Origin of the sequence: Sphingomonas liriopis (genome assembly GCF_024211255.1) — a bacterium.
GTDB lineage: Bacteria > Pseudomonadota > Alphaproteobacteria > Sphingomonadales > Sphingomonadaceae > Sphingomonas > Sphingomonas liriopis.
In genome coordinates, this window is the sequence record NZ_JAMLDY010000008.1 from 1 (window position 1) to 53726 (window position 53726).

Here is a 53726-nt window from a genome sequence, read left to right on the forward strand (position 1 = left end):
AAAATCACAAACAAGCCCTCACCGCCTGCGCACGGAAACTCCTCATCTACGCCAACACCGTCCTCGCCAGACAAGCCGAATGGATGCCCGCATCATAATGGTTGCTGAGCCTGTCGAAGGGCATTGGACTCAGGCCCTTTTACAGGCGCAGGAGGAACGGGTGGCTCGGTACGGCATCACCGCGCCCCGTCTTCCTCGGCGCTCTCTGCGCCTCTGCGCGCAAAACCCTTCCTCATCTTTTCGCGTGAACCAAACCTCCCTTTACCCACCCCACAAAGGCCACGAACAAACCGAAATAGAATCGCACGCGAAACGATGGAGAAAAGTCCGCATTGGGACGTTGGGCGGGGGTGCTGACATGAAACAGCGCATGAGATTCCATAAGGAGAACCCCGCGATGAAGCTCATTCTGCTGGCCGCCACGGCCCTGATCGCTGCCCCGGTCCTCGCGCAGACGACGCCGCCGCCGCCGGCCGATGCGGCCGCGACGCCCGCGCCCGCCGACCAGACGACGACGCCTCCGCCGCCCGCCGATCCCGCCGCTGCGCCGGCGCCGGCGCCGGCCGATCCCGCCGCGGCTCCGGCACCGCAGGCGAGCACGCCGGCTCCGGCGACCACCGGCGGCGCGACGCCGGCCGGCGGCTATGCGCCGAGCGGCCCCGCGATCTCGGGCGGTACGCCGGGTTCGAACCTGCCGCCGGTGTTCCGCCCCGCGCCGACCCCGGATCAGGCCTATCCGGCGCCCGCGCCGCTCGCCAAATATCCGGTCTGCAAGAAGGGCCAGTACGACCAGTGCATCCAGCGCGGCGGCAAGTAAGCCGCGGCCGGCGACCGGCATGACCGGTTGCCAGATCGCACTTAACGTTTAGGGAAAGGCGCTCCACGATAAGAGGGGAGCGCCTTTCTCATGTCCACGATCCGCTTCGACGGCCGCGTCGCCATCGTCACCGGCGCCGGCGGCGGCCTGGGTCGCCATTATGCGCTCGAACTCGCCCGGCGCGGCGCGAAGGTGGTCGTCAACGACCTCGGCGGATCGCGCGACGGCACCGGCCATTCCGACGCCGCGCTCGCCGTCGTCGAGGAGATCCGCGCGGCCGGCGGCGAGGCGATGTCGAACGGCGGCAACGTCGCCGAATACGCCCAGATGGCCGAGATGGTCGCCAAGGCCAAGGAAGCCTGGGGCGGCGTCCACATCCTCATCAACAACGCCGGCGTGCTCCGCGACAAGACCTTCGCCAAGATGGACCCCGCGGATTTCGAGTTTGTCGTGCGCGTCCACCTCCTCGGCTCCGCCTTCGCCACCAAGGCGTGCTGGGAGACGTTCCGCGAACAGAATTACGGGCGTGTGCTGATGACCGCCTCGTCGAGCGGATTGTTCGGCAATTTCGGCCAGGCGAATTACGGCGCGGCGAAGCTCGGCATCGCGGGCCTCACCAAGACGCTCAGCCTCGAGGGCGCGAAGAACGACATTCGCGTCAACACGATCGCACCGACCGCGGGCACGCGGATGACCGAGGACCTGTTCCCGCAGGCCGCGTTCGAAGCCTTCTCGCCCGACAAGGTCGCCCCCGGCGCGCTGTATCTGGTCAGCGAGGATGCGCCGACCAACACGATCCTCGGCGCCGGCGCGGGCGCGTTCCAGGCATCCTACGTCACGCTGACGCCCGGCACGCTGCTGACCGGCGACGATTTGTCCCCCGAAGGCGTCGCCGCGCACTGGGACGCGATCACGGATCGTACGGACGAAATCGTGCCCAAGACCGGCGCCGAACAGGCGATGACGATCGGGAAGCTGCTGCAGGGCGGATGAAGTTACCCCTTGTCCATGCCGTCCGAATGGCCATTAATGTGATGGTCATCACGGTGATCTAGCGAAAAGACTGGAGGTCTATCGGTGTATTCGTTGAGCCGCGACGGTCGGAACGTGTTTCTGCATGACCCATCAGGCGGCCTTGCGGTCCCGTTACTGCTGCACATGACCGATTCGCGAATCGAGATCAGGATGCCGCAGATCGACGATCTTGCGGATCACTACATCGATTATCCGTCGATTCGCGCGTTGAAGGATGCGGCGCGCGACATGGCCGCACTCATCGATGCGACCGTGGCCTTCGGACGGTTCTATACCGACCGCTTTCATGACGAGGCCTATGGCGACGGCGTCAGCCTGCGCGAACTGCGCGCCATGATCCAGCGCGATTACGAAGGGGTGCAGACGCCCGCCGACGAGCGCCGGTTCGCGCTCAACTGACCATCCGTTCCAGCGTCATCAGCAACGCCGCATCCGTCAGCCCCTGCCGGTGCCGCAGGATCGTATCCCCGATACGCTCCATCGCGAGGCGATCGATCAGCAATCCCTTATAGCCATGCGCGCTGAGTCGCTGGTCCCGTTCCATGGCCTGTCGATCGCGCCCGGTCATGTCCTCGGGGTCCCAACGCCGCCAGCGTTCGTAGATGGCGTGCAGCCAGTCTTCGTTAGCGACGATCAGATCCTGGAAGCTCATATAATGCTCGACGATCAGCCCCGTCCGGGTGTCGCGCAGGTCGATGGCGATCATCCGCCATCCGAATGGCCCGGGCCGCAACATCTTGGCATAGTCCAGCTTGACCAGCGAAATATCTCCGCTTTGGATGTATTCGACGAAGACATCGCAGACGCGCTCGACGTCCGCCGGATCGTTCAGATGCGTGCGAAAGCGCAGATAGTCGCGAAGATGGGGAATTCCGTGCCACGGCGAACGCGCCAGAATGGTCGGACGCCTCGCCTTCTGATCCGCCGACGCATCCGACTTCCGGCTCTTCTCGCATAACAGGCCAAGCTCGTTACGGATGCTTTGCATGATCCGATCGACCGTCGGTTCGGCGGCTTCCCGTAGCGTTGCGAGATAAGAGAGACTTGACGCGCCGTTGCCATTGACGATCAGATGCTTGGGCCTGGCATCCTCCTCGATGGGAAATGCTGAAAATCCAAACATCGCGTCCTCCCCCGTTGCCCTTCGTTGTTGCTTAAATTATCGCGGGTCACAAGTCGGACTGGTGTATTGATTCGATAATACACACCTGATACCCTCCCCGCTTCAACAGGGAGGAAGGCCATGTATAGCGAAAGCGACATCGATGGCGCGGTGACGGCGGGGGCGATCACGGCCGATGCCGCCGCCGCGTTCCGCGCGCACGTCGCGGCGAGTCACGCGACGCCGGCGGTGGACGAGGAGCATTTCCGGCTGCTCACCGGGTTCAACGACATCTTCGTATCGATCGCGCTGGTGCTGCTGCTCGTCGCGGTCGGGCAGATCGGGATGGCGGTCACGCATGCGCTCGGCGGCGTGGCGGTCGCGGCCGTCGCCTGGGCGCTGGCGGAATATTTCACCGCGCGGCGGCGGATGGCGCTGCCGAGCATCCTGCTGCTGATCGCCTTCGTCGGCGGGATCGCGGGCGCGCTGATCGGCCTGATCGAGACGGTCGCGCCGCATATCGACGGACGCGAAGGCGCGTTGGCGGCAGCGGGCACCGGCCTGTGCGCGGCGGGCGCGGCGTGGCTGCACTGGCGGCGCTTCATGGTGCCGATCACCGTCGCCGCGGGTGCCGCAGCGCTGGTCGCGACCGCGATCGGGCTGGTCGTCGCGGCCGTGCCCGACATCAAGGACGCGGTATGGCCGCTGCTGCTGATCGGCGGCCTCGCCGTGTTCGCCACCGCGATGCGCTGGGACATGAGCGATACCGAGCGCAAGACGCGCCGGTCCGACGTCGCCTTCTGGCTGCACCTCGCCGCCGCGCCGATGATCGCACATTCGATCTTCCAGATGCTGGGCGTGTTCCGCGCCGATATCGGCGTCGGCATGGCGGTGGTCGTGCTCGCGCTGTACGTCGCTTTCGCGGGGATCGCGCTGGCGGTCGACCGGCGCGCGCTGTTGGTGTCGGGGTTGGTCTACGTCCTCGCCGCGCTCTATGCGCTGTTCCGCAGCGCGGGCGCGATCGAGCTGGGCGCGGCGCTGACCGCCTTCGTCATCGGATCGGCGCTGCTGTCGCTGTCGGCCTTCTGGCAGCCGATGCGCCGCACCGTGGTGGCGCTGCTGTCGCAGCCGCTGCGGCATCGCCTGCCGCCGGTGCAGATGGCGTGAGGGTGTAAGCGACGCCATCCCGCCGTTCGTGCCGAGCTTGTCGAAGTACGGTGAGACTCACCTGTGCTTCGACAGGCTCAGGGCGAACGGTTGGTGTGTAGACCGACCTCGACCGAAAGCGACCCGACACTGGCGGGTCGCCTCAATCCACCAGCTTCATCAGCCGCCGCTCGACCGGCGCCAGCACGGGTCCCAGCTCGTGGCCGCGCTTGAGCACCACGCCCTGCTCGCCGATCAGCGCCCACATGCCCTGTCGCGCGCGCAGCGCCGGACGCTTCTCGATACGGAATTCCGGCCGTTCGGCGGCACGGCGGAAGGCGGCGAAGATCGCGGCGTCCTTGCCGAGGTCCATCGCATAATCCTTCCAATGCCCCGCCGCGACCATCCGGCCATACAGGTCGAGGATGCGGTTCAGCTCGGCGCGTTCGAAGCCGACCTGCGATGGCCGGCCGGCGTACGGAAATGGCGTGACGATTCCCATCAGGCCCCCATCACGCGCGGTCGCGCTCCGCCTCGCGCTGCGGCCGGTCGCCCTGTTCGGCGAGCAGCGCATCGAGCCGCTTGCGCATCGATTCCATCTCGCAGCGCATGATCTCCATCTTCTGCGTCGCCGGATCGAACATCTCGCTGCACGGCGTGCCATAGGGGACGAAGCGCGACGGCGTTTCCGCCGCGCCGCCTTCGACCATCGTCGCACGCGCCGGGATGCCGACCATCACCGCACCCGCCGGCACGTCGCGCGTCACCACCGCGTTGGCGCCGACGCGCGCGCGCGGGCCGACCAGGATCGGCCCCAGCACCTGCGCGCCCGATCCGATGATGACGCCGTCGGCCAGCGTCGGATGGCGCTTGCCCGCGACGCCGTTGTCGGGGCTGGTCCCGCCGAGCGTCACGCATTGGTAGATGGTCACGTCGTCGCCGATCTCCGCGGTCTCGCCGATGACGACGAAGCCGTGGTCGATGAAGAAATTGCGTCCGATCCGCGCGCCGGGATGGATGTCGATCGCGGTCCAGGCGCGCGCGACATGGTTCACCACGCGCGCGAGGAAGAACAATCGTCGACGGTACAACCGGTGCGCGATACGGTGCAGCCCGAGCGCCCAGACGCCGGGGTACAGCAGGATTTCGGCCCGGGAATGCGGGGCGGGATCGCGCGCCCTGATCGAATCGAGATAGGCGGCCAGCCGTCCGAACATCCGTTACGTCCCCCTTTCGGCCGTTGATCGTCACGCGCATGTAATCGTTCGGCCCGAGGATTTCCATGCCGTGGCCCGATCGCGCGCGCGCAACTTGCCATCGGCAAACTCCAGCTTTGTTGTGGGAATTGCCGGCAGCGTGCACGATAGGATCGTCTGGGCCGTGTTCGCCCGTCTGGAGATGCGCCTGCCGATGCCTGATTTCCTCACCGCCATCGACTGGAGCCAGGTGCTGCCGTTCATCGCGATCGGTTTCGCCGCGCAGGTCGTCGACGGCGCGCTCGGCATGGCGTTCGGCGTCATCAATTCGACGCTGCTGGTGACGGTGATGGGGGTGCCGCCCGCGGTCGCATCGGCCAGCGTCCATGCGGTCGAGACGTTCACCACCGCCGCCTCCGGCATCAGCCATATCGCGCACCGCAACGTCGACTGGAAACTGTTCCGCCGGCTGGTGATCCCCGGTGTCATCGGCGCGATCCTGGGCGCGACCCTGCTCAGCAACATCGACGCCTCGGTCGCCAAGCCGTTCGTGATGGCCTATCTCGCGTGCATCGGCCTCTACCTGCTGTTCCGCGCGGTGAAGGGCACGATCGAACCGCGCAAGCCGCGGGTGATCGCGCCGTTGGGCCTCGTCGGCGGCTTCCTCGACGCGGCGGGCGGCGGCGGCTGGGGACCGGTCGTCACCTCCAACCTCCTCATCCAGGGCGCGACACCGCGGCACACCATCGGCACGGTCAACACCGCCGAATTCTTCCTGACCGCCACCGCATCGGTCACCTTCTTCGTCGCGCTCGGCTGGTCGGCGTTCACGGTGCACACGCTCGGCATCCTGATCGGCGGCCTCATCGCCGCGCCGCTCGGCGGCGTGCTGGCGAAGCGCGTGCCGACGCGCCAGCTGATGGCGCTGGTCGGCGTGCTGCTGACCCTCACCAGCGCCTGGTCGATCTATTCCGCGCTGGCGAAATAAATTTGGCGCATCCGCAGCATGGCTAAACCGGCGGAAAGATGAGGTTTTGAAGGCGTGATCGGCTCGTTCGATCAGTGCCTGCGAACAGATTGATTTTGCACCGCGGCATGCGATCCTATATCCGGTTCCACGTCATTCAACCGGAGACCCGACATGGCCCTTATCGGCAGCACGCTGAAGCCCTTCACCACCCAGGCCTATCGCCAGGGCAAGTTCGTCAGCGTCAGCGACACCGACGTGCTCGGCAAATGGGCGGTATTCTTCTTCTACCCGGCCGACTTCACCTTCGTTTGCCCGACCGAGCTCGAAGACCTCGCCGACGTCTATCCGACGCTGCAGAAGATGGGCGTCGAGGTGTACAGCGTCTCGACCGACACGCACTTCAGCCACAAGGCATGGCACGACAGCTCGCCGGCGATCGGCAAGATCAACTATTTCATGCTGGGCGACCAGAACCACGCGATCAGCACCAACTTCCAGATCCTGCGCGAAGGCCAGGGCCTCGCCGATCGCGGCACGTTCGTGATCGATCCCGAGGGCGTGATCCAGCTGATCGAAGTGACCTCGGAAGGCGTCGGCCGCAACGCCGCCGAGCTGCTGCGCAAGATCAAGGCCGCGCAGTACATCGCCGCGCATCCGGGCGAAGTCTGCCCGGCCAAGTGGGAAGAGGGTGAAGAGACGCTCGCCCCCAGCCTCGATCTCGTCGGCAAGATCTAAGATCCAACCCCTCGTCATCCCCGCCTTCGCGGGGATGACGAGAATAGCGGCGGGGCAACGATCCCTCCCACACGACCCAATCCCCGGAGTCCCCCATGCTCGACGCCAACCTGACGCAGCAGCTGAAGGCCTATCTGGTCAACATCCGCGAGCCCATCGAACTGGTCGCCAGCCTGGGCGACGACGCCAAGTCGCGGCAGATGCGCGAGCTGATCGACGAGATCGCCGCGCTCTCCGACCAGATCACCACCGCGACCGGCGACGATGCGCGCCGCCCCAGCTTCCTGATCCGCCGCACCGGGACCGAGATCGGCGTGCGCTTCGCCGGCCTGCCGATGGGGCATGAGTTCACGTCGCTGGTGTTGGCGCTGCTCCAGGTCGGCGGTCATCCGTCGAAGGCGGCACCGGCGCTGCTCGATCAAGTTCGCGCGCTCGGCGGCGACTACCATTTCGAAACGTACTTCTCGCTCTCCTGCGCCAATTGCCCCGACGTGGTGCAGGCGCTCAACCTGATGGCGGTGCTCAATCCGGGCGTCACGCACACCGCGATCGACGGCGCGCTGTTCCAGGACGAGGTCGCGAGCCGCAAGGTGATGGCGGTGCCCACCGTCTTCCTCCACGGCGAGGTGTTCGGCCAGGGCCGGATGGAGCTCGAACAGATCGTCGCGAAGCTCGACACCGGCGCCTCGGCGCGCGTCGCGGAGACGATCGCGGCGAAGGAGCCGTTCGACGTGCTCGTCGTCGGCGGCGGCCCGGCGGGTGCGGCGGCGGCGATCTACACCGCGCGCAAGGGCATCCGCACCGGCATCCTCGCCGAGCGGTTCGGCGGGCAGGTCGCCGACACGATGGGAATCGAGAACCTCGTGTCCGTCCCGCACACCGAAGGGCCGAAGCTCGTCGCCGATCTCGAACGCCACGTCCGCGAATATGACGTCGATATCATGAACCTGCAGCGCGCGGACAAGCTGATCCCGGCCCCCGAAGGCGGCCTGCACGAGCTGGTGCTGGAGAATGGCGCGTCGCTCAAGGCGCGCACGGTCATCCTGTCGACCGGCGCGCGCTGGCGGCAGATGGGCGTGCCGGGCGAGGACACCTACCGCAACAAGGGCGTCGCCTATTGCCCGCATTGCGACGGGCCGCTGTTCAAGGGCAAGCGCGTCGCGGTGATCGGCGGCGGCAATTCGGGCGTCGAGGCGGCGATCGACCTCGCCGGGCTCGTCGCGCACGTCACGCTGATCGAGTACGACACCGCCCTGCGCGCCGACGCGGTGCTCCAGCGCAAGCTCCATAGCCTGCCCAACGTCACCGTCGTCACCTCGGCACTGACCACCGAAGTGCATGGTGACGGCGACAAGGTGACCGCGCTCTCCTACCGCGACCGCACCCACGGCACGATGCATCGCGTCGAGCTGGAGGGGATCTTCGTGCAGATCGGGCTGGTGCCGAACACCGAATGGCTGGCGGGGGCGATCGCTTTGTCCCCACGCGGCGAGATCGAGGTCGACGACCGCGGCCACACTTCGCAACCCGGCATCTTCGCCGCGGGCGATGCGACCACGGTGCCGTTCAAGCAGATCGTGATCGCGATGGGCGCCGGCTCGACCGCCGCGCTGGCCGCATTCGACCACCTCATCCGCCTGCCCGCGGAAGAAACGCACGATTGGGAAGAAGCGGCGGAGTAAGGGGGAGGAAACGGAAGCGAGCGGGATCGGACGGCCGCCACCCATCCTCCGTCACCCCGGACGTGTTCCGGGGTCCACCGATCCGCACGCGCAAGACAAGAGGCTCTTCCGGTCGGTCCAGCCGCGAAGTGGACCCCGGAACACGTCCGGGGTGACGGAGGTAATGGGGCGGATGTTTCGGCAACTCACGCCGGTTCGCAGGGGTCGCCCCCCGGACTTAAGGGGGTAGCGCCCCTCGCCCCCGCCCCCTATCTCCCGGCCGCATGGCAGCGACCTACCTCCCGACGCTCAAACAGCTGCAATATCTCGTCGCGCTCAAGGACGCCGGGCATTTCGGCCGCGCCGCCGAGGCGTGCTTCGTCACCCAGTCGACTCTTTCCGCGGGCCTGCGCGAACTCGAGACGCTGATCGGCGTGACGCTGGTCGAGCGCACCCGCCGCGTCGTCCGCTTCACGCCGCTAGGCGACCGGATCGCCGACAAGGCGCGCCGCGTGCTGCGCGAGGCGGAGGAACTGGGCGACATCGCCCGCGCCGCCGGGCGACCGCTGTCGGGCGAGATGCGGATGAGCGTCATCCCGACGATCGCGCCGTTCATGCTGCCGCATATCCTGCCGCGCCTGCGCCGCGACTATCCCGACCTCAGACTGTTCCTGCGCGAGGAGCCCTCAGGACCGGCGTGCGAAGGGCTGCACAACGGCCGCACCGACTGCGTGCTGCTCGCGCTGCCCTTCGCCTGCGGCGATGTCGCCAGCCACGCGCTGTTCGACGATCGCCTGTTCGTCGCCTATCAGCCGCAGGACATGCCGAGCGATCCGCCGTCGATCCCCGCGGCGCTGATCGACGAGACGCGGCTGTTGCTGCTCGAGGACGGCCATTGCCTCAAGGATCATGCGCTCTCGGCGTGCAACCGCCCCGAATTGCGCGCCGAGGCGACGATGCTCGGCACCTCGCTGCATACGATCGTGCAGATGGTCGACAACGGCCTCGGCATGACGATGCTGCCCGAGATGGCGCTGAAGGCGGGCATCCTCGACCATACCGATATCGTCGCGCGGCCGCTCGATGCCGAGAATGCGGTGCGGCGGATCGCGCTCGTCTGGCGCCGTGCCTCACCGCGCGAAAAGGACTTCCAGCTGCTCGCCGAGGCGCTGGCCGAAGCGCGGTGACGCAACCTGCCCCCCGCTGGCGCGTAGAGGACCGGCCATGACCCGACTACCGACGATCCCCATGCGGCATTGTGCCGCCGCCCTGCTGCTGGCGCTGCTCGCCGGCTGCGTCCCGCCGGCGACCGCACCCGTTGTCGCGCCGCCGCCGGTCACCGCCGCGCCGGTACCGGTCGATCCGTCGGGAATCGAATCCGAAGCGACGATCGCCGCCTCGGTCGCCGCCACCCCCGGCCTGCATACGCTCGCCGGCGAGGTGCGCACGGCGGAGCTCGACGCGCTGCTCGGCGGCGACGGCCCCTATACGCTGTTCGCGCCCACCGACGCGGCCTTCACCCGGCTGGCGCCGGGGATCGCGAGCGACCTGCTCGCGCCGGAGAACCGCACCGCGCTGGTGGCGATGCTGCGCTATCATATCGTGCCGGGCGTGCTGACCACCGAACAGCTGACGCAGCGCATCCGCGACGGCGGCGGGCGCGCCATGCTGACGACGCTGGGCGGCCAGCCGATCACGGCGACGCTGACCGGCGACGTCATCACACTGACCAGCGCGACCGGCAACCGCAGCTATGTCGAGGCCGCCGACGTCGCGCAGGCGAACGGGGTGATCCATATCGTCAACGGCGTGCTGGTGCCGAATCTGGGGCAATAGACGCTCTACCTTCTCCCACCCCGGCGCAGGCCGGGGTCCACTCGCGAAGGTCTCTCCGACAGCGGGCGCCGCCCACCAGCATTGCCGTCGCAGCTGGACCCCGGCCTGCGCCGGGGTGAGAGAAGGGTTATGCCTCCCACCGCGCGGCAGCGGCGGCATCGCCGTCGCGCGCCTCGACCCAGCGCGCCTCGCCGTCGCGCGTCTCGCGTTTCCAGAAGGGCGCGTCGGTCTTGAGCCGGTCGATCAGATAGGCGCACGCTTCCAGCGCCGCCGCCCGATGCGGGGCTGAAGCCGCGACGAAGACGATCCGCTCGCCCGGCGCCATCGGCCCGACGCGGTGGACGATCGTCGCCGCGCCGAGCGACCAGCGCGCCGCGGCATCCTCGGCGACTCGGCGCAATGCCGCTTCGGTGGCGCCGGGGTAATGTTCCAGTTCGAGCGTCGCGACGCCGTCGTCCGGGCGGACCAGGCCGGTGAACGTCGCCACCGCGCCGGTGCCGGCGGCGCCCTCCGCCAGCATCATCTCGACGGTCAGGTCGATGGCCTCGCGACCGACGTGGATGCGGATCATCCGCCGGTCACCGGCGGGAACAGCGCGACCTCGCGCGCGCCGACGATGCTCGCGTCCATGCCGACGAACGCCTGGTCGACCGCCGCGCGCAGCCGCGCCCGGTCGGCCAGCGCCTCGCCGCTATCGGCATCGCGCGCGGCCAGCCAGTCGACCAGCATCGCGACGGTTGTTACCTCCGCCGCCGGCTCGACGCGTTCCTGCGCGACGCCCATGCGCTCGCGGACCCAGGCGAAATAGAGGATGTCGAGCGCCATCGCGTCAGTCCATGTGCTTCAGGCCGACGCGCAGATAGTCCCAGCCCGTCACCAGCGTCAGCACCGCCGCCGCCCACAGACAGCCGAGCCCGGTCGTCTTGATCCACCACACCGCCGGCAGCGCTCCCGCGAGGACCAGCGCGCCGAACGCGACGAGCTGCAGCGTCGTCTTCCACTTGGCGAGCTTCGACACCGGCAGCGACACCTGTAGGCCGGCGAGAAATTCGCGCAGGCCCGATACCGCGATCTCGCGCAGCAGGATGATGAGCGCGGCGATCAGATGGACACCGGTGATGAGCGCGCGGTCGTCGTCGTGCCGCGTACCGACCAGCATCAGGATGACCGCGGCGATCATGATCTTGTCGGCGATCGGATCGAGGAACGCCCCCAGCCGTGACACCGCCCCCTGCGCCCGGGCGAGATAGCCGTCGAAATAATCGGTGATCCCCATCAGGCAGTAGAGCGCGAAGGCGATCCCGAACCCCGCCTCCCACCGCGGCCACCACAGGAACGCGACGAGCAGCGGCACCGCGACGATCCGCGACAGCGTCAGGAGATTGGGCAAGGTCAGCATCGCCGCCTTCCTACCGCGATGCGCGGGCGGGTGTAACCCCGGCTGAGCGATGGTGGCGTGATGGGGCGTAGGCCGTATGGTTCGTCATCCCCGCGCTAGCGGGGATGACGAAGGGGGCGATGGCGCTGACCCGCCACGTAGGAGCGGCCTTGGGGAAAGGTCGTCGCTTACCCCACTTCCTCCGTCACCCCGGACTTGTTCCGGGGTCCACGGGGCCGCAACGGCAGTCCTCTCGCCATCTGGCTTCGCGCTCGCCGCGGGGTGGACCCCGGAACAAGTCCGGGGTGACGGCATGAGCGGGGCGGGCGTCGGGAACACTCGACACCGGCACCCCCACCTTCCCCGTTGGCGCGACCATCGCGCTCGGCTATGTCCGCCGCAATCCTGCCACGATCGAAGGCCGTTGTCCGCATGCTGAATGCCCTGGGGTTGCTGAAGCAGCGCCGCTTCCTGCCCCTCTTCACCACGCAGTTCCTGGGTGCCTTCAACGACAATCTGTTCAAGACGTCGATGGTGCTGTTCGCCACCTATGCGATCTTCAACGATCCGCGGATGGAGGCGAATTTCAACGCGCTGGCGACCGGCATCGCCATCCTGCCCTTCTTCCTGCTCTCCGCGCTCGCCGGGCAACTGGCGGACAGCCACGACAAGGCGCGGATCATCCGCATCGTCAAGACCGCGGAGATCGGCATCATGCTCCTGGGCGCCGCCGGGCTGATGGTCGCGCGCGCCGGCTTCCCGAGCGTCGGCATCGGGCTGATGCTCGGCGCGGTGCTCTTCCTCGGCGTCCATTCGACCTTCTTCGGGCCGATCAAATACGCCATCCTGCCGCAGCATCTCAAACCCTGCGACGTGCTCGGCGGCACCGGCCTCGTCGAGGCGGGGACCTATCTCGCCATCCTGCTCGGTACCGTCACCGCCGGCTGGGTGCCGATCGAGGGTGCGGCGATCCTCGTGCTGGTCGTCGCCGGCATCGGCTGGGCGACCGCGAAGGCGGTGCCGCCCGCACCGCGCGAGGGGCCGCGGCTGAAGCTCAACTACAACCCCTTCACCGCATCGTGGCGGCTGATCCGCACCACGATGCACATCCCGCGTCTGTTCCTCGCGATCTGCGCGATCAGCTTCTTCTGGACGATCGGGGCGGTGCTCATCATCGTCTTCCCGCCGCTGGTGAAGAACGTGCTGACCGCGGACGAACGCGTCGCCAGCGGCGCGATCGCGGTCTTTTCGGTCGGCGTCGCGATCGGATCGGTGGTCATCAACACGATGCTGAAGGGCAAGATCAGCGCGCGCTATTCGCCGGTGTCGGTGATCGCGATGGGCGTGTTCGTCGTGATCTTCTCATTCCTGTGCCGCAACTGGGTGCCGGCGCCACCGGGCACTTACTACGACTGGGCGAGCTTCGTCGCGCAGCCGCGCAGTATCCCGATCATGCTCAGCCTGCTGGCGATCGCGACGACCGGCGGCATGTTCGTCGTGCCGCTCTACGCCTTCCTCACCACGACGGTCGAAAAGGACCAGACCGCGCGCACGGTGGCGGCGAACAACGTCGTCAATTCAGGGGCGATGACGTTCGGATCGGTCGCGGTGTTGGCCATCAATGCCGCCGGCGTGCAGCCGGTCGACATGCTGTTCCTGGTCGCCGCGATGTGCCTCGTCTCCGCATGGATCGCGCAGAAACTGCACCTCGCCTGCGATTAGGCAAGCGAGCGGGCCGGCACCGCCTTCAAAACAAAAACGTATAGAAGCAGGTGAAGAAGGCGGCGAAGCTGAGCATGAACAGCTTCCAGTCCTCGTCGTCGCGGCGGCGCGGGGATGCGACCACCGGCGGCGGCAGCGAGCGCCGAAACGGATGGCGGGCGGATTCGTTGGTCAGGACGAGGCGTCGGGTCATCATGGACACGTTAACGCCGCGTTTACGATTCAGACCATCCCGAAAGGTGGTTAAGCCCCGGCTGTCCGGGGATGGGACATGCAGAAAGGCCCCGACATGAGCGTCGCATTCCGCCGCGAGAGCGACGAAGAGCATCTCGAACCCAAGTTCGAACGCCCCATCCCCGCTGGTCCCAATCTGGTGACGCGCGCCGGCAAGGCATTGATCGAACAGGAAATCGCGACGCTGGAAGCCACACTCGCCGATGCCTCGGCCGACGGGATGGAGGCGATCCGGCGCGACCTGCGCTATTGGCAGACGCGCCGCACGACCGCGGTCGAGACGGTCGCCCCCGCGGACGGCAGCGCCGGTTTCGGCACCGCGGTGACGGTGCGGATGGGCGGCCGGACGCGGACGATCGCCATCGTCGGCGACGACGAGGCCGATCCCAACGCCGACCGATTGGCCTTCGGCGCGCCGCTCGCGCGTGTGCTGGCGGGCGCGGACGTCGGCGACCTGCTGCCCTTCGCCGGCCGCGACGATGCGATCGAGGTGCTGGAGATCGCACCGCTCGCGGATTGACCCACACCCGCCATGAGCGTGTCGAAGGGCATTGCGACTCATCCTGCTTCGACAAGCTCAGCATGAACGGTGTGGTCGGGGCCGGGGTCGGAGGATCGAGTCGGGGGAATGCCGAGCTACGGGATCCGACGAATCCCGTAGCTCGACCGCCGGGCACCGGGGAGCACCCGAAATGCCGGCGGTGCCAATTGTGGGAGAGAACCCCGCCGACGCACGCGGCCTACCGCCGCCATGTTGCGCCGGTATTTCCGTGCCCCGTCACAGCGGCAGCGTCACCCGCGCCTCCGCGCCGCCGTCGGGGTGGTTGGCGATCGTCGCATCGCCGCCATGCGCGCGCGCGACGCCACGCACGCTGCTCAGCCCCAGCCCGATCCCGCCGGTATCGCGATTGCGCGAGCGTTCGCCGCGGAAGAACGGCTCGAACAGATGATCGAGGTCGTCCGGGTCGATCCCCGGCCCGTGGTCGCGCACCGCGATCACCGCATGGCCGTCCGCCTGCGCGAGCGTCACCTCGGCATCGCCGGCATATTTCAGCGCATTGCCGACGAGGTTGGCGACCAGCGACTTGAGCGCGGCGGCATCGCCCTCCATCACCAGCGGGTCGCCATCGTGCAGCGTCACCGCCTCGCCGCGATCGGAAAGGTCGTCGGTGACGCTCTCGACCAGCGAGCGCAGGTCGAGCCGGCGGCGCGTCGCGGCCTGCGTGCCCTCGCGGAAGAAGGCGAGCGCCGCCTGGATCATCGCCTGCATGTCGTGGATGTCGCCCGCGCTCTTGCTGCGCAGCGGTTCCGGCGCCTGTTCCAGCCGCAGGCCGAGGCGCATCAGCGGCGTGCGCAGGTCGTGCGCGATCGCCGCGATCATCGTCGTGCGATCCTCGACATAGCGGTTGAGCCGTGCCTGCATGCGGTTGAACGCCGCCGCGGCATCGGCGATCTCCGCCGGCCCGCCGAGCGGCACCGGTGCGGCGCGCGGGTCGCGCCCCAGCCGCTCCGCCGCCGCGCCGAACGCCGCGATCGGCTTGGTCAGCCGGCGCGCCAGCGCCCAGGCGAACGGCGCCACCGCCAGCATCGCGGCGAGCAGCCAGAGCAATGCGCGCCAGCGCCAGCTCTCGAAACCGGTACGCGCGCCGCGCGCACTCACCCAGCTGCCATCCGCCTGCCGGACGGAGACGGTGAAATGGCCGAACAGGATCTGGTTGCGCGCGTCGGGCAGCCGCGGCCGCTGGCGGAAGCCCTCGCGCGGCGGCATCGGCCCGAACACCATCGGCGGCGGCCCGCCGCCGAAATGGACGTGCACCCGCGCCGCCGGCATGCCCAATTGCGCGGCGATGATCCCCGCCATATGCTCGCCGCGCTCGTCATACGGTTCGGGATCGCTCCGGTCGCGCGCCAGCAGCAGCTCGCCGCTGGCGTCCTGGCCGTTGCGCAGCGCCGCCACGACTTGCGGCACCGAATAGATGCGTGGCGTCGGCGGGGTGATGAACACGACCAGCGCGATGTTGAGCGCCTGCACCGCGGCGACGCTCAACAGCATCACGACGAACACCCGCCAGAACAGCGAATGGCGCACCCAGCCGAACGCCGTCACGCGCGCGAGACCGCGGGAACGAACAGATAGCCCTCGTTGCGGATCGTGCGGATGATCTCGTCGCCGCCGCTGCGCAGCTTGCGGCGCAGGCGGCTGATCTGCACGTCGATCGCGCGATCGAACGCGTCCGAATTGGGGCCGCGCGCGGTTTCGAGCAGCATCTCGCGCGACAATACCCGGCGCGGCCGCTCGACGAAGACGCGCAGCAGCGCGAATTCGCCATCGGTCAGCCCGACCAGCACCCCCTGCGCATCGAACAGCTCGTGCGCCGTCAGATCCATCGTCCAGCCATCGAACGTCAGCCGCGAGCGATCGACCGGCTCCGCCTGTTGCCGGCTGCGCAGCGCGGCGCGGACGGTGGCGAGCACCTCCGCCGCGCTGCACGGCTTGGGCAGGTAATGGCTCGCACCGATCTCCAGCCCGACGATGCGGTCGCGTTCCTCGCCCAGCGCGCTCAGCATGATGACCGCCGGGCCGCCGTCGCGGGTGATGCGGCGGCAGGCGGAGATGCCGTCCTCGCCCGGCATCATCACGTCGAGCAGCACCGCGTCGATCCGCTCGCGCGCCAGCACCGCATCCATCTCGCGCGTGTTCGCCGCGCCCTGCACCCGGTAACCCCGCGCGCCGAGGCTTTGCGTCAACAGGGTGCGGATCTCGCGATCGTCGTCGACGACCAGGATCGCCGCCACTTCATCCCCCGACGCGCCGATATTCTGCTGTTGGCTCATCATCGCGCCCTTGTGGCCGGCAAATGTTGCCGCAGAATATCCGCGGAAACGCACGCCGTCATCGTCATGGACATTCGGCCGCAACATTGCACTGGTTCACCAACGCGACTCACTCGGGGACCCGCCATGCACCGCATCACCCTCCTCCTTGCCGCCACGCTGGGTTGCACGTTCGCCACCGCCGCGTCGGCGCAGCAGCGCCGCGTGTTCATCAGCCCGATGGGCCAGCCCTTCCACGGCAGCGAAACCGCGCCCGATCCCGAGCGCGCGTGGTTCGCCGCGGCGGACGCGAACGGCGACGGCGCGATCACCCGCGGGGAATTCCAGGCCGACGCCACGCGCTTCTTCGCGATCCTCGACCGCGGCCACGACGGCGAGATCGATCCGGGCGACATCGACGTGTACGAAAACACGATCGCCCCCGAAACGCGCTCGGGCGACGGCGGCCCGGGGATCATCGCGCGCAGCTCCGATTCGAGTTCGGACGGTGGGGCGAAGGCGCCCGTCTACGATGCGGGCAAACTGGGCGCGGCGCGGTTCAGCTATTTCGACCTGCCCGAACCCGTCACCGCCGCCGACCGCAACTTCAACCGCGGCATCGACCCGCGCGAATTCGCGAGCGCCGCCGATTCGCGCTTCGACGCGCTCGACAAGAACCGCGACGGCAAGCTGATGTGGGACGAGCTGCCGCACGTCAGCGCGCGCGCCGCTGGCCCCGGCGGGCGCGGCAAGGGCGGGCCGGGCGGCCATCGCGGTGGTCGCCACGGCGGCGGGCGTGGCCCGGGCGGCGGAATGGATGGCGGACAAGGCAGGATGAGCGGCGGCTTTGGGGGCGAATAGCCACCTCACCCTCACCCTTCCCACCGCCTGCGGCGGCGGGCCCCTTCCCTCTCCCGTTGGGAGAGGGAGAGACGGCGAAGCCGGCGAAGGGTGAGGGTGGGAGCGACGAAGCCCCGATCAATCCAGCCGGCGCGCCAGTTCCTTGTTCAGCCCCAGCGCCACCAGCGTCGCGACCGCACCCGACAGCAGATACCCGCCCGCCGCGATCAGTCCGAACTGGCTCGCCAGCACCAGCGCGGCGAGCGGCGCGAACCCCGCGCCGAACAGCCAGGCGAGGTCCGACGTCAGCGCCGCACCCGTATAACGCGCGCGCTTGGGGAAATTGTTGGTCACCGCCCCCGACGACTGGCCGAAGGCGAGGCCGAGGATGATGAATCCCCCGATCATGAAGGCGAGCTCGCCCGAGCTGCCGCCGGCGAGCAACTGCGGCGCGAAGCCGCTGAACACCGCGATCGCCGCGGCGGTATAGCCGAGCACCGAACGCCGCCCGATCCGGTCGGCGAGCAGGCCGGAAATCACCACCGCGCCGAGCCCGAAGAACGCGCCGACGATCTCGATCCCCAGGAAGCGCGCGATATTCTCGTTGGTGTACAGCGCGATCCACGACAGCGGGAATACCGTGACCATGTGGAACAATGCGAAGCTGGCGAGCGGCGCGAAGGCGCCGATGATGATGTTGCGCCACTGCGCCTTCACCGTCGCGGTGACCCGGCTGGGGGTCAGCTCGCGGCTTTTGAACTGCTGCGTATATTCGGGCGTCACGACGATGCGCAACCGCGCGAACAGCGCGACGACGTTGACCGCGAAGGCGACGAAGAACGGATAGCGCCAGCCCCACGACAGGAAATCGACCATGTCCATGTTGGCGAGGAAGAAGGCGAACAAGGCGCTCGCCACGATCAGCCCGAGCGGCGCGCCGAGCTGCGGCACCATCGCATACCAGCCGCGCTTTTCCGGCGGTGCGTTGAGCGCGAGCAGCGAGGCGAGCCCGTCCCACGCCCCGCCCAGCGCCAGCCCCTGCCCGATCCGCGCCGCGGACAGCAGGAACGCCGAGGCGATGCCGACCTCGCCGTATCCGGGCAGGAAGGCGAGCGCGACCGTCGATGTGCCGAGCAGGAACAAGGCGATGGTCAGCTTGGTGCCGCGGCCGTATTCGCGGTCGACCCACATGAAGATCTGCGTGCCGATCGGCCGCGCGATGAAGGCGAGCGGGAACAGCGCGAAGGACCAGAGCGTCCCCGTCAGCCGGTCGACGAACGGAAACACCAGCGCCGGAAAGACGATGACCGACGCGATCGCGTAGCAGAAGAAATCGAAGAATTCCGAGGTGCGGCCGATGACGACGCCGATCGCGATCTCGCCGGGACGGACCTCATGGTCGCCCTGCGTGTTGACGGCGCGTGCATCGCGTTCGAGCGGCGCGGAATGGGCGGAAGCTGACATGTATCGCAGTCCTGTCGTCTCACGGCCCACTGGCCATTCGGGTCTCAACGCGCCTCGCCCGGTTTCGGGCGCGGCACCAACGCACCTTCCTACCCCTTACCGCCCGGGCATGGGATAGGACAAAATGTCCTATTTTGCGGGACACGACACAGGCGTAGCGGCAATGACGATGCGAACCCCCTCGTTACCCCCCGCGCGCTCCTTGCGCACCGCCGCCGCGCTCGCCGCGCCCGCCCTGCTCGGCGGTTGCGACTGGGTGGTGATGAACCCCGCCGGCGACGTCGCGCGGCAACAGGCCAATCTGATCCTGTGGTCGACCGGCCTGATGCTGCTCATCATCGTGCCGGTGATCGTGCTGACCGTGCTGTTCGCATGGAAGTATCGCGCCACCAACGAGGATGCCGAGCACCGCCCCGACTGGGACCATTCGACGGGGCTCGAGCTCGTCATCTGGTCGGCGCCGCTGCTGATCGTCATCGCGCTGGGTGCGCTGACCTGGATCAGCACGCACGCGCTCGACCCCTATCGCCCGCTGTCGCGGATCGCATCGGGCAAGCCGCTGGCGAAGAACGACAGGCCGCTGGAGATCCAGGTCGTCTCGCTCGACTGGAAATGGCTGTTCATCTATCCCGAACAGGGGGTCGCGACGGTCAACGAGCTCGTCCTGCCGGTGAACCGCCAGGTCCGCTTCCGCCTGACCTCGTCGTCGGTGATGAACACCTTCTACGTCCCCACCCTCGCCGGCATGATCTATACGATGCCCGGCATGGAGACGCGGCTGCACGCGGTGCTCAACCGCCCCGGCCGGTTCAAGGGCCTGTCCGCCAATTACAGCGGCGCCGGCTTCTCGGGCATGCATTTCACCGTCGACGGCATGGACGATGCCGGCTTCGCCAAATGGGTGTCGGAGGCGCGCACCGCGAAGCAGCGACTCGACCTGCCGACCTACGTCACCCTCGAGAAACCGAGCGAGAACGTCCCCGCCGCCCGCTTCGTCGCTGCCGCGCCGCAATTGTTCGACCGCGTGATCGGCATGTGCACCAAACCCGGCGAGACCTGCATGCAGGCGACGATGATGAAGGATGCCGGCCATCCCAACGCCGCCGCCGAGACCGGCAAGCCCCGCGGGAGCGACGGCGAAGGCGCGCTGCAGAAGCAGCCGGAGGAAAAGGGCAGCAGCCCGCACCGCAACGCGCCCCGCGAAAGCGCCCCCGGCACCAGCAAGCCCGGCTCTGAAGCCAATCGCTCGATGACCTCTGCCGACCCGCTGCCCGCGATCCTCGCCCGCAGCGTCGCGCCCGCCCGTTCGTAGGACCGACCCGATGTCCGATTCGTTTCTCAAGACCATCTTCGGGCGGCTGACGCTCGAAAGCTTCCCGATCCACGAACCGATCCTGATCGCCACCTTCGCCGGTGTCGCGGTCGGCGGCGTCGCGGTGCTGGCCGCGCTCACCTGGTTCAAGCTCTGGGGCTATCTCTGGAAGGAGTGGTTCACCAGCGTCGACCACAAGAAGATCGGCATCATGTACATGGTGCTCGGCATCGTCATGCTGCTGCGCGGCTTCGCCGACGCGCTGATGATGCGCGCGCAGCAGGCGATGGCGTTCGGCGCCAACGACGGCTTCCTGCCCGCGCACCATTACGACCAGGTGTTCACCGCGCACGGCGTCATCATGATCTTCTTCGTCGCGATGCCGTTCGTCACCGGCCTGATGAACTATGTCGTGCCGCTGCAGATCGGCGCGCGCGACGTGTCCTTCCCCTTCCTCAACAATTTCAGCTTCTGGATGACCGCGGCGGGTGCGGCGATCGTCATGATGAGCCTGTTCGTCGGCGAATTCGCGCGCACCGGCTGGCTGGCGATGGCACCGCTGTCGGGGCTCGATTACTCGCCCGATGTCGGTGTCGATTATTACATCTGGGCGCTGCAGATCGCCGGAGTCGGCACCTTGCTGTCGGGCGTCAACCTGCTCGCCACCATCATCAAGATGCGCGCGCCGGGGATGGGGCTGATGAAGATGCCGATCTTCACCTGGTCGGCGCTTGCCACCAACGTGCTGATCGTCGCCGCCTTCCCGGTGCTCACCGCCGTCCTCGCGATGCTCAGCCTCGACCGCTACGTCGGCACGCACTTCTTCACCAACACCATGGGCGGCAACCCCATGATGTACGTCAACATGATCTGGATCTGGGGCCATCCGGAGGTCTACATCTTGATCCTGCCGCTGTTCGGCGTCTTCTCCGAAGTCACCTCGACCTTCTCGGGCAAGCGCCTGTTCGGCTATACGTCGATGGTCTACGCGTTGCTGGTCATCACCATCCTCGCCTACCTCGTCTGGCTGCACCATTTCTTCACCATGGGGTCGGGGGCGAGCGTCAATTCGTTCTTCGGCATCACCACGATGATTATCTCCATCCCGACGGGGGCGAAGATCTTCAACTGGCTGTTCACCATGTACAAGGGGCGCATCCGCTTCGAACTGCCGATGATGTGGACGATCGCGTTCATGATTACCTTCGTCATCGGCGGCATGACCGGCGTATTGCTCGCGGTGCCGCCCGCCGACTTCGTGCTGCACAATTCGCTGTTCCTGATCGCGCATTTCCACAACGTCATCATCGGCGGCGTGTTGTTCGGGACGTTCGCGGGGCTCAATTACTGGTTCCCCAAGGCGTTCGGGTTCAAGCTCGACAAATTCTGGGGCACGATCAGCTTCTGGTTCTGGGTGGTCGGCTTCTACGTCGCGTTCATGCCGCTCTACGTGCTCGGCCTGATGGGCGTGACGCGGCGGCTGCGTCACTTCGACGATCCGTCCTTGCAGATCTGGTTCATCATCGCCGCGATCGGCGCGGTGCTGATCGCGATCGGGATCGCCGCGCTGCTGATCCAGTTCTACGTCAGCTTCCGCAACCGCGAGGCGCTGCGCGACACGACCGGCGATCCGTGGAACGGCCGCAGCCTGGAATGGGCGACCTCATCGCCGCCGCCCGCCTACAACTTCGCGTTCACGCCGGTCGTCCACGATCTCGACGCCTGGTACGACATGAAGTCGCAGAAGGCGGTGCGTCCGGTCGACGGCTTCCGCGCCATCCACATGCCGCGCAACACCGGCACCGGCGTCATCCTCGCCGGCCTGTCGGCGGTGATCGGCGTCGCGATGATCTGGTACATGTGGTGGCTCGCCATCCTCGGCTTCGTCGCGCTGCTCGGCGTCGCGATCGTCCACACGTTCAACTACGACCGCGATTATTACATCCCGGCCGACGAGGTGACGGCGGTCGAGAACGCGCGCACCACACAGCTGGCGCCAGCAATGGTTGGGGGAGCTTGAGCATCATGAGCGAAGCGACCATCCCGCCGGGCGCGCAGGCGCCGATCTTCTACGAAACGGACGAGCATCACCACGACGCCGGCGGCAGCACGATGCTGGGCTTCTGGCTGTACCTGATGAGCGACTGCCTGATCTTCGCCATGCTGTTCGCGGCCTATGGCGTGTTCGGCAGCAGCTATGCCGGCGGGCCGCAGCCGCACGAGATCTTCGAGCTGCCGCTGGTGGCGCTCAACACCTCGATGCTGCTGTTCTCGTCGATCACCTACGGCTTTGCGATGCTGGCGATGAACGACGGCAAGGTGCGCAGTGTGCAGGGCTGGCTGGCGATCACCGGGCTGTTCGGCCTCGCCTTCCTGACAATCGAACTCTACGAATTCTCCAACCTGATCCACGAAGGCTTCGGACCGCAGCGCAGCGCGTTCCTGTCGTCCTTCTTCACCCTCGTCGGCACGCACGGGCTGCACGTCACCTTCGGCCTCGTCTGGCTGGTGACGCTGATGGTGCAGGTCGGGACCAAGGGGCTGATCCCCGCCAACCAGCGCCGCCTGCAATGCCTGTCGCTGTTCTGGCACTTCCTCGACGTCATCTGGATCGGCGTCTTCACCTTCGTCTACCTGCTGGGAGTGCTGCGATGAGCGCCGACACCCATGGCCACGGCCATGACGATCACGCGGCCGAGGGCGCGCACGGCACCCGCAAGGATTACGTGATCGGCTTCGTCCTGTCGGTGATCCTCACCGCCATCCCCTTCGGGCTGGTGATGAGCGGCGTCATCGCCGACGCGCGGATCACCGCGGGCATCGTCATGGTGTTCGCGCTGGTGCAGATCATCGTCCACATGATCTACTTCCTCCACATGAACTCGAAGTCGGAGAACGGCTGGACGCTGATGGCGCTGATCTTCACGATCATCGTCGTCACCATCTGCCTCGCCGGCTCGCTGTGGGTAATGTACCATATGAACGCCAACATGATGCCGAGCATGGCGCCCGGAGACATGGGCGGCATGTGATGCCACGCCGGGCCGCGATCGTCACGGGTCTGCTGCTGGCGACGATCGCGCTGCTGATCGGGCTCGGCGTGTGGCAGCTCGAGCGGCGGACATGGAAGCTGGCGCTGATCGCGCACACCGAGGCGATGCTGGCAAGCGCGCCGGTCGCCGCACCGGGACCGGCGGCGTGGGGTGCGGTGGGTGCAGGTGATGTCTACCGGCCGGTGGTCGCGACCGGCCGCTATCGGCCCCGCGCGGATACGTTCGTGCAGGCGGTGACCGAACTCGGCGGCGGTTTCTGGGTGATGACGCCGTTCGACACGACGCGCGGGTTCACGGTCCTCGTCAACCGCGGCTTCGTCCCCGCCGAGCGCCGCGGCGCGGTCGCCCCCTCCCCCGCCGTGCGGACGATCCGCGGCCTGCTGCGCGTCAGCGAACCCGGCGGCGGCTTCCTCCGCCACAACGATCCCGCCGCCGACCGCTGGTACTCACGCGACGTCGCCCGGATCGCCGCGACGAAGCGGCTCGGCCCGGTCGCCCCCTATTTCATCGACGCGGGCGATCCCAAGGCCGGCTGGCCCCGCGGCGGTCTGACCGTGGTCCGCTTCCGCAACAGCCATCTGGTCTACGCGCTGACGTGGTTCGGGCTGGCAGCACTGGTGGCGTTCATGGCGTGGCGGGTGCGGCGGCGGTAGGGCACCCCCCGCGACGGTTTACTCGCCCTCACCCTTCCGGCGCTTCGCGCCTCCCTCCCTCTCCCGTTGGGAGAGGGAAAGACGCCGCAGGCGGCGAAGGGTGAGGGTGACATCGATAGGCTGGAGACGCTGCTCAATCCTCGCGTTTCGCACCGTCGAGCGTCCGCTCGATCCGCGCGCGATTCGTCGCATCGGCATCGCGCTCCGCCTTGGTCCGCCCGAACTTCGCCCGGTTCGCCGCCGCAGCCTTCGCCGCCACGTCACGGTCACGCGCCTTGCGGGCGCGACGCAGGTTGATGATCTCGGCCATGAATCCCCTTACCCTTCCTTGCCCGGCTATGCCGAGGAAGGATTTGCAGCAGCCCGCTCCTCCGCCGCGCGCTTCACCAGCGACCAGCGCCGCCACTCATCCCGCGCATCCGCCAGCGCGCGGTGCGCCGGCACGTCATGATCGCGCAACTCGCCGAGCACCGCCACGTCCGCCACCGCACGGCCCAGCTCCGCCTCGGGCACATGCCCCCGCAGGATCGCCGTCGCCGTCTCGCGCTGCGCCTCGTCGCTGTCGCGCAGCCGCAGCGCATGCCGCGGCAGCTTCGCCGCCCGCAGCAGCGCGCTCAGCCATTTGCCGTCCCACGACGGCGCGCTCGCGAACAACTGGTGGCCGGTCAGCACCGCGACCATCCGCCGCGCCACCACGTCGTGCGGCGTCCCCTCCGCCTCCAGCAGCGCCCGCGGGATATGATGGATCGCCTCCGCCGCGTCGTCCCAATCGTCCCATTGCAGCGGCGGGCGGATCAGGTGGCTTTCGTGCGCGCCGTCCTCAAACACCCAGGCGACCTCGATCGGATAGCTTTTCTTGGCGAGCGACGAGGCTTCGAAATCGAGGAATACGAACATCGCCGGAGCCTAGGCGCAGGCGCGGCGGGCCGTCTAGTGCCCCGACCGCCGCCACGCCCCACGCGCCAGCCGCCCGAGCAGCGCCGGCAGCCCCGGCCGCACCAGCAGCCAGTCGCGGATCGCCGGCCCCTTGTCGGCGCCGATCACCTGCTTGTAGCCGCTGTCGCCCGCGCCCCAGTCGACCCGGGTGATGCCGCGACCCAGCGCCTCGACGAGGTTGCGATAATAGAGCAACTTCCCCGGCGAATGCTTGGCATAGGCGGGGTCATAGCTGTTGGCGATCGCATATTTCAGATCACCCGCATCGAGATCGAACGAAAACGCCGCCGGCCGACCGTCGATCGTCAGCAATGCCGCACGCAGCATCCCCGCGACCACCGGATCCGCCGCCGCCGCGCGCCAGAAGGCACCGTGGCCGGTCGTGGTGAACTTCGCATCGGAACCGTCGGTGCGCGCCGCGATCCAGCTCGCCTCCTCGACCCCCGCCAGCGCATCGAACGCCGCCGGCCAGTCGCCCCCGTTGAGGAACCGCCAGTCCGGCACGCCATGCCCGGCGAGATGCTTTTCGTGAAAGCGGTTCTTGCGCAGCGTCGATCCGCGCGGCCACGTCCCCTCGGCCTGCAACGCGGCCATGTTGAGCAGCCAGCTGTCCGCGACGAACCGGTCGAGCACCGCCCACCCGGCGGCCCGCGCCGCCGCGATCAGCGGCATCGCCGCCGGATCGTCGTCATAGACCGGCCCGATGCGCAGCACGTTGACCGCCCCCGCCAGCGTCGCCAGCGCCGCCTTCAGCGTCCCCTCGCCCGCATCCACGGCGAGCGGAAAGCTGCGGAACGGCCAGTACGACCCCGGCACCGCCGCCGCCCGCGCGATCGCCGGCCCGATCCCCACGAAGGGCAGCGCCAGCGTCGGCTCGCCGTCCTCCTCGACCAGCAGCGTCCGCGCCTGTCCGCCATAGGCGCCGAGCGCCGCCGCGAACCAGCCGTAGCGCAGGAAACCATGCGCCGGCGCCGCCCGCGCCGCGACCGTATCGATCGCCGCGGCGAGGCCATCGGCGAGATGGCCGCGGGCGACCGGCGGCAGCCGCTGGAAATCGGCGAGGAGCATCGGTTTGGTCACGGGGTCCGCGCTTAGCGGCGATGCGTTACCAACCGGTGCAGATTGCGATCGGCCGTGCCCCCTTTCGCCCGCCCCGATCCGCCCTATGCTGGCGCCATGCCGACCTTCTTCCAGGTGTCTGCGATCGCGCAGACGATCCAGCTGTCGCTCGCCCCGGTGTTCATGCTGGCGGCGATCGGCCAGATCCTCAACGTCCTCGCCGGCCGCCTCGCCCGCGTGATCGACCGCGCGCGCAAGCTCGAGGAGCGCATCCCCGACGCCGAAGGTCCGGAGCGCATCCGCCACGTCTGGGAGCTGAAGCTGCTCGACGAACGCATGTCGATCATCAACGCCGCGCTGTTCCTCGCGGTGTCGAGCGCGGTGATGGCGTGCATCGTCATCGCGATGCTGTTCGTCGCCAACCTCGGCCAGTTCCACATCGGCACCTGGATCGCGCTGATCTTCATCCTCGCGGTCGCGCTGCTGATCTGCTGCCTCAGCGCCTTCATGTGGGAGGTGCGCGTGTCCCTGCGCGCGATCCACGTCCGCAAGGAAATCCTGTCATGACCGTCACGACGGAACGCCGCCTGCTGCAGGCAGTCGTCGCGCTCGCCTGTTTCGTCCCCTTGAGCGTCGGCGGGCAGAGCGTGCTGCACGGGCCGGGCTTCCTCGGCCATCCGCCGGTGATCCCGACCGACCTCGACAGCCATTTCCGCTACATATCGGGGATCTTCCTCGCGGTGGGCGTGGCGTTCGCGAGCTGCGTCCCGCGGATCGAGACGACCGGCCCGCGCTTCCGCCTGCTCGGCGCGCTGGTGGTTGCGGGCGGCCTGTCGCGCGTCGTCTCGCTGATCGCGGTCGGCGCGCCGTCGACGGGGCATTTGTTTGGTTTCTTCATGGAACTGGGCGCGGTGCCATTGCTGATGCTTTGGCAGGCAAGCTTCGCGCGGCGGTGGGCGGCGGCGCTTCCGTCCTAAACCCGTTCGCCCTGAGCCTGTCGAAGGGCACCTCTCCACCAGCGTTACGCTCGCGGAAAACAGGGCTTCGACAGGCTCAGCCCGAACGGACGTATTGGTCAGTGCGCCACCGCGTCACCGCCCCTCCAGTCCGGCCCCCACGTCCGCCTGCGCCAGATACCGTGGCGCCCGTCGCGCCTGCGCGCGCTGTTCGTAGGCATAGCCCGCGCCCAGCACCGCCGCCTCGCCATTCTTCGTCGCGATGAACGACAGGCCGACCGGCAGCCCCTTCACCAGCCCCATCGGCACCGTCAGATTGGGATAGCCCGCGATCGCCGGCAGCTCCGACGACGATGGCCCGTTATACTGATCGCCATAGACCGGGTCGCTCAGCCACGCCCCCGCATAGGTCGGCTCGACCAGCAGCGCCGCCCCCGCGCTGCGCAACATGCCGTCGATCGCCTCGCTCGCCTGGCGGAGCGATTTCGTCCGCGCCGCCTTGTAGGCGGGATCGCCCAACCCCCTGGTCTTCGCGGCCTCCTCGAAGATCTCCTGCGCGAAGAACGGCATCTCGTCGGCCGCATGCGCGCGGTTGAAGGCGATCAGCTGGTCGAGGGTGCGCGCCGTCACCGCCGGCGGCGTGGTCGCGAGATAGGCGTCGAGATCGGTCTTCAATTCGGTCTTGAGCACCATGAACTCGGCATCGCCGATGCCGTCGAGCTTGGGCGCCTTCACCTCGACCAGCACCGCGCCCGCGGTCTTGAGCACCGCCAGCGCCGCGTCGTAGCGCGCGACCAGATCCGCCGACATGCCCTCCGGCCGCAGCACCGCGACGCGCACGCCCGACAGTGCACTGACCGACAGTCCCGCGGCATAATCCCGCAGCACCGCCCCCGCGGTCGCCGGATCGGCAGGATCGGCGCCGACCATCGCGGAGAACAGGATCGCGACGTCGCGCACGCTGCGCGCCATCGGTCCCGGCGTATCCTGCGAATGGCTGATCGGCACGACATGGGTGCGGCTGACCAGCCCGATCGACGGCTTCAGCCCGACCAGCCCGTTGATCGACGACGGGCACACCACCGATCCGTCGGTCTCCGTCCCCACCGCCGCCGCGGCGAAGCTCGCCGCCACCGCCGCGCCCGATCCGCTCGACGATCCGCAGGCGGTACGATCGATCGCATAGGGGTTGCGCACCAGCCCGCCGACCGCGCTCCACCCGCTCATCGCGTGGCTGGAGCGGATGTTGGCCCATTCCGACAGGTTGGTCTTGCCGAGGATCACCGCCCCCGCCGCGCGCAGCCGCGCCACCACCGGCGCGTCGCGACGGGTGATATTGTCCTTCAGCGCGAGGCTGCCCGCGGTCGTCGCCATCGCGTCCGCGGTCTCGATATTGTCCTTGATGAGCACCGGCACGCCGTGCAGTGGCCCCCGGATGCGCCCCGCGCGGCGTTCGTCGTCCAGCGCCTTCGCCTGTGCCAACGCCTGCGGGTTCACCGCGATGACGCTGCGCAAGCCTGGCCCCTTGCGATCCATCGCGGCGATTCGGTCGAGATAGGCGCGGGTCAGCGCGACGCTCGACGCCTTGCCCGCCGTCATCAACGCCTGCACCTGTTCCAGCGACACTTCCTCGACCGTGACCTTGCGCGCGAACGCCGGCGCGGCGGGCAAGGCGAGCCCCAGCAGAAACCCCAAAAATATCCGGCGCATGGAACCCCCTGTCATGTCGAAGCGATGCTAGCGGGGCATCGAGCCGGCGCAAGCGGCAGCGATGTCGCATTGACGCGTCGCGGAACCCGCGGCACGGCGATTGATTGATCGAGATCAAGACAGGATGGTCGTGGCGCGCGCATTGAAGATCATCGGCGGGATCGTGCTGGGATTGATCGTCCTCGTCGGCCTGACCGTGACGATCGTCCCCCGGTTCCTCGACCGCCTCTATTACGAGGGCGATGCCAGCGGTCATTACGATGGCGCACGCTTCTTCAACCCCGACGGCGATGCGGATACGCTGCGCATGCCGGCGGGCGGCAGCCGGGCGGGTTTCTTCTGGCGCTATCTCACCAAGAACGACGGCCGACCGCCTTGGCCGACGAGCGTCGCGGTCATACCGTCCCGGCCGGCGGCGCGTGTCGAGGGCGAGCGGATGGTGGTGACCTGGATCGGCCATGCCAGCGTGCTGATCCAGACGCAGGGCCTCAACATCCTCACCGACCCGATCTACGCAGAGCACGCCGGCCCCTTCGGCCTCGGCCCGCAGCGCGTCGCCGGGCCGGGTGTGCGGTTCGAGGACCTACCGAAGATCGACCTCGTGCTGGTCAGCCACAACCATTACGACCACCTCGATCAGGCGGCGCTCGAGCGCCTCTGGCAACGCGACCGGCCGCGGATCGTCACCAGCCTCGGCAACGACAGCGTCATCGGCCAGACCGGCGCGAGCGCGACCGCGCTCGACTGGGGGCAACAGGCGAGCATCCGCCCCGGCGTCGCCGTCGCGGTGACGCGCAACCACCATTGGGGCAGCCGCTGGTTCACCGACCGCAACCGTGCGCTCTGGTCGAGCTTCGTCGTGCGCCTGCCGAGCGGCGGCAACGTCTTCTTCGCCGGCGACACCGGCTTCGGCGACGGGAAATGGCCGGCCGAGGCCGCAGCGCTCGGCCCGATCCGCTTCGCGATGATCCCGATCGGAGCGTTCCGCTTCGTCCCCGGCCAGATGTCGTCGGGCAGCCACGTCGGCCCAGCCGAGGCGGCGCTGATCCACCAGCGCCTCGGCGCGGCGCGGTCGATGGCGATCCACTGGGGGACGTTCCGCCTGTCGTACGAAGGCTATGATACGCCGCCGAAGATGCTGGCGGCGGCGATGCGCTGCACCGGCGGCAGCGGCTTCACCGCGGAACGGATCGGCGTGCCGTTCGACGTGCCGCCCTATGCCGTGCCGGTAGCGGGCAAGCCGATGGCACAGGCGGACATGCTCCGCTGCCTCGACACGCCCGCGGTGAAGGCGCTTCCCTAAAAGCCCCTCCCCTTCAGGGGAGGGGTTGGGGCGGGGGAGTCACACACGCCAGTCTCGGTGAGACACCGCCCCACCCCCAACCCCTCCCCTGAAGGGGAGGGGCTTATTCAGCCTCAATCGACGAACGCGCGCTCGATCACATACGTCCCGGCCTTGGCGTTCGACCCTTCCTCGAATCCGATGCCATCCAGCATCGCCGCCGTCTCGCGGATCATCGCCATGCTCCCGCACAGCATGATCCGGTCGGTCTCCGGATCGAGCTTCTTCGCGCCCTGCACCGGATCGCCGAACAGCGCCGCGCTCTCGATCAGGTCGCCGATCCGCCCGGTGGTGCGGAACGGCTCGCGCGTCACCGTCGGGATGTAGTGGAACTGCGTCGCCGCCTCGTCCGACACCAGCGGGTCCTCCGCCAGCCGCGCCTGCAATTCGTCGTGATAGGCAAGGTCGCTGACCTGCCGCACCGAATGGACCAGGATCACCTGATCGAACATGCCGTACACGTCGGGATCGCGCGCCAAGCTGAGGAACGGCGCGAGGCCGGTGCCGGTCGAGAAGAAGAACAGCCGCTTGCCGCCGACCAGCGCATCGGTGACGAGCGTGCCCGTCGGCTTCTTGCCCATATACACTTCGTCGCCCGGTTCGATTCTCTGCAGCTTCGACGTCAGCGGCCCGTCCTCGACCTTGATCGACAGGAACTCCAGCTCCTCGGCATAATGCGGGGACGCGATCGAATAGGCGCGCATGATCGGCTTGGCGCCCTCGCCATCGCCGTCGAGCCCGATCATCACGAACTCGCCCGACCGGAAGCGGAAGCTCTCCGGCCGCTCGACCGCGAAGCTGAACAATCGGTCGTTCCAGTGGCGCACCCACAGCACCTTGACGTTCAGGAACGCCTTGGTCTCGGGCAGAGTCTTCGGGACACGGACGTCGGTCATGCGGATGGGGCTTCGGATCGTTTGCGAGAGGGTCGCATTATGAACCGCACGCCGCCGGGTCAACCAAAGCAAAGCTTGGGGATGTGTTGCCGAGCCTTGCCCGCCGCCCCATATCCGTTCCCGATATGGCCATCCAGATCCGCACCAGCCTCGCCGAACCCGAAACCGGCGAAACCTTCATCCCCCACCGCCCGGCGCGGCCCGACAAGGTGGAGGGCGGTCGCCCGTTCAAGCTGGTCAGCGAATATAGCCCCAGCGGCGACCAGCCGACCGCGATCGCCGAGCTGACCGCGACCGCGCGCGGGGGCGAAAAGGATCAGGTGCTGTTGGGCGTCACCGGCTCGGGCAAGACCTTTACGATGGCCAAAGTCATCGAGGAACTGCAGCGCCCGGCGCTGATCCTCGCTCCGAACAAGATCCTCGCCGCGCAGCTCTATGGCGAGTTCAAGAGCTTCTTCCCGGAGAACGCGGTCGAATATTTCGTCAGTTACTACGATTACTACCAGCCCGAGGCGTATGTCGCGCGCTCGGATACCTATATCGAGAAGGAATCGTCGACCAACGAATCGATCGACCGGATGCGCCATTCGGCGACGCGCTCGCTGCTCGAACGCGACGACTGCATCATCGTCGCGAGCGTTTCGTGCCTGTACGGCATCGGTTCGGTCGAAACCTATTCGGCGATGATCTTCGACCTCAAGAAGGGCGCGACCGTCGACCAGCGTGAGATCGTCCGCAAGCTCGTCGCGCTGCAATACAAACGCAACGACGCCGCCTTCGCGCGCGGCAATTTCCGCGTGAAGGGCGACACGCTCGAAATCTTCCCGTCGCATTACGAGGACAGCGCCTGGCGCATCTCGTTCTTCGGCGACGACATCGAGGACATCACCGAATTCGATCCGCTGACCGGCAAGAAGGTGGCGAGCCTCAACAGCGTGCGCGTTTACGCCAACAGCCATTACGTCACGCCCGGCCCGACGCTCAAACAGGCGGGCGACGCGATCAAGCACGAGCTCGCCGAACGGCTCAAGGAACTGGTCGCCGAAGGCAAGCTGCTCGAGGCGCAGCGCCTCGAACAACGCACCAATTTCGACCTCGAAATGATCGCCGCCACCGGCAGCTGCGCCGGCATCGAAAACTACAGTCGATTTTTGACGGGTCGCCTCCCCGGCGAACCACCGCCCACGTTGTTCGAATACCTCCCCGAAAACGCTTTGCTGTTCGTCGACGAGAGCCACCAGACCGTACCGCAGATCGGCGCGATGGCGCGCGGCGATCACCGCCGCAAGATCACGCTCGCCGAATATGGCTTCCGCCTGCCGTCGTGCATCGACAACCGGCCGTTGCGCTTCAACGAATGGGACGCGATGCGCCCGCAGACGGTCAGCGTCTCGGCGACGCCCGGCAATTGGGAGATGGAGCAGACCGGCGGCGTCTTCGCCGAACAGGTCATCCGCCCCACCGGCCTCATCGATCCGCCCGTCGAGATCAAGCCGGTCGAGGAACAGGTGCAGGACCTGATCCAGGAATGCCACAAGACGACGGCACTCGGCTATCGCACGCTGGTGACGACGCTCACCAAGCGCATGTCCGAAGACCTCACCGAGTACATGCACGAAGCGGGCATCAAGGTCCGCTACATGCATAGCGACGTCGAGACGCTGGAGCGTATCGAGCTGATCCGCGACCTGCGCCTCGGCGTCTACGACGTGCTGATCGGCATCAACCTGCTGCGCGAGGGGCTCGACATCCCGGAATGCGGGCTGGTCGCGATCCTCGACGCCGACAAGGAGGGCTTCCTGCGTTCCGAGACGTCGCTGATCCAGACGATCGGCCGTGCCGCGCGCAACGTCGACGGCCGCGTCATCCTCTACGCCGACCGCATCACCGGCTCGATGGAGCGGGCGATGAACGAAACCGCGCGCCGCCGCGAAAAGCAGGAAGCGTACAACCTCGAGCACGGCATCACGCCGACGACGATCCGCCGCAACATCGGCGACATCATCGCGCATGTGAGCCAAGGCGATCAGGTCACCGTACCGATCGACGAAGACCGCCCCCACATGGTCGGCCACAATCTGCGCGCGTACATCGAGGACCTCGAAAAGCGCATGCGCAAGGCCGCCAGCGACCTCGAATTCGAGGAAGCCGGCCGCCTGCGCGACGAGATCCGCCAGCTCGAAAACGAGGAACTCGGCCTGCCCGTCAACGAACAGAAAGCGCCGATCATGGGTCGCAGCAACGAGGGCAAGCCGGGGACGAGGAAGACCCGCTACGGCAAGTCGCAGAAGATGCGCATGGGCGGAAAGCGCGGAGGGCGGTAGTCTTGTAGAGACGCTCTCTACAAGATGACGGCGGTAACAGGTCTGGATTGCGGTGTTACGGGTCGGGTGAAAGGGCAAATCCATGATCCGCAACTTCGCCGACGCCGAGACCGAACGCGTATGGAACCGCGAGGGTAGCCGCAGACTGCCGCCGGATATTCAGCGTCCCGCGCTTCGCAAGCTCCGTCAGATCAACCGTATCGTCAAACCGCACGACCTGCTCATCCCACCGGGAAATCGATTCGAGGAGTTGAAGGGCGACCGCAAGGGGACATATAGTATCCGCATCAACAACCAGTGGAGGATCACCTTCCGCTGGGAGAACGGGAGCGCGATCGATGTCCGCATCGAGGATTATCATCGGTGACGCCGAGCGGCTGCCCAATATCCATCCCGGGGAAATTCTTCGCGAGGACTTCCTGATCGGCAGCGAGATACCGGTTGCCGAAGTGGCCGCCGGCGCTGGCATAGCGTTCGATAAACTGGAGGCGCTGTTGGATGAACATGCGCCGATCGACGCCGAATCCGCCCTTCGTCTGGCACGCTATTTCGGCATGGACGAGAGCTTTTTCCTCGGTTTGCAGAACGATTACGATCTCGAAGAGGCCCGGCTGGCTTACCGGGCCGATCTCGATCGTATCGTGCGCCGCGCCGCTTAGCCCGTCGTCAGGTTCGCGCTGCTCACCCCGTAATAGCTCGCCACGCGATCGGCGTACGCCTGGTCGAACACCGGCGCGTTGTTCGCCCAGCTCGGCCCGCCTTCCAGCATGCGGCGGTCGATCGTCACCACGTACAGGTCGCGCACCGGATCGAACTGCAGCAGTTCGAAGGGCAGCGGATAGAAGCTCTTGCCCATGCCCAGGAACCCGCCGAGGCTGAGCACCGCATGCGTCGAGCGGCCGCTACCCTTGTGGACCATCAGCGCATGGACCGAGCCCACCTGATCGCCGTCGCGGCTTTCGACCTTCAGCGAATGGGCGACGTTCGCCTGGGCGAGCAATTGGGTGGTGACGGTCTGGGTATCGGTCGACATCGGATGCTCCTGTTTGTTACACCGGTGAACCGCCCGGCGCCCACGCCGGTTCCACGCCGCGGCGGGTTGAGGCGCCTGCCCGCTTCCCCCATAAGCCGCGGCATGCGTGTCCTTCCCATCATCGCCCTGTCGCTCGCCGCCGGCGCGTGCGTGCCGCAGACCGCGCCGCCGCCGCCTGCCCCCACGCCGGTGTCCGCCGCCCCGCGTCCGGCGCCGCCCGTCGTCACGGCGAGCAGCGACTGGCGCGACTGGCCGCTGACGCCGGGCACCTGGACCTATCGCCGCGACGATCGCGGCAGCCTCGCGCTGTTCGGTACGCCGAATGCAGACGCTCGCCTGACGCTGCGCTGCGACCTGTCCCGCCGTCAGGTCTTCCTGTCGGTCGCCGGCGCCACCGCGACGGCGCTGACCATCCGCACCAGCAGCACGACGCGCGCGCTGGCCGTCCAGCCGACCGGCGGCACCCCCGCCTATGTCGCCGCCGCGCTGGCCCCCAACGACGGTCTGCTCGACGCGATGGGGTTCAGCCGCGGACGGTTCGTGATCCAGCAGGCGGGCGGCGGGACGCTGGTCGTTCCCGCCTGGGCGGAGATCGAGCGGGTGACGGAGGACTGCCGCGGCTGACGCGGCGTCAAGGGGGCGAATCGTCGCGCAAAACGCCGCGCATTACAAGACTTGCATGTCCCCGCGATGATGCGCACATTGCGGGCGTGGCCGGGTCCGGTCACATGGCTATCAACAAGCGAAAGGAGGTGATCCGATGTCTCATGGTTCAGCAATGGGGTCGGTTCAGTTCGTTCGGGGGACCGGCTTCTAGGACCCGTCTGAATCGTGCCGGGGGGTATCCTCCCCCAATCAACGGCATGACGAGGGTTGAAGAGGCCGCATGGTTTCCCGGGCTGGAGCTCTCCGGCCGCTGACCATGTTTGGGGGGTGTCGGGCTGCCGGGAGGCGCACGGCACCCTCTTCTCATTTCGGGCGTCAGGCGCGGCGCGCGGCGCCGGTAAACGCGGCCAGCGCGAACGCATGGCCGAGCACGCCGCTGTCGCCATAGCCCAGCACGGGCACCGGGCAGGCGCCGTACCGCGTCGCGATCGGCAGCATCGCCCAGGATCGATCGACATTCGGACGGGTGAACGACGACACGTCCTCCCCCGCCACGATAGAGCTATCGCATATGGCCGCGTGACGAACCGGCGGCCTGGAATAGTTCGTCACCCCGGACTTGTTCCGGGGTCCACCGTGCCGCAAGCGTGGAAAATGAGCCTCGAAACGACGAGTCCGCCGAACCGTGGACCCCGGAACACGTCCAGGGTGACGAAGGAATTGGAGAGCCGCCGGCCAATCGCTCATATTCGATAGCCCTGCCCGCCAAAGGGGGCGGAATGTCTCTACGTCGCTGAATGTCGATCCGGCCTTAGATCGCGACGGAAAGCGACCGCCTCACAGTCGAGCCCCGGCTCCACGACGGCGCGCCCTCGCTATCGGGCACCACCAGCGCGACGAAACGCACCGGCCATTCCCCCGATCGAGCTGCACAGCCCCCGCAGCGTTCGCCACGAGCCCGCACCGGGCCCTTCGAGCCCATTCGCCGCGCGGATCGTCCCGCCCGCCGGGCGCGTCGATGTCCGCTTACAGGAACGCCCGCGCGCGGTTGAGCACCAGATTGCACACCTGGTTCTTCACCTGCCCGCGCAAGCCGTCGAGCGACAGCGTCTGGCCGTTCGCCGCCTGTACCTGCCCCGCCTGCCCTGCCTGATAGCCGGGCAGCGTCCGCACGTCCTTCTGCCCGGTCAGCCGCCCGAGCACGCCCGCCGCGCCGGTCTGCCCGCCGGTCGCGCCGAGCAGCTTGTTCCTGACGCAATAGCCGAGCAGCCCGGCGGCATTGCCCGCGCCGATCGTCCCCACCTGCGGCAGGGCGCCGCCACCGCCGAGCAGCCCGCCCACCTGCCCGAGCAGGCTCTTCGCCCCCGCGGCGGGCGTCGCGGTCGCAGCGGGCACCGGATCGGCGGTCGTCTGCGCGGTCGCGATGGTCGGCAGGGACAGCAAGACTGCGGCGGCAACACGGATCATCATCACGAATCCTCCTCGATCATCCGTCGCCAACCATCCTGTCCCGCCGCCGTTCCTTGCCACGACGTCACGGCACCGGCGACGAGGATGGCACGGGCGGCACGACGCGCGTCGCGATCGACGTGAACTGGGTGATCGCCAGCACGCCCTCCGCCCGTCGCCGCGCCGATGCGAGCCCTGCGATCCGCCGTCGCACCGCCGCGATATCGGTACGCCAGACCTCGATCGCGGTCAGCGTGGTCCGGTCGAGCAGCACCAGCACGACGACCTGCACGTCGGCATCGCAGAGGATCGCGGGGCACATGCCGCGGTAGCGGTCGTCGCGCGCGACCGCCCGCCCCTTGATCTGCACCGCATCGCCATTGGCGGGATCGATCGCGTCATGCCCCGGCGTCCGCGCCACGCAGAGCGTCAGCCCGAGCGCCCGCGCCGCCTCATATTCCGCGATCTCGCCGGTCACGCCCAGCGGCTTGCCGGTCAGCCGGTAATATTCCGCCCCGATCCGCTGCGCGTCGCGCAGCAACTGCATCAGCCGGTCGTCGCGATCCTCGCGGATGACGGCAGGCGGCGTCGCCGCGACACCTCCGGCGAGCCGCACGAAGCACCTCAACGCCGCCAAACTGTCGCGCCGCTCCCGCTCCCCGCCCCAGACATGGACCGGTAACCGTTCGGCACGATCGATCAGACCGCTGCCGCCGCCCTCCGGCAACCCCTCCAGCACCCGCTCGGCGCGGTTGAGGTAGCTGACGTAGCTGCGCGCCGACGCCGGTGTGCCGCCATCCGCGACATAGGCCGCCCTGAACGCCTCCCGGTCCCAGCCCTCGCTCACGCCGGCTGCAACAGCCCTTCTCGCGCAATCTTCTCGCGCCACACCAGCGGCGCCAGCTGGTGGACGTTCTGCCCTTCGCTGTCGACCGCGACGGTGACCGGGAAATCGGCGACCTCGAATTCGTAGATCGCCTCCATGCCGAGGTCCTCGAAGCCGACGACCCTGCTCCCCTTGATCGCCCGCGCCACCAGATAGGCCGCGCCGCCGACCGCCATCAGATAGGCGCTCTTCGCCTCTCGAATCGCCTCGGTCGCCGCCGGCCCACGCTCGGCCTTGCCGACCATCGCGAGCAGGCCCTGGTCGAGCATCATCCGCGTGAACTTGTCCATCCGCGTCGCCGTCGTCGGCCCCGCCGGCCCGACGACCTCCTCGCCGACCGGATCGACCGGCCCGACGTAATAGATCACGCGCCCGCGGAAATCGACCGGCAGCGCCTCGCCCCTGGCGAGCATGTCGGCGATCCGCTTGTGCGCCGCATCGCGCCCGGTCAGCATCTTGCCGTTGAGCAGCAGCCGGTCGCCGTGCTTCCACTGCGCCACCACCTCCGGCGTCAGCGTGTCGAGATCGACGCGGATCGCCGCCGTGTCCGGCTTCCAGTCGACCTGCGGCCAGTCGGACAGTTTCGGCGCCTCCAGATACACCGGCCCCGACCCGTCGAGCGTGAAATGCGCGTGGCGGGTCGCGGCGCAATTGGGGATCATCGCGACGGGCTTCGACGCGGCATGCGTCGGCCAGTCGAGGATCTTGACGTCGAGGATCGTCGACAGCCCGCCCAGCCCTTGCGCGCCGATGCCCAATGCATTGACCTTGTCCATCAATTCGATGCGCAGCGCCTCGATGTCGTTCCGGGGGCCCCGCGCGCGCAGCTGCCCCATGTCGATCGCCCCCATCAGCGATTGCTTGGCGAGCAGCATCGCCTTCTCCGCCGTCCCGCCGATGCCGATGCCGAGCATGCCGGGCGGGCACCAGCCCGCGCCCATCTGCGGGATCATCTCCAGCACCCAGTCGACGATGCTGTCGCTGGGGTTCATCATCTTGAACTTCGACTTGTTCTCCGAGCCGCCGCCCTTCGCCGCGACGTCGACCGACACCTTCGACCCCGGCACCATCTCGACGTGGAGCACCGACGGCGTGTTGTCCTTCGTATTCCGCCGCGTGAACGCCGGATCGGCGAGGATCGACGCGCGCAGCTTGTTCTCGGGGTGCAGATACGCCCGCCGTACGCCCTCGTCGACGACCTCCTGCAGGCTGGCGCTGCCGTCCAGCCGGCAATCCTGGCCCCACTTCACGAAGACAGTGACGATCCCCGTGTCCTGGCAGATCGGCCGATGCCCCTCGGCGCACATCCGGCTGTTGGTCAGGATCTGCGCGATCGCATCCTTCGCCGCCGGACTCTGTTCGGCGTCATACGCCTCGCCCAGCGCGCGGATATAATCCATCGGGTGATAGTAACTGATGAACTGCAGCGCGTCGGCGACGCTCTCGATCAGGTCGGTGGCGCGAATGGTGACGGTGGACGGCATAAGGGTCACGGGATCTGGCTCCTTCGCGGCCAGCCTTTAAGGCGCGCTCGCCGCCGCGCCAAGCCGGCGCCGATCGTCGTCGATCTATCACGCCATCGCAAAGCTTTATCAATCATCGCGCACTAAGCCGATGGCCATGCATCTGGTCGCGCGCGCCTCTCCCCCGGACACGAGCCGCCATATGGCCCGGCCCGTCCTCGCCTTGCTCGGGTTGAGCGGAGACGCGCCGGAGCACGACGCCTGCGGCCATGCCGACCAGTTGGGCAACGTCGCCGCGATCTGGCCGTTCGCGCTCGCCGCGCAACTCGTCGCCTCCGCCGTCTTCCTCGGCGCGATGCTCGGCCATCGCGGTGCCGGCGCGATGCCGCTCGATGCATGGCTGACCGTCGCGTTGCTGCTGCTGCCATCGCTGACCGCGCTCGTCCTGCTCGTCGCGCCGCCGGTGCGGCGCTGGCCGCCGCACGTCCGCAACCGTTGCCTGACGTTCGCGGCGAGCGGCATCGCCGCGGCGCTGTCGTCGCTGCTCTGGGCGTCGACGCGGCTGCCGCTCGGCGCGTTGCAGCTGGGCTGCTTCGTCGGCATCGCCGGTGCGATCGGCATCACCACCGTCGCCTTCCACCCCGTCCGCGCCGCGACATTGGGGTTCGGCGCCGGCCTCGTGCTGATGCTGTCGATCCTGTCGGGGCGGCTGGTGCCCTCGCTCATCGCGCTCCTCTTCCTGCTTTGCCTCGCGGTCGTCACTACCCGCCTCGCCCGGCTCGATGAGCGCGCCGCGCGCAACCAGTCGCTCGATACCAGCGAGGGCAAGCTGGCGATGAAGATGATCGCCGAATTCGAAGGCCACGGCACCGGCTGGTTCTGGGAGGCCGATCGCCAGGGTCGCCTGACCTACCTCTCCGCCAAGGTCGCCGACGAGATCGCCGCCGGTGCCGCGCACCCGATCGGCCGCCTGCTCACCGACGTATTCCGCATGGACAGCGCGACGCCGGGCACCGAACGCACGCTCGCCTTCCACCTTTCGTCGCGCACGTCGTTTTCCGACTATACCGTCTGCGCGACCAGCGCGGTGGACAGCGATGCCGAACCCGACCGCTGGTGGTCGATCTCCGGCCGCGCCGCGGTCGACGATCTCGGCCGGTTCCAGGGGTTCATCGGTTCGGGGAGCGACCTGACCGAGAAGCGCCGTTCCGATGCGGAGATCACGCGGCTCGCGCTGTTCGACGGCCTCACCGGCCTCGCCAACCGCCAGCGCATGCGCCACAGCCTCGACAAGACGCTCCAGCAACAGGGCGGCGGGCCCTATCGCCCCGCCTCGCTGTTCCTCATGGACCTCGACCGGTTCAAGGCGGTGAACGACACGCTCGGCCACCAGGCGGGCGATGCGCTGCTGAAACAGGTCGCGCAGCGGTTGCAGCGCGGTGTCGGCGATGCCGGCCTCGTCGGGCGGGTCGGTGGCGACGAATTCAAGGTGCTGCTGCCGGGCATCGACAATCGCGACACGCTGGCGATGCTGGCCAAGGAACTGATCGCCAGCCTGTCGCAGCCCTATGCCATCGCCGGCGTATCGGTGACGATCGGCTGTTCGATCGGCATCGCCATCGCGCCGCAGCACGGCGAGGATGCCGAGGAACTGGTCCGCAACGCCGACCTCGCGCTCTACGCCGCCAAGGCCGACGGGCGCGGCGTCCACCGTTTCTATTCGGACGAGATGCTGGCCGGCGCGAAGAGCCGCAAGGCGCTCGAGGACGACATGCGCACCGCGCTGAGCGAGGGCGGCTTCACCGTCTGCTACCAGCCCGTCGTGTCGACCACGGACGCGCATATCGTCGGTTACGAGGCGCTGCTGCGCTGGAACCACCCGACCCGCGGGCCCATCTCGCCCGCCGATTTCGTGCCGGTGGCGGAGGAATGCGGACTGATCGAGGGCCTAGGCGAATGGGTGTTGCGCACCGCCTGTGCCGAGGCGGCGCAATGGCCGGGCGAGGTCCGCGTCGCGGTCAACGTCTCGCCGATCCAGTTCGCCAATCCGGTCTTCCCCGCGCTCGTCACCTCCGCGCTCGCGCACAGCGGCCTGCCCGCGAGCCGGCTGGAGCTGGAGATCACCGAAGGCGTGTTTCTCGACGAATCGGGATCGACCGACGCGATGTTCAAGGCTCTGAAGGCGATCGGCGTCCGCCTCGCGCTCGACGATTTCGGCACCGGCTATTCCAGCCTCGGCTATCTGCGCACCGCGCCGTTCGACAAGATCAAGATCGACCAGAGCTTCGTGCGCGGCGCCGCGCAGCCGGGCAACCGCAACGCCGCGATCATCCGTGCGATCGTCACGCTCGCCGACACGCTCGGCATGGAGACGACCGCCGAAGGCGTCGAGATCCAGGACGAGATCGAACTCGTCCGCGACCTCGGCTGCAGCCATATCCAGGGCTATGTCTACGGCCGCGGCGTGCCGGCGGCCGACGTGATCGTCCAGCTCGGCGGCACCCGGCATGCCGCCCCGGTCGGCCACAAGACCAGCCGCGCGGTGCGCAGCCGCATGCTCCGCTCGGCCCGCATCGCGATCGGCGGCAACGAAGGCGACGTGCGCATCCGCAACATCTCGACCACCGGCGCGATGATCGACGGGATCGAGGTCGGCGGACAGGCGGTCGGCCTCGACGTGCTGATCGAACTGGTCGAGGACCAGATGGTGTCCGCCCGCATCGCCTGGGCCGCCGACGGCAAGGCGGGCCTCGAATTCAACGAAGCGATCAACCTCGACCGGCTCAACCCCGCGCAGCCGGGGCGGATGCGCCACGCGGGCTGACCCGCGCTGGCGGCATACTCGCGCGCGCAGGACGATGCCACCTTGCCAGACACCGACGGCGGCACCACCTCGTCGTGATGCCGCCGATGTCCGGGCGGCGATCCGGTCCCTTGCTGCGGGCCGCTGATTTCGGGATGTTCAGGACATGTCTACCGTTTCCGACACCCTCCGCCTCGATCCGCGGCGCATATCCTGGTCGCGGCTGCTCGGCGATCACGACCGCATCGCGCAGCAATGCGCCGCGCTCGTCGCCCTCGTCCAACGCGACGACGAGGCGACGGAGACCGCGTCGATCCTGCTGCTCGAACTGGCGGTGTTCGTCGCCGACCATCTCGGCGTCGAGGACGAGGTGATCGACCTCACCCTCGCCGCGCTGCGCACCGGCACCCCGCCGCGGTCCGCTGTCGCGATGACGGTGGCGCTCGATGCGCTGAAACGGGACTGGACCACGTTCCTCGTCACCTGGACGCCGGCGGCGGTCGCGGCGGACTGGCCCGCCTTCGCCGTCGCGGCGCAGGCGATGCTGCCGCGCCTGGCCGCGCAGGTCCGCCACGAGAACGAACTGCTCTACGCCGAAGCGCTCCGCCGCGGCATCATCGACCGCGGCGAACCGATCCTGCACTGATGGGGATGCGGGCGACGTGACTATCACTCCTCCCTCCACGCAAGGATGCCTCTGCGAAAGTCGGTTTCGCCGCATCCCAAGGCTTCACCCCGGCGGAGGCCGGGGTCCAGCTGGGTGAAGGTTTACAATGACTTACAACGGCTTTCCCAACTGGACCCCGGCCTTCGCCGGGGTGAAATGGGTAGTTTTGCAGAAGTCTTCCACAAGGAGGGGAAGGACGGATGCCCCCTTAACCCCCTCTTTACCATCTTCGGCCTAGCCATCGGCATCCGCCGGCCCCCTTGCGCCGGTCCACGATTGCCGGGGAAGCCACGATGACCATGCAGGCGCCGATCGACCTCAACGCGCTCGGCCTCGACGAAGCGGCGATCCACGCGCTGCGCTTCCAGGGGGGTACGGAGATCGACAATCCGTACATCGACATGGTCATGGCGCCGGCCTTCCTCAACGCCGACGAATGCGCGCTGCTGTGCGGCATGATCGACGCCAACCGCAGTCCGTCGCAGGTCGCCTATGGCGTCGCCAACGCGCGGACCAGCGAGACCTGCGCGTTCGACGCGGCGCATCCGCTGGTGCAATTGCTCGACCTGCGCATCTCGCTGTTCCTCGGCGTCGGGCCGCAGTTCGGCGAGCCGATCCAGGGCCAGCGCTACGCGCAAGGCCAGGAATTCAAGCTCCACACCGACTTCTTCGAAGCGAACCACCCCGACACGCTGACCAACGCGACGCGCTGCGGCCAGCGGACGTGGACCGCGATGATCTACCTCAACGAACCCGAAGCGGGCGGCGAGACCTTCTTCCACTACCTCGACCACGACTTCGTGCCGCAGACCGGCACGATGCTCTGCTGGAACAACCGCGACGCCGAGGGCAAGGCCAACCCCTTCACCCTCCATCAGGGCAAACCGGTGATCGCCGGCACCAAATACATCGTCACCAAATGGTTCCGCGAACGCCCCTGGGCCGGCCCCGCCGCCGCCCCCAAGCCCAAACGCCGTGCGATCAAGGGCCGCCGCTAGAGCTGGACGCCTTTGCTGGACCGTTCGTGCTGAGCCTGTCGAAGCACAGGTGAGACGCAAGTCCTTCGGCGGTGAGCAGACGAGCCCCCCACGCCCCCTCGTCATCCCCGCGCAGGCGGGGATCCATAATCACGCCGGCCCGGAAAAGAACCTCACGGCCACCAGAAATGATGACGGAGGCGCGATACCGGCATCGCACTACCGACAGCGTCTTCCGCATCCCTTGAACGACGCACCGGACCCATCTCCATCGCACCAAAAAATTTTCGTTCCCCCGCTGTTCCCTTGCGCTTTGCGTAACCCGCAGAAGTCCACGCGTCGTTCCCCCACCGGTCGCGCGCCGCGCCGTTCGCCCATCCCTCCCCCATCATTAACCGCTTGCCTGTCGCGGCGCTTTGCCACAATTTGTGGGGGTTGCGTTCGGGGGCGGACCCAATGGCTGGTAGAGGATGAGGGCGATACCCATATCGGGTCGTCGCGACGGACCACACCGCGACGACGCGATGTGCTCATTTTGTTCTCTCGGTCGGGCCGCCGCGGTGGTAGCATGTCGTGCGCCGCCGATTCGAACATCGAAAGAATGAAGGAGCGGTTCGATGGACTTCAGGGACACGCAAGGTGATGCAATGAACGACACGATCGAAGCGAGCACCACCACCGCCTCTCCGGCGACGGAAGCGGTCGGCACCGGCAGCAAGGCCGTGCGCGCGCGACCCTATCCGGTCGAGGTCGACCACAGCCGCGACGCGCTGCTGACCGATTTCGGCAAGGAGACGCTCAACGACCGCTACCTGCTGCCGGGCGAAAGCTATCAGGACCTTTTCGTCCGCGTCGCCTCGGCCTATGCCGACGACGCCGCGCACGCGCAGCGCCTGTACGACTATATCTCGCGTCTGTGGTTCATGCCGGCGACGCCGGTCCTGTCGAACGGCGGCACCGGGCGCGGCCTGCCGATCAGCTGCTACCTCAATTCGGTCCCCGACAGCCTCAACGGCATCGTCGATACCTGGAACGAGAACGTCTGGCTCGCGTCGCGCGGCGGCGGGATCGGCACCTATTGGGGCAACGTCCGCGGCATCGGCGAACCGGTCGGCCTCAACGGCAAGACCAGCGGCATCATCCCCTTCGTCCGCGTGATGGATTCGCTCACCCTCGCGATTTCGCAGGGCTCGCTGCGCCGCGGTTCCGCCGCCTGCTACCTCGACATCAGCCACCCGGAGATCGAGGAGTTCCTCGAGATTCGCAAGCCCAGCGGCGACTTCAACCGCAAGGCGCTGAACCTCCACCACGGCGTGCTCGTCACCGACGCGTTCATGGAAGCCGTGCGCAACGGCCAGGAATGGCATTTGCGCAGCCCCAAGGACCAGGCGATCCGCGCCACGGTCGACGCACGCTCGCTGTTCCAGAAGCTGGTCGAAACCCGGCTGCAGACCGGCGAACCCTATATCGTCTTCGCCGACCATGTGAATTCGAACATGCCCAAGCATCACCGCGAGCTGGGCCTCAAGGTGTCGACCTCGAACCTGTGCAGCGAGATCACGCTGCCGACCGGCGTCGATCACCTCGGCAACGACCGTACTGCCGTGTGCTGCCTGTCGAGCCTCAACCTCGAGACGTGGGACCAGTGGAAGGACGAGAAGGGCTTCATCGAGGACGTGATGCGCTTCCTCGACAACGTCCTGCAGGATTATATCGACCGCCACGAGCCGGGCATGGAGCGCGCCGCCTATAGCGCGGGCCGCGAACGCTCGGTGGGCCTGGGCGTGATGGGCTTCCACTCCTTCCTCCAGGCGCGCGGGCTGCCGTTCGAGGGCGCGATGGCCAAGTCGTGGAACCTCAGGATGTTCAAGCACATCAAGGGCCAGGCCGACGAAGCCTCGATGCAGCTCGCGATCGAGCGCGGCCCCTGCCCCGACGCCGCCGACACCGGCGCGATGGAGCGGTTCAGCTGCAAGATGGCGATCGCGCCGACCGCGTCGATCAGCATCATCTGCGGCGGCACCAGCGCGTGCATCGAGCCGATCCCGGCGAACATCTACACGCACAAGACGCTGTCGGGCAGCTTCTCGGTCAAGAACCCCTATCTCGAAAAACTGCTCAACGAGAAATCGAAGAACAGCGACGCGGTGTGGAACTCGATTCTCGAGCACGGCGGCTCGGTCCAGCACCTCGACTTCCTCAGCCAGGAGGAAAAGGACTGCTACAAGACCAGCTTCGAGATCGACCAGCGCTGGCTGCTCGAACTCGCCGGCGACCGCACGCCCTATATCGATCAGGCGCAGTCGCTGAACCTGTTCATCCCGGCGGATGTCGAAAAGTGGGACCTGCTGATGCTCCACTTCCGCGCGTGGGAACTGGGGATCAAGTCGCTCTATTACCTGCGTTCGAAGTCGGTGCAGCGCGCCGGGTTCGCGGGTTCTGGCGGGGTGGAAGCGGACAACACGATCGCCGCGCCCAAGTTCGAGATCGGTGAGACGACCGACTATGACGAATGTCTCGCGTGCCAGTGAGGTGATGGGTCGGGTCGCCCTCACCCTCCCTCTCCCGGAGGGACAGGGGTAAGGTGACCACCAATCCCTCTCCCATCGGGAGAGGGAGGGAGCCGCAAAGCGGCGGAAGGGTGAGGGTGAAGGCGAGATGCGTCTCTACGACAACCAGCCCTCCGGCACGGTCCAGCACGCCCGACAACTTCGCCGCGAGGCACCGGAACCCGAACGCCGCCTCCTTCGTGCGCTCCGCGAAGCATATCCGCTGCTGAAATGGCGCCATCAGGCTCCGGTTGGTCCCTACCGTGCCGACATCCTCTGCTTCTCCGAACGCCTCGTCATCGAGATCGACGGCGACACCCACGCCGCCACGATCGCATACGACGCCGCCCGCACCCGCTCCATCGAACGCCAAGGCTACCGAGTGATCCGCTTCGCCAGCAATGACGTGATGCAGAACCTGGACGGCGTCATCGCGCAAATCTCCTTCTCCCTCCGGGAGAAGGAAGGGGCCCATGCGCAGCATGGGAAGGATGAGGGTGACCACGCACAGAAAAAGGGCGGCACCGCATGACCGGCACCGCCCTCACCCTTCCGCCGCCTGACGGCGGCTCCCTCCCTCTCCCAAAGGGAGAGGGAAAGTGCGGATCACTCCGCCTCTTCGAACATGTCCACTGCGTTCGCGGCCGTGGCGCTCAGCCGCACCGTGTCGCCCTCGATCTCCGCGACCAGGCCTGCGGGCAGGTAATGATGCTTGCCGCCCTGCCCGTCCTCGGTGCTCGGCGAATCGTTCTTGGTCAGCTTGATGCGCTCGCCATCGACATGGTCGACGGTGCCGACATGGACGCCGTCGGCGCCGATGACCTTCATATGCTCCTTGATGTTGCTATGATCGTGCATGCTGCGTCTCCTTTAGGGGGTTCGGGGGTGAAACGAGCCGCCCCCGAAATGGATGCACGCGGGGGCCCGCGCTGATGCCGCTGCAAAGCCTCGTCATGTTCGCGGTCGCCGCCGTCTTCGGCCTCGCCGGCGCGGGGATGCTGTTCGCGCTCACCCGTCCGCAGCCGCCGGCGCGCGTCTACGTCTATCGCATGGTCGGCATCATGGCGGTCAGCCTCGCCATCGTCCTCGCCTTCTCCGCCCACGCCATGTGGCAGTGGAGCGTCCCCTCTTCCCCCGTTTCCTGATATCCAGTCGGAGTAACCCCATGTCCCTCCTCGAAGCCCGCAAGCAGTACAAGCCGTTCGAATACCCCTGGGCGTTCGAATTCTGGAAGCGTCAGCAGCAACTCCACTGGCTCCCCGAAGAGGTGCCGCTGGGCGAGGATTGCCGCGACTGGGCGCAGAAGCTGACCGATCACGAGCGCAATTTGCTCACCCAGATCTTCCGCTTCTTCACCCAGGCGGACGTCGAGGTGCAGGATTGCTACCACGAGAAATACGGCCGCGTGTTCAAGCCGACCGAGGTCAAGATGATGCTGACCGCGTTCAGCAACATGGAGACGGTGCACATCGCCGCCTACAGCCACCTGCTCGACACGATCGGCATGCCCGAGAGCGAATATGGCGCCTTCCTCGAATATGCCGAGATGAAGGAAAAGCATGATTACATGCAGAACTTCGGCGTCGACAACGATCAGGACATCGCCCGCACGCTCGCCATGTTCGGCGGCTTCACCGAAGGGGTGCAGCTGTTCGCCAGCTTCGCGATGCTGATGAACTTCCCACGCTTCAACAAGATGAAGGGCATGGGCCAGATCGTCACTTGGTCGATCCGTGACGAGAGCCTGCATTGCGAGGGCATCATCAAGATGTTCCACACCTTCTGTCAGGAGCGCCAGTGCCTGACCAAGGCGGTGAAGGACGACATCGCCGACGTCTGCCAGACCACGATCCGGCTCGAGGACAATTTCATCGACCTCGCGTTCGAAATGGGCCCGGTCAACGGCATGACGCCCAAGGAGATCAAGAAATACATCCGCTACATCGCCGACTGGCGGATGGGGCAATTGGGCCTCAAGCCGATCTACATGATCGACGAACACCCGCTGCCGTGGCTGGCGCCGATGCTGAACGGCGTCGAGCATGCCAACTTCTTCGAACAGCGCGCGACCGAATATTCGAAGGCCGCGACCAAGGGCCAGTGGAACGACGTCTGGGATTCGTTCGACAAGCGCCAGAAGGCGAAGATCGTGAAGCCGACGGAGCAGGATCTGGGCGAGATCAGCGGGGATATGTTCTCGCGCGCTGGCGTGGCGGCGGAGTAAAGTAGTTGGGAAAGAGATAAGCCCTCTGCCCTATTTAAAATGCCAAACAAATCATTCCGACCAGATGGCATATCAAGGAAATAATAGTGGCAATCAATGTCGATCGCTTCAAAAATGACCTTGACGCCCTCATTGAGCAAGGCGACTTGCTCAAAGTCGGAATGATTCTAGACATGAAAGGGAAAAAATATTTTAGAGAAAATGTGTTTGGCGAAAGCTCTGATGATGAAGCCGCAGCGGCAATAAAGCGCATTCCTGAATTCAAGACAGAATATGAATCGTGGTATTCGGAAAGCTTGGCGCTCTTACGACAGCTCCTTCCCGATCGAATCAACGATTTTCGGGCCCTCTACGAAAAGCCAAAGAGCCGAAAGAATATTGAATACGGTAATTATGTAATACAAGACTATATGCAGAATTTGGCGGTAACGACACCGTATGGTGAAACCAAGGTAGATCGCAGTGCAGCAGAACCTCAGTTTAACCAACAAGTTGCTATCTTAAAATCTGCGAAGAAAAGGTTTGAGAGCTCAATTTTTGAGATACGACAACTTGTTCAGGCCGATCTTTTCGACTCGGAAATTGAGGCATCCTTGGAGCTTTTTAAAAACGGCTTCCTTCGTGCTGCTGGGGCGATTGCAGGAGTGGTCATCGAGCGCCACCTCAAACAGGTTTGCGACGATCACAATATCAAGATTACAAAAGCCAATCCCGGCATCGCCGTTCTGAATCAAGCGCTCCGGGATGGGAATGTTATCGATATTCCACAATGGCGATTTAATCAGCACATAGCCGATATTCGAAATATCTGCGACCACAGTAAATCGCAAGACCCAACAAAGGAACAAGTTCAGGATCTTATTGATGGTACCAAAAAGATTCTGAAAACTGTTGCTTAAGAAGCTGATCGAAATAGCACAATGATTAAGCTCATTAGCATCTGCTGTTCCTCCTACTTTATCGCTCGTCTTTTCGGACGGCAGCGCCGCATCGTGGTCGGCGGCCGATCTCATCGCTCGTGACACCGTAATGACTCGCCCGCTCGCCGATCCGGCGTTCTTCGCACGCGCCTTTATCGAAGCCGGGGCGTTGGCGTGGCCCAACGGCTTCGAACTCTCCGCCGACAGCCTTTATCGGCGGCTGGACGAAGCAGGCGCGTTGATCCGGTCGGCAGCCTGAATCTCGGACGCGACGTCAGGCGACGGGTGGATACCGCCGGCGGGTGTGCAATACCGTCAGCACGTCGATCTCAGTCTCGGACGCCAGCGCGTATACGATCAGGTACGGCAGCCCAACGACGGAGAACTCGCGCGTCCCCGTCACTTGCCCTGTCCGGCCAAGCATCGGGAACGACCCGAACATCATCGCCGTCTGGACGATCCGACTGACCACGCGATCGGCCGCTCGCTCGTCGTCGCGGGCGATCCAGTCACGGATGGCGATCAGATCGTCCCGCGCCTGCGGCGTGAAGCTAACGTTCAAGCTTGAGGTCGCGCCACACCTGCTCGACCGGGATCATCGCCGATCGATCGCGCGACTGCGTCAGCCCGCGCTCGATCTTCGCCCGCTTCCACGCGGCATAGCCCGGCTCGGTTCCCTCGCCGCCGTCGGGCGTCTCATGGTCAGTACGCGTTGCCATGCATTCGAACATAGACCGATGCGGACGGCGCGCAACCGCCACTCACTCCACCATCGCCTCATTCCCCGCGAACCCCAGCCGCGTGATCCCCGCGCGCTTCACCTCGGCTAGCACCTGGTCGAAGCGGTCGTAGCGCGCCTCCGGGTCGGTGCGCATCACCAGCAGCGCGGCGGGGTCGGCCTTCAGCGCGCGGAACCGCGCCGGCATCGCCGCATCGTTCACCGCCACGCCGTCCAGCGTCACCACGCCGTCGCGCGCCAGCACCAGCGGGTGCGTCACCGTCTCGCCCGGCGGCGCGCTACCCTGCGGCAGGTCGACCGCCACTTTGTGCAGCACCGTCGGCAGCGTCAGGATCATCATCACCAGCAGCACCAGCATGACGTCGATCAGCGGGGTGATGTTGAGCTCCGACAGCGGCGCATCGTGCGCGGGGCCGGCGTGGGCGGGGGAGAAGGCACGCTTGCGTGGCATCCTCGAGTCTCCTTGGGCAATGTAATGATAGGACATCACGCTTGCCGCCCGCCGTCAAGTCCCACGCTTAACCCTCTCGCGCAACCAGCCGGCAACCGTGCCGCGGGTAGAACAGCGGCGATGCTCCCCTCACCGCGCCTCTTCCGCAGCCGCTGGACGGCGTTGCTCTGGGCCGGCGGCATCCTGTGGTTCGCCCATGACGTCGCCGGATCGGCGCCGAGTGGTACCGGCAACAGCGCCGCGTTGACCGATGCCGACGGCGACGCCGCCAACGTCGCCGACCTGCGCGCCCTCGCCAACGTCATCGACCAATAGGATCGCCCCCCGGTCCGCGGCCCCGCATTCCCGGTGTGAAACCGCCCTCGCCACGATTTCACTGTCCTACACCCCGCGCCCCGGCTTAACCTCTCCATCGTGGCGTCGCCCTATCGCGTTGCCGCACGGCTCTTTGTCATCGCTGCAGAAACGGAAACGATCGAAGAGGATCGTTCACGCCAAGGTGTCCAACTTGTCTATGTTGCCGCGGCCCGCCGCCTCTCACGCCCAGGCGCACCACCCGCGCCGGGGACCGCCGTCGTAGCGCCGCGCCAGCCCCTCGGCGACCAGCGTCTCGCCCAGCGACACGCCGCCGCGGGTCACCACCGCCAGCCGCCGGCCGTAGCGGTCGTGACTGCGCTTGTAGGCGGCGAGCGTCACCGGCCCGGCGTTGAGCAGGTCGCGCAGCCGCTCGGTCGCGCGCTCGCCCAGCCGCGCCTCGCGCGCGCAGCGCGGCGGGTGCGTCTCGGGCGTGTCGATATCGGCGATGCGGACCTTCTCGCCCGCCAGCCGGAACGTGTCGCCATCGACGACGCAATCGCCGACCGCACCGCGGCCGCAGCGCCCGAACCGCGCCGTCACCGCCTCGCCGCCGCCCCCGCCGTGCGTGGCAGGCACCGGCACCGGCAGGACCTGCGGCAACGGCGGCAGGTCGATCTCGCCCGCCGGCCAGCGCAGCTTGCCCGGATGCGGCAGCTCGACCGAGACGCCAGCCGGCAACAGCGCCGCCCAGTCGGTCCCGCGCAGTGCCGGCAGCGCCAGCCCGAGCATGACGCCCAGCATCGCGATGCGCAGCTGCACCCACGCCCCCGCGCCACCCCGCCGCCGGCCGCGACTCGGGGAACCACTCGTCAGCGCCCGAGCGAAATCAAGCACATAGTCCATGGATTCGGTTGGGGGACAAAGCGTGAAGAAGCGGTTACCGCGCCCGCCGCACCGGTGCCGAAAAGTCCGCCGGCTTGTCCGCGATCCAGCGCAGGAAGCGCGCGATCGCGGGATGCGCGCGCAGCACCGCCGGGTCGGCATAGGCGCGCGCCAGCTCGGCATTGGGCAGCGTCGCGTGAATCGTGCGGTGGCAGATCGGATGGACCGGCGCGGTCGTCCGCCCGCCTTCGGACCTGGGCACCAGATGATGCCATTCGACCTTGGCCCCGAGCGGCCGCTCGCACAGCGCACAGGAGGGCGGTGGCACTTCGCGCGCGGCGTGCGCCTCGGCCTCGGCCAGCCCCGCCTTGCGCTTCACCCGTCCGACCATGACGCCGATATAGGAACGGGGGCGCCGCGCCCCAACGCAAAGGGGGCGGGCCTGCCCGCAGCAGACCCGCCCCCCGTCACGTCGAAGCCGGATGGCTTAGAAGTGCGCGACCACACCCGCCATCGGGCGGAAGCTGTGCGCGTCGTCGAAGGTCGAAACCTCCATGCGCAGGCGCAGGCCCGAATTGCCCGTGATGCCACCCAGACCGATGTCCTTCGGGCCGACCTCGGCACCGATGCCATACACGGTCGCATGATAGTCGCGCTTCAGGTCGCCCGACACGCCCGGTGCGAAGTTGTTGAAGTTGTTCCAGCGATAGCCGACCTTGCCGTAGAACAGGCCGCTGTCGCCGGCGCGGAAGCCCGCGCGGCCATAGGCGCCATACTGCCAGTCGATATCGCCCGACACGCCCTTGGCGACCGCGCCCTCGGCACCGACGAACACCGGACCCAGCGGCACGTTGAAGCCGACGATGCCCTCGATCAGCGCGCCGTCCAGATTGTAGCCCTTGGGCTGCGCGGGAATGCCGGCAACCGCCTGGCGATCGAACTGTTCCCAGCCGCCCATCACGGCGACGTACGGCTCGATGCCGAACGCGCGGGTGCCGTCGGGTGCCTTGGGTGCGGTGTCGACTTGCGCGTCGGTGGTGACGGCGGTGTCGGTCGTACCGGTGGTCGACATGTCCTGTGCAAAGGCGGGGACGGCAAAGGACGCTGCCGCAACGGCGGCCGCGAGGGCAAGCTTACGCATGAGTGATTACCTTGTATTGCCTCAACTCGGGCGGCGACGACGTATCGTCATCCAGCCCAGGACCGTCCAAACCCCGCCCCTGCGGCTTTGTTGCAGCGCGGTGGCATAATTGTCCGGAACGGATCGGGTTGTGGCTTTCGGGCCACGGTTCCTGTCGCATCGATGAACGACAATGGCGGATCGGCGCGGGTTGGCCCGAGACGGCGGTATGACCGATCGCCAGCGCAATCCTCCCGCGGGTGCGAATACGCCCATGAAAAAGGGGCGGCAAGCGGGCCGCCCCATCGATCGTCTCGTTCCTGATGCCGGCCTCAGCCGGCCATCGCGTCAGGGTCGTAAGGCGACGTCGTCGGCGTCGTCAAGATCCTCGTCGTCGGTCTTGCCGTCGTCGAAATCCTCCTGCGCATCGTCCTCGTCGATGTCGCCCTCGTCCATCGTGACGCTGGCGTCGGTCTCGCCGACCTCTTCCGAATCCATGTCGGCGTCGTCGATCGCCTCGTCCTCGGCATCGTCGTCGCCCAGGTCGGGATCAAGGTCGGTCAGGATCAGCCCGTCGCTGGGGCCGTTGCGCGTCGCCTCCAGGATCTCGGCGCGCTGGCTCTCGTCATAGCCTTCCTCGTCGTACCCGTCGTCGCCCGATCCGTGGCCCATGACCTGATGTCCGCCCATAGCAACCTCCATTGATGTGGAGTGCGAACGGCGGGACGGCGCCGGCGGTTCCGCCGGTCTGCGGCGGACGGCGGATCGGGGGGGGGATCAGGCGGGACGGAACAGCCGGCCGCGCTCGGTGATCGTCACCACTGCTAGCGCGACGACGCCGCAGATCAGGAAGCCCGCGGCGAGCGGCGCGGTGGTGCCGTCGAACGCCTGCCCGATCACCACGCCGCCGACCGCGCCGAAGGTCACGCTGGTGAAGCCCTGTACGCTCGACGCGGTGCCGGCGATCCCGCCCATATTCTCCATCGCCATCGACGAGAAGTTGGAGGTGGCGAGGCCGAAGCACCCCATCGTCAGCGCCTGCAGGATGACGAAGCCGACCAACGTCTCGTAGCCGGCGAGCGCGATGGCGAGGTGGATCGCGCTCAGCAAGACCAGCGTCGTCAGCGCGCTATGGCTGATGAGCCGCGTGCCCAGCCGCATCACCAGCCGCGCATTGGTCAGGTTCGCCGCCGCCATCAGCATCGCGGTCAGCGCGAACATCACCGCGAGCAGCTTCGGCCGCCCGAACGTGTCGAACATGATCTGCTGCACCGAATTGAGATAGCCGTACAGCGCCCCCATCAGCGACGTCGAGGCGAGCGTATAGCCCAGCGACCAGCGGTCGGTCAGCGTCTGCTTCCACCCCGCCGCGATTCGGCCCACCGACAGCGGCTGGCGCGCATCGGGGTGGAGCGTCTCGGGCATCCGCACGAAGAACCACGTCCAGATGCCGAGGCTGAGGCCGCCGA

Annotated in this window: 63 protein-coding genes (1 of these 63 running past the window's edge); 34 read left to right on the plus strand and 29 right to left on the minus strand. The window is 67.2% G+C overall.

Features of this window, described 5'->3' with window-relative positions; all coding sequences use genetic code 11:
• Nucleotides 1–397 precede the first annotated feature (397 nt).
• The 3 genes from M9979_RS07755 (at nucleotide 398) to M9979_RS07765 (ending at nucleotide 2251) form a co-directional block, all read left to right on the plus strand.
• Complete coding sequence (locus M9979_RS07755; RefSeq protein WP_254288785.1) at nucleotides 398–817, plus strand: hypothetical protein; 420 nt, start codon at nucleotides 398–400, stop codon at nucleotides 815–817.
• 90 nt (nucleotides 818–907) lie between these two features.
• Nucleotides 908–1810, plus strand: a complete 903-nt coding sequence (locus M9979_RS07760; RefSeq protein WP_254288786.1) for an SDR family NAD(P)-dependent oxidoreductase — start codon at nucleotides 908–910, stop codon at nucleotides 1808–1810.
• 165 nt (nucleotides 1811–1975) lie between these two features.
• Nucleotides 1976–2251 carry a hypothetical protein gene (locus M9979_RS07765; RefSeq protein WP_254288787.1) on the plus strand — a complete coding sequence of 92 codons (276 nt, stop codon included), beginning with the start codon at nucleotides 1976–1978 and terminating at the stop codon, nucleotides 2249–2251.
• Here the strand turns inward: M9979_RS07765 and M9979_RS07770 are convergent.
• Nucleotides 2244–2975, minus strand: a complete 732-nt coding sequence (locus M9979_RS07770; RefSeq protein WP_254288788.1) for a hypothetical protein — start codon at nucleotides 2973–2975, stop codon at nucleotides 2244–2246. The genes M9979_RS07765 and M9979_RS07770 overlap by 8 nt on opposite strands.
• A gap of 120 nt (nucleotides 2976–3095) precedes the next feature.
• Between M9979_RS07770 and M9979_RS07775 the strand changes: the two genes are divergently transcribed.
• Nucleotides 3096–4121 (plus strand): hypothetical protein, encoded by a 1026-nt coding sequence (locus M9979_RS07775; protein ID WP_254288789.1) that lies wholly within the window; start codon nucleotides 3096–3098, stop codon nucleotides 4119–4121.
• Nucleotides 4122–4263: 142 nt separating this feature from the next.
• Here M9979_RS07775 and M9979_RS07780 read toward each other — a convergent pair whose 3' ends face one another.
• Both M9979_RS07780 and epsC read right to left on the minus strand, forming a co-directional pair.
• Nucleotides 4264–4602, minus strand: a complete 339-nt coding sequence (locus tag M9979_RS07780; RefSeq protein ID WP_254288790.1) for a DUF2794 domain-containing protein — start codon at nucleotides 4600–4602, stop codon at nucleotides 4264–4266.
• 10 nt (nucleotides 4603–4612) lie between these two features.
• Nucleotides 4613–5317 carry a serine O-acetyltransferase EpsC gene (gene epsC / locus M9979_RS07785; protein WP_254288791.1) on the minus strand — a complete coding sequence of 235 codons (705 nt, stop codon included), beginning with the start codon at nucleotides 5315–5317 and terminating at the stop codon, nucleotides 4613–4615.
• A 193-nt stretch (nucleotides 5318–5510) separates the two neighbouring features.
• On the opposite strand from epsC, the gene M9979_RS07790 reads away from it, so the two are divergent.
• From M9979_RS07790 to M9979_RS07810, 5 genes are all read left to right on the plus strand, one after another.
• A complete protein-coding gene (locus M9979_RS07790) occupies nucleotides 5511–6284 on the plus strand; it encodes a sulfite exporter TauE/SafE family protein (protein WP_254288942.1) in 774 nt (257 codons plus the stop codon).
• Between the two features lie 153 nt (nucleotides 6285–6437).
• Nucleotides 6438–7001 (plus strand): alkyl hydroperoxide reductase subunit C, encoded by a 564-nt coding sequence (gene ahpC, locus M9979_RS07795; RefSeq protein ID WP_254288792.1) that lies wholly within the window; start codon nucleotides 6438–6440, stop codon nucleotides 6999–7001.
• A gap of 95 nt (nucleotides 7002–7096) precedes the next feature.
• Nucleotides 7097–8683: an alkyl hydroperoxide reductase subunit F gene (gene ahpF / locus M9979_RS07800; RefSeq protein ID WP_254288793.1), complete on the plus strand. Its 1587-nt coding sequence runs from the start codon at nucleotides 7097–7099 to the stop codon at nucleotides 8681–8683.
• Nucleotides 8684–8946: 263 nt separating this feature from the next.
• Nucleotides 8947–9849, plus strand: a complete 903-nt coding sequence (locus M9979_RS07805; protein ID WP_254288794.1) for a hydrogen peroxide-inducible genes activator — start codon at nucleotides 8947–8949, stop codon at nucleotides 9847–9849.
• A gap of 37 nt (nucleotides 9850–9886) precedes the next feature.
• Complete coding sequence (locus tag M9979_RS07810) at nucleotides 9887–10498, plus strand: fasciclin domain-containing protein (RefSeq protein WP_254288795.1); 612 nt, start codon at nucleotides 9887–9889, stop codon at nucleotides 10496–10498.
• A gap of 127 nt (nucleotides 10499–10625) precedes the next feature.
• Here the strand turns inward: M9979_RS07810 and M9979_RS07815 are convergent, their stop codons facing one another.
• From M9979_RS07815 to pgsA, 3 genes are read right to left on the minus strand one after another with little or no spacing between them, the layout of a single operon-like run.
• Nucleotides 10626–11069 (minus strand): molybdenum cofactor biosynthesis protein MoaE, encoded by a 444-nt coding sequence (locus M9979_RS07815; RefSeq protein ID WP_254288796.1) that lies wholly within the window; start codon nucleotides 11067–11069, stop codon nucleotides 10626–10628.
• The gene (moaD, locus tag M9979_RS07820) at nucleotides 11066–11323 is read right to left on the minus strand and encodes a molybdopterin converting factor subunit 1 (RefSeq protein ID WP_254288797.1); all 258 of its coding nucleotides are present in this window, start codon (nucleotides 11321–11323) and stop codon (nucleotides 11066–11068) included. The genes M9979_RS07815 and moaD overlap by 4 nt, the downstream gene beginning before the upstream one ends.
• A gap of 4 nt (nucleotides 11324–11327) precedes the next feature.
• On the minus strand, nucleotides 11328–11897 hold the full coding sequence (gene pgsA, locus M9979_RS07825; protein ID WP_254288798.1) for a CDP-diacylglycerol--glycerol-3-phosphate 3-phosphatidyltransferase: 570 nt from the start codon (nucleotides 11895–11897) through the stop codon (nucleotides 11328–11330).
• A gap of 411 nt (nucleotides 11898–12308) precedes the next feature.
• Here pgsA and M9979_RS07830 point away from each other — a divergent pair, with 411 nt between their 5' ends.
• Nucleotides 12309–13598, plus strand: coding sequence for an MFS transporter (locus tag M9979_RS07830; protein WP_254288799.1), 1290 nt, complete (start codon nucleotides 12309–12311; stop codon nucleotides 13596–13598).
• A gap of 25 nt (nucleotides 13599–13623) precedes the next feature.
• Here M9979_RS07830 and M9979_RS07835 read toward each other — a convergent pair whose 3' ends face one another.
• Nucleotides 13624–13794 (minus strand): hypothetical protein, encoded by a 171-nt coding sequence (locus M9979_RS07835; RefSeq protein WP_254288800.1) that lies wholly within the window; start codon nucleotides 13792–13794, stop codon nucleotides 13624–13626.
• Between the two features lie 93 nt (nucleotides 13795–13887).
• Between M9979_RS07835 and M9979_RS07840 the strand changes: the two genes are divergently transcribed.
• Nucleotides 13888–14352, plus strand: coding sequence for a GreA/GreB family elongation factor (locus M9979_RS07840; RefSeq protein ID WP_254288801.1), 465 nt, complete (start codon nucleotides 13888–13890; stop codon nucleotides 14350–14352).
• 258 nt (nucleotides 14353–14610) lie between these two features.
• Here the strand turns inward: M9979_RS07840 and M9979_RS07845 are convergent, their stop codons facing one another.
• Both M9979_RS07845 and M9979_RS07850 read right to left on the minus strand, forming a co-directional pair.
• Nucleotides 14611–15939 (minus strand): ATP-binding protein, encoded by a 1329-nt coding sequence (locus M9979_RS07845; protein ID WP_254288802.1) that lies wholly within the window; start codon nucleotides 15937–15939, stop codon nucleotides 14611–14613.
• Nucleotides 15936–16670 carry a response regulator gene (locus M9979_RS07850; RefSeq protein WP_254288803.1) on the minus strand — a complete coding sequence of 245 codons (735 nt, stop codon included), beginning with the start codon at nucleotides 16668–16670 and terminating at the stop codon, nucleotides 15936–15938. Before M9979_RS07850 ends, M9979_RS07845 begins: the two co-directional genes overlap by 4 nt.
• Nucleotides 16671–16793: 123 nt before the next feature.
• Between M9979_RS07850 and M9979_RS07855 the strand changes: the two genes are divergently transcribed.
• The gene (locus tag M9979_RS07855; RefSeq protein ID WP_254288804.1) at nucleotides 16794–17507 is read left to right on the plus strand and encodes a hypothetical protein; all 714 of its coding nucleotides are present in this window, start codon (nucleotides 16794–16796) and stop codon (nucleotides 17505–17507) included.
• A gap of 117 nt (nucleotides 17508–17624) precedes the next feature.
• On the opposite strand, the gene M9979_RS07860 is transcribed toward M9979_RS07855, so the two are convergent.
• Entirely contained in the window at nucleotides 17625–18950 is a 1326-nt protein-coding gene (locus tag M9979_RS07860) for an MFS transporter (protein ID WP_254288805.1), read from the minus strand.
• Between the two features lie 169 nt (nucleotides 18951–19119).
• On the opposite strand from M9979_RS07860, the gene cyoA reads away from it, so the two are divergent.
• The 5 genes from cyoA to M9979_RS07885 are packed head-to-tail and all read left to right on the plus strand — an operon-like array spanning nucleotide 19120 to nucleotide 23968.
• Nucleotides 19120–20262: a ubiquinol oxidase subunit II gene (cyoA, locus tag M9979_RS07865; protein ID WP_254288943.1), complete on the plus strand. Its 1143-nt coding sequence runs from the start codon at nucleotides 19120–19122 to the stop codon at nucleotides 20260–20262.
• A 10-nt stretch (nucleotides 20263–20272) separates the two neighbouring features.
• Nucleotides 20273–22282, plus strand: coding sequence for a cytochrome o ubiquinol oxidase subunit I (gene cyoB / locus M9979_RS07870; protein ID WP_254288806.1), 2010 nt, complete (start codon nucleotides 20273–20275; stop codon nucleotides 22280–22282).
• Between the two features lie 5 nt (nucleotides 22283–22287).
• Complete coding sequence (gene cyoC / locus M9979_RS07875) at nucleotides 22288–22917, plus strand: cytochrome o ubiquinol oxidase subunit III (protein WP_254288807.1); 630 nt, start codon at nucleotides 22288–22290, stop codon at nucleotides 22915–22917.
• The gene (gene cyoD, locus M9979_RS07880) at nucleotides 22914–23294 is read left to right on the plus strand and encodes a cytochrome o ubiquinol oxidase subunit IV (RefSeq protein ID WP_254288808.1); all 381 of its coding nucleotides are present in this window, start codon (nucleotides 22914–22916) and stop codon (nucleotides 23292–23294) included. Before cyoC ends, cyoD begins: the two co-directional genes overlap by 4 nt.
• Nucleotides 23294–23968, plus strand: a complete 675-nt coding sequence (locus M9979_RS07885) for an SURF1 family protein (RefSeq protein ID WP_254288809.1) — start codon at nucleotides 23294–23296, stop codon at nucleotides 23966–23968. The genes cyoD and M9979_RS07885 overlap by 1 nt, the downstream gene beginning before the upstream one ends.
• Before the next feature lie 133 nt (nucleotides 23969–24101).
• On the opposite strand, the gene M9979_RS07890 is transcribed toward M9979_RS07885, so the two are convergent.
• From M9979_RS07890 to M9979_RS07900, 3 genes are read right to left on the minus strand one after another with little or no spacing between them, the layout of a single operon-like run.
• Nucleotides 24102–24278: a DUF4169 family protein gene (locus tag M9979_RS07890; protein WP_254288810.1), complete on the minus strand. Its 177-nt coding sequence runs from the start codon at nucleotides 24276–24278 to the stop codon at nucleotides 24102–24104.
• A 26-nt stretch (nucleotides 24279–24304) separates the two neighbouring features.
• Nucleotides 24305–24865, minus strand: a complete 561-nt coding sequence (locus M9979_RS07895) for a 3'-5' exonuclease (protein WP_254288811.1) — start codon at nucleotides 24863–24865, stop codon at nucleotides 24305–24307.
• Nucleotides 24866–24898: 33 nt separating this feature from the next.
• Complete coding sequence (locus M9979_RS07900) at nucleotides 24899–25984, minus strand: GNAT family N-acetyltransferase (protein ID WP_254288812.1); 1086 nt, start codon at nucleotides 25982–25984, stop codon at nucleotides 24899–24901.
• A gap of 96 nt (nucleotides 25985–26080) precedes the next feature.
• Here M9979_RS07900 and M9979_RS07905 point away from each other — a divergent pair, with 96 nt between their 5' ends.
• Together M9979_RS07905 and M9979_RS07910 are read left to right on the plus strand one after the other, a co-directional pair.
• On the plus strand, nucleotides 26081–26530 hold the full coding sequence (locus tag M9979_RS07905) for a DUF2721 domain-containing protein (protein WP_254288813.1): 450 nt from the start codon (nucleotides 26081–26083) through the stop codon (nucleotides 26528–26530).
• On the plus strand, nucleotides 26527–26940 hold the full coding sequence (locus M9979_RS07910; protein WP_254288814.1) for a DUF4345 domain-containing protein: 414 nt from the start codon (nucleotides 26527–26529) through the stop codon (nucleotides 26938–26940). The genes M9979_RS07905 and M9979_RS07910 overlap by 4 nt, the downstream gene beginning before the upstream one ends.
• Nucleotides 26941–27054: 114 nt before the next feature.
• Here M9979_RS07910 and M9979_RS07915 read toward each other — a convergent pair whose 3' ends face one another.
• A complete protein-coding gene (locus M9979_RS07915) occupies nucleotides 27055–28644 on the minus strand; it encodes an amidase (RefSeq protein WP_422921755.1) in 1590 nt (529 codons plus the stop codon).
• Between the two features lie 109 nt (nucleotides 28645–28753).
• On the opposite strand from M9979_RS07915, the gene M9979_RS07920 reads away from it, so the two are divergent.
• The gene (locus tag M9979_RS07920; RefSeq protein WP_254288816.1) at nucleotides 28754–29932 is read left to right on the plus strand and encodes an MBL fold metallo-hydrolase; all 1179 of its coding nucleotides are present in this window, start codon (nucleotides 28754–28756) and stop codon (nucleotides 29930–29932) included.
• A 113-nt stretch (nucleotides 29933–30045) separates the two neighbouring features.
• Here M9979_RS07920 and M9979_RS07925 read toward each other — a convergent pair whose 3' ends face one another.
• Nucleotides 30046–30867 (minus strand): ferredoxin--NADP reductase, encoded by an 822-nt coding sequence (locus M9979_RS07925; protein WP_254288817.1) that lies wholly within the window; start codon nucleotides 30865–30867, stop codon nucleotides 30046–30048.
• A gap of 125 nt (nucleotides 30868–30992) precedes the next feature.
• Between M9979_RS07925 and uvrB the strand changes: the two genes are divergently transcribed.
• The 3 genes from uvrB (at nucleotide 30993) to M9979_RS07940 (ending at nucleotide 33850) form a co-directional block, all read left to right on the plus strand.
• Nucleotides 30993–33191 carry an excinuclease ABC subunit UvrB gene (gene uvrB, locus M9979_RS07930; protein WP_254288818.1) on the plus strand — a complete coding sequence of 733 codons (2199 nt, stop codon included), beginning with the start codon at nucleotides 30993–30995 and terminating at the stop codon, nucleotides 33189–33191.
• Nucleotides 33192–33273: 82 nt separating this feature from the next.
• A complete protein-coding gene (locus tag M9979_RS07935) occupies nucleotides 33274–33558 on the plus strand; it encodes a type II toxin-antitoxin system RelE/ParE family toxin (protein WP_254288819.1) in 285 nt (94 codons plus the stop codon).
• The gene (locus M9979_RS07940; RefSeq protein ID WP_254288820.1) at nucleotides 33530–33850 is read left to right on the plus strand and encodes a HigA family addiction module antitoxin; all 321 of its coding nucleotides are present in this window, start codon (nucleotides 33530–33532) and stop codon (nucleotides 33848–33850) included. The genes M9979_RS07935 and M9979_RS07940 overlap by 29 nt, the downstream gene beginning before the upstream one ends.
• On the opposite strand, the gene M9979_RS07945 is transcribed toward M9979_RS07940, so the two are convergent.
• The gene (locus M9979_RS07945; RefSeq protein ID WP_254288821.1) at nucleotides 33847–34224 is read right to left on the minus strand and encodes a PRC-barrel domain-containing protein; all 378 of its coding nucleotides are present in this window, start codon (nucleotides 34222–34224) and stop codon (nucleotides 33847–33849) included. The two genes, M9979_RS07940 and M9979_RS07945, sit on opposite strands and share 4 nt — an antisense overlap.
• A gap of 102 nt (nucleotides 34225–34326) precedes the next feature.
• On the opposite strand from M9979_RS07945, the gene M9979_RS07950 reads away from it, so the two are divergent.
• Entirely contained in the window at nucleotides 34327–34848 is a 522-nt protein-coding gene (locus tag M9979_RS07950) for a hypothetical protein (RefSeq protein ID WP_254288822.1), read from the plus strand.
• Nucleotides 34849–35205: 357 nt separating this feature from the next.
• Here M9979_RS07950 and M9979_RS07955 read toward each other — a convergent pair whose 3' ends face one another.
• The 4 genes from M9979_RS07955 to M9979_RS07970 all read right to left on the minus strand — a co-directional run bounded on the left by M9979_RS07955 (nucleotide 35206) and on the right by M9979_RS07970 (nucleotide 38649).
• On the minus strand, nucleotides 35206–35385 hold the full coding sequence (locus M9979_RS07955; RefSeq protein WP_254288823.1) for a hypothetical protein: 180 nt from the start codon (nucleotides 35383–35385) through the stop codon (nucleotides 35206–35208).
• Between the two features lie 471 nt (nucleotides 35386–35856).
• Nucleotides 35857–36300 carry a DUF2501 domain-containing protein gene (locus M9979_RS07960; RefSeq protein ID WP_254288824.1) on the minus strand — a complete coding sequence of 148 codons (444 nt, stop codon included), beginning with the start codon at nucleotides 36298–36300 and terminating at the stop codon, nucleotides 35857–35859.
• 64 nt (nucleotides 36301–36364) lie between these two features.
• The gene (locus M9979_RS07965) at nucleotides 36365–37126 is read right to left on the minus strand and encodes a hypothetical protein (protein WP_254288825.1); all 762 of its coding nucleotides are present in this window, start codon (nucleotides 37124–37126) and stop codon (nucleotides 36365–36367) included.
• Nucleotides 37123–38649 carry a fumarate hydratase gene (locus tag M9979_RS07970; RefSeq protein WP_254288944.1) on the minus strand — a complete coding sequence of 509 codons (1527 nt, stop codon included), beginning with the start codon at nucleotides 38647–38649 and terminating at the stop codon, nucleotides 37123–37125. The genes M9979_RS07965 and M9979_RS07970 overlap by 4 nt, the downstream gene beginning before the upstream one ends.
• Nucleotides 38650–38830: 181 nt before the next feature.
• Between M9979_RS07970 and M9979_RS07975 the strand changes: the two genes are divergently transcribed.
• The 5 genes from M9979_RS07975 to M9979_RS07995 all read left to right on the plus strand — a co-directional run bounded on the left by M9979_RS07975 (nucleotide 38831) and on the right by M9979_RS07995 (nucleotide 46156).
• Nucleotides 38831–41452: an EAL domain-containing protein gene (locus tag M9979_RS07975; protein WP_254288826.1), complete on the plus strand. Its 2622-nt coding sequence runs from the start codon at nucleotides 38831–38833 to the stop codon at nucleotides 41450–41452.
• Between the two features lie 145 nt (nucleotides 41453–41597).
• A complete protein-coding gene (locus tag M9979_RS07980) occupies nucleotides 41598–42077 on the plus strand; it encodes a hypothetical protein (protein ID WP_254288827.1) in 480 nt (159 codons plus the stop codon).
• 314 nt (nucleotides 42078–42391) lie between these two features.
• Nucleotides 42392–43096 (plus strand): prolyl hydroxylase family protein, encoded by a 705-nt coding sequence (locus tag M9979_RS07985; RefSeq protein WP_254288828.1) that lies wholly within the window; start codon nucleotides 42392–42394, stop codon nucleotides 43094–43096.
• A gap of 596 nt (nucleotides 43097–43692) precedes the next feature.
• Nucleotides 43693–45606, plus strand: a complete 1914-nt coding sequence (locus M9979_RS07990; RefSeq protein ID WP_254288829.1) for a ribonucleoside-diphosphate reductase subunit alpha — start codon at nucleotides 43693–43695, stop codon at nucleotides 45604–45606.
• Nucleotides 45607–45733: 127 nt separating this feature from the next.
• The gene (locus M9979_RS07995; RefSeq protein WP_254288830.1) at nucleotides 45734–46156 is read left to right on the plus strand and encodes an endonuclease domain-containing protein; all 423 of its coding nucleotides are present in this window, start codon (nucleotides 45734–45736) and stop codon (nucleotides 46154–46156) included.
• A 74-nt stretch (nucleotides 46157–46230) separates the two neighbouring features.
• On the opposite strand, the gene M9979_RS08000 is transcribed toward M9979_RS07995, so the two are convergent.
• Nucleotides 46231–46482 carry a DUF2171 domain-containing protein gene (locus M9979_RS08000; protein WP_254288831.1) on the minus strand — a complete coding sequence of 84 codons (252 nt, stop codon included), beginning with the start codon at nucleotides 46480–46482 and terminating at the stop codon, nucleotides 46231–46233.
• A gap of 74 nt (nucleotides 46483–46556) precedes the next feature.
• Here M9979_RS08000 and M9979_RS08005 point away from each other — a divergent pair, with 74 nt between their 5' ends.
• From M9979_RS08005 to M9979_RS08020, 4 genes are all read left to right on the plus strand, one after another.
• On the plus strand, nucleotides 46557–46769 hold the full coding sequence (locus tag M9979_RS08005) for a hypothetical protein (RefSeq protein ID WP_254288832.1): 213 nt from the start codon (nucleotides 46557–46559) through the stop codon (nucleotides 46767–46769).
• Between the two features lie 20 nt (nucleotides 46770–46789).
• Complete coding sequence (locus M9979_RS08010) at nucleotides 46790–47848, plus strand: ribonucleotide-diphosphate reductase subunit beta (protein ID WP_254288833.1); 1059 nt, start codon at nucleotides 46790–46792, stop codon at nucleotides 47846–47848.
• An 86-nt stretch (nucleotides 47849–47934) separates the two neighbouring features.
• On the plus strand, nucleotides 47935–48747 hold the full coding sequence (locus M9979_RS08015; RefSeq protein ID WP_254288834.1) for a hypothetical protein: 813 nt from the start codon (nucleotides 47935–47937) through the stop codon (nucleotides 48745–48747).
• 130 nt (nucleotides 48748–48877) lie between these two features.
• Complete coding sequence (locus M9979_RS08020) at nucleotides 48878–49027, plus strand: hypothetical protein (protein WP_479725608.1); 150 nt, start codon at nucleotides 48878–48880, stop codon at nucleotides 49025–49027.
• 15 nt (nucleotides 49028–49042) lie between these two features.
• Here M9979_RS08020 and M9979_RS08025 read toward each other — a convergent pair whose 3' ends face one another.
• The 3 genes from M9979_RS08025 to M9979_RS08035 are packed head-to-tail and all read right to left on the minus strand — an operon-like array spanning nucleotide 49043 to nucleotide 49958.
• Nucleotides 49043–49330: a type II toxin-antitoxin system RelE/ParE family toxin gene (locus tag M9979_RS08025; protein WP_254288835.1), complete on the minus strand. Its 288-nt coding sequence runs from the start codon at nucleotides 49328–49330 to the stop codon at nucleotides 49043–49045.
• Nucleotides 49320–49487, minus strand: a complete 168-nt coding sequence (locus M9979_RS08030) for a hypothetical protein (protein ID WP_254288836.1) — start codon at nucleotides 49485–49487, stop codon at nucleotides 49320–49322. Before M9979_RS08030 ends, M9979_RS08025 begins: the two co-directional genes overlap by 11 nt.
• Nucleotides 49488–49529: 42 nt before the next feature.
• Complete coding sequence (locus M9979_RS08035; protein WP_254288837.1) at nucleotides 49530–49958, minus strand: ExbD/TolR family protein; 429 nt, start codon at nucleotides 49956–49958, stop codon at nucleotides 49530–49532.
• A gap of 120 nt (nucleotides 49959–50078) precedes the next feature.
• On the opposite strand from M9979_RS08035, the gene M9979_RS08040 reads away from it, so the two are divergent.
• Entirely contained in the window at nucleotides 50079–50273 is a 195-nt protein-coding gene (locus M9979_RS08040) for a hypothetical protein (protein ID WP_254288838.1), read from the plus strand.
• Nucleotides 50274–50495: 222 nt separating this feature from the next.
• Here M9979_RS08040 and M9979_RS08045 read toward each other — a convergent pair whose 3' ends face one another.
• The 5 genes from M9979_RS08045 to M9979_RS08065 all read right to left on the minus strand — a co-directional run.
• Nucleotides 50496–51074 carry a thermonuclease family protein gene (locus M9979_RS08045; protein ID WP_254288839.1) on the minus strand — a complete coding sequence of 193 codons (579 nt, stop codon included), beginning with the start codon at nucleotides 51072–51074 and terminating at the stop codon, nucleotides 50496–50498.
• Between the two features lie 118 nt (nucleotides 51075–51192).
• Nucleotides 51193–51528: an HNH endonuclease gene (locus tag M9979_RS08050; RefSeq protein ID WP_254288840.1), complete on the minus strand. Its 336-nt coding sequence runs from the start codon at nucleotides 51526–51528 to the stop codon at nucleotides 51193–51195.
• A gap of 96 nt (nucleotides 51529–51624) precedes the next feature.
• Complete coding sequence (locus M9979_RS08055; protein ID WP_254288841.1) at nucleotides 51625–52278, minus strand: outer membrane protein; 654 nt, start codon at nucleotides 52276–52278, stop codon at nucleotides 51625–51627.
• Nucleotides 52279–52605: 327 nt separating this feature from the next.
• Complete coding sequence (locus tag M9979_RS08060; RefSeq protein ID WP_254288842.1) at nucleotides 52606–52947, minus strand: DNA primase; 342 nt, start codon at nucleotides 52945–52947, stop codon at nucleotides 52606–52608.
• Nucleotides 52948–53034: 87 nt separating this feature from the next.
• Nucleotides 53035–53726, minus strand: partial view of a multidrug effflux MFS transporter gene (locus M9979_RS08065; protein WP_254288843.1) — the 3' portion only. The gene runs 577 nt beyond the window's last position; 692 of the gene's 1269 nt are visible here — the last part of the coding sequence; the start codon falls outside the window, past its right edge; the stop codon is at nucleotides 53035–53037.

Coding starts and splice junctions, on each gene's coding strand:
- M9979_RS07890 (WP_254288810.1), bottom strand. CDS start 24,278: ATGGCCGAGATCATCAACCTGCGTCGCGCCCGCAAGGCGCGTGACCGT.
- M9979_RS07860 (WP_254288805.1), bottom strand. CDS start 18,950: ATGTCAGCTTCCGCCCATTCCGCGCCGCTCGAACGCGATGCACGCGCC.
- M9979_RS07970 (WP_254288944.1), bottom strand. CDS start 38,649: ATGCCGTCCACCGTCACCATTCGCGCCACCGACCTGATCGAGAGCGTC.
- cyoC (WP_254288807.1), top strand. CDS start 22,288: ATGAGCGAAGCGACCATCCCGCCGGGCGCGCAGGCGCCGATCTTCTAC.
- M9979_RS08060 (WP_254288842.1), bottom strand. CDS start 52,947: ATGGGCGGACATCAGGTCATGGGCCACGGATCGGGCGACGACGGGTAC.
- M9979_RS07905 (WP_254288813.1), top strand. CDS start 26,081: ATGCCGACCTTCTTCCAGGTGTCTGCGATCGCGCAGACGATCCAGCTG.
- M9979_RS07815 (WP_254288796.1), bottom strand. CDS start 11,069: ATGATCCGCATCCACGTCGGTCGCGAGGCCATCGACCTGACCGTCGAG.
- ahpC (WP_254288792.1), top strand. CDS start 6,438: ATGGCCCTTATCGGCAGCACGCTGAAGCCCTTCACCACCCAGGCCTAT.
- M9979_RS08030 (WP_254288836.1), bottom strand. CDS start 49,487: ATGGCAACGCGTACTGACCATGAGACGCCCGACGGCGGCGAGGGAACC.
- M9979_RS07780 (WP_254288790.1), bottom strand. CDS start 4,602: ATGGGAATCGTCACGCCATTTCCGTACGCCGGCCGGCCATCGCAGGTC.
- M9979_RS07910 (WP_254288814.1), top strand. CDS start 26,527: ATGACCGTCACGACGGAACGCCGCCTGCTGCAGGCAGTCGTCGCGCTC.
- M9979_RS07765 (WP_254288787.1), top strand. CDS start 1,976: ATGACCGATTCGCGAATCGAGATCAGGATGCCGCAGATCGACGATCTT.
- M9979_RS07855 (WP_254288804.1), top strand. CDS start 16,794: ATGCACCGCATCACCCTCCTCCTTGCCGCCACGCTGGGTTGCACGTTC.
- M9979_RS08020 (WP_479725608.1), top strand. CDS start 48,878: ATGACTCGCCCGCTCGCCGATCCGGCGTTCTTCGCACGCGCCTTTATC.
- M9979_RS07915 (WP_422921755.1), bottom strand. CDS start 28,644: ATGACAGGGGGTTCCATGCGCCGGATATTTTTGGGGTTTCTGCTGGGG.
- M9979_RS07885 (WP_254288809.1), top strand. CDS start 23,294: ATGCCACGCCGGGCCGCGATCGTCACGGGTCTGCTGCTGGCGACGATC.
- M9979_RS07840 (WP_254288801.1), top strand. CDS start 13,888: ATGAGCGTCGCATTCCGCCGCGAGAGCGACGAAGAGCATCTCGAACCC.
- cyoA (WP_254288943.1), top strand. CDS start 19,120: ATGCGAACCCCCTCGTTACCCCCCGCGCGCTCCTTGCGCACCGCCGCC.
- cyoD (WP_254288808.1), top strand. CDS start 22,914: ATGAGCGCCGACACCCATGGCCACGGCCATGACGATCACGCGGCCGAG.
- M9979_RS08000 (WP_254288831.1), bottom strand. CDS start 46,482: ATGCACGATCATAGCAACATCAAGGAGCATATGAAGGTCATCGGCGCC.
- M9979_RS07995 (WP_254288830.1), top strand. CDS start 45,734: ATGCGTCTCTACGACAACCAGCCCTCCGGCACGGTCCAGCACGCCCGA.
- M9979_RS07810 (WP_254288795.1), top strand. CDS start 9,887: ATGACCCGACTACCGACGATCCCCATGCGGCATTGTGCCGCCGCCCTG.
- M9979_RS07990 (WP_254288829.1), top strand. CDS start 43,693: ATGGACTTCAGGGACACGCAAGGTGATGCAATGAACGACACGATCGAA.
- M9979_RS08035 (WP_254288837.1), bottom strand. CDS start 49,958: ATGCCACGCAAGCGTGCCTTCTCCCCCGCCCACGCCGGCCCCGCGCAC.
- M9979_RS07760 (WP_254288786.1), top strand. CDS start 908: ATGTCCACGATCCGCTTCGACGGCCGCGTCGCCATCGTCACCGGCGCC.
- M9979_RS07895 (WP_254288811.1), bottom strand. CDS start 24,865: ATGTTCGTATTCCTCGATTTCGAAGCCTCGTCGCTCGCCAAGAAAAGC.
- M9979_RS07935 (WP_254288819.1), top strand. CDS start 33,274: ATGATCCGCAACTTCGCCGACGCCGAGACCGAACGCGTATGGAACCGC.
- M9979_RS07980 (WP_254288827.1), top strand. CDS start 41,598: ATGTCTACCGTTTCCGACACCCTCCGCCTCGATCCGCGGCGCATATCC.
- M9979_RS07775 (WP_254288789.1), top strand. CDS start 3,096: ATGTATAGCGAAAGCGACATCGATGGCGCGGTGACGGCGGGGGCGATC.
- M9979_RS08040 (WP_254288838.1), top strand. CDS start 50,079: ATGCTCCCCTCACCGCGCCTCTTCCGCAGCCGCTGGACGGCGTTGCTC.
- M9979_RS07960 (WP_254288824.1), bottom strand. CDS start 36,300: ATGATGATCCGTGTTGCCGCCGCAGTCTTGCTGTCCCTGCCGACCATC.
- M9979_RS07830 (WP_254288799.1), top strand. CDS start 12,309: ATGCTGAATGCCCTGGGGTTGCTGAAGCAGCGCCGCTTCCTGCCCCTC.
- uvrB (WP_254288818.1), top strand. CDS start 30,993: ATGGCCATCCAGATCCGCACCAGCCTCGCCGAACCCGAAACCGGCGAA.
- M9979_RS07920 (WP_254288816.1), top strand. CDS start 28,754: ATGGTCGTGGCGCGCGCATTGAAGATCATCGGCGGGATCGTGCTGGGA.
- cyoB (WP_254288806.1), top strand. CDS start 20,273: ATGTCCGATTCGTTTCTCAAGACCATCTTCGGGCGGCTGACGCTCGAA.
- epsC (WP_254288791.1), bottom strand. CDS start 5,317: ATGTTCGGACGGCTGGCCGCCTATCTCGATTCGATCAGGGCGCGCGAT.
- M9979_RS07940 (WP_254288820.1), top strand. CDS start 33,530: ATGTCCGCATCGAGGATTATCATCGGTGACGCCGAGCGGCTGCCCAAT.
- M9979_RS07770 (WP_254288788.1), bottom strand. CDS start 2,975: ATGTTTGGATTTTCAGCATTTCCCATCGAGGAGGATGCCAGGCCCAAG.
- M9979_RS07950 (WP_254288822.1), top strand. CDS start 34,327: ATGCGTGTCCTTCCCATCATCGCCCTGTCGCTCGCCGCCGGCGCGTGC.
- M9979_RS08010 (WP_254288833.1), top strand. CDS start 46,790: ATGTCCCTCCTCGAAGCCCGCAAGCAGTACAAGCCGTTCGAATACCCC.
- M9979_RS07925 (WP_254288817.1), bottom strand. CDS start 30,867: ATGACCGACGTCCGTGTCCCGAAGACTCTGCCCGAGACCAAGGCGTTC.
- pgsA (WP_254288798.1), bottom strand. CDS start 11,897: ATGCTGACCTTGCCCAATCTCCTGACGCTGTCGCGGATCGTCGCGGTG.
- M9979_RS08055 (WP_254288841.1), bottom strand. CDS start 52,278: ATGCGTAAGCTTGCCCTCGCGGCCGCCGTTGCGGCAGCGTCCTTTGCC.
- M9979_RS08050 (WP_254288840.1), bottom strand. CDS start 51,528: ATGGTCGGACGGGTGAAGCGCAAGGCGGGGCTGGCCGAGGCCGAGGCG.
- M9979_RS07985 (WP_254288828.1), top strand. CDS start 42,392: ATGACCATGCAGGCGCCGATCGACCTCAACGCGCTCGGCCTCGACGAA.
- M9979_RS07805 (WP_254288794.1), top strand. CDS start 8,947: ATGGCAGCGACCTACCTCCCGACGCTCAAACAGCTGCAATATCTCGTC.
- M9979_RS07755 (WP_254288785.1), top strand. CDS start 398: ATGAAGCTCATTCTGCTGGCCGCCACGGCCCTGATCGCTGCCCCGGTC.
- M9979_RS07850 (WP_254288803.1), bottom strand. CDS start 16,670: ATGATGAGCCAACAGCAGAATATCGGCGCGTCGGGGGATGAAGTGGCG.
- M9979_RS07790 (WP_254288942.1), top strand. CDS start 5,511: ATGCCTGATTTCCTCACCGCCATCGACTGGAGCCAGGTGCTGCCGTTC.
- ahpF (WP_254288793.1), top strand. CDS start 7,097: ATGCTCGACGCCAACCTGACGCAGCAGCTGAAGGCCTATCTGGTCAAC.
- M9979_RS07945 (WP_254288821.1), bottom strand. CDS start 34,224: ATGTCGACCGATACCCAGACCGTCACCACCCAATTGCTCGCCCAGGCG.
- M9979_RS08005 (WP_254288832.1), top strand. CDS start 46,557: ATGCCGCTGCAAAGCCTCGTCATGTTCGCGGTCGCCGCCGTCTTCGGC.
- M9979_RS07835 (WP_254288800.1), bottom strand. CDS start 13,794: ATGATGACCCGACGCCTCGTCCTGACCAACGAATCCGCCCGCCATCCG.
- moaD (WP_254288797.1), bottom strand. CDS start 11,323: ATGGCGCTCGACATCCTCTATTTCGCCTGGGTCCGCGAGCGCATGGGC.
- M9979_RS07975 (WP_254288826.1), top strand. CDS start 38,831: ATGGCCCGGCCCGTCCTCGCCTTGCTCGGGTTGAGCGGAGACGCGCCG.